The organism is Pseudomonas sp. 21, from assembly GCF_000955805.1.
Lineage (GTDB): Bacteria > Pseudomonadota > Gammaproteobacteria > Pseudomonadales > Pseudomonadaceae > Pseudomonas.
Window position 1 is genome coordinate 1 of record NZ_JYOA01000013.1, and the last position, 43227, is coordinate 43227.

The 43227-nt window shown below is 66.2% G+C and carries 43 protein-coding genes; 30 read left to right on the forward strand and 13 right to left on the reverse strand.

Annotation, left to right across the window (positions count from 1 at the left end; all coding sequences use genetic code 11):
* Positions 1-573 precede the first annotated feature (573 nt).
* The 8 genes from UB43_RS26375 (at position 574) to arnT (ending at position 9477) form a co-directional block, all read left to right on the forward strand.
* Positions 574-1593, forward strand: a complete 1020-nt coding sequence (locus UB43_RS26375) for an iron ABC transporter substrate-binding protein (RefSeq protein ID WP_045217362.1) — start codon at positions 574-576, stop codon at positions 1591-1593.
* A 51-nt stretch (positions 1594-1644) separates the two neighbouring features.
* Positions 1645-3198, forward strand: a complete 1554-nt coding sequence (locus tag UB43_RS26380; RefSeq protein ID WP_371319005.1) for an ABC transporter permease — start codon at positions 1645-1647, stop codon at positions 3196-3198.
* Positions 3195-4280, forward strand: coding sequence for an ABC transporter ATP-binding protein (locus tag UB43_RS26385; protein ID WP_045217363.1), 1086 nt, complete (start codon positions 3195-3197; stop codon positions 4278-4280). The genes UB43_RS26380 and UB43_RS26385 overlap by 4 nt, the downstream gene beginning before the upstream one ends.
* Positions 4281-4339: 59 nt before the next feature.
* Complete coding sequence (locus UB43_RS26390; RefSeq protein WP_045217365.1) at positions 4340-5107, forward strand: membrane protein; 768 nt, start codon at positions 4340-4342, stop codon at positions 5105-5107.
* A 27-nt stretch (positions 5108-5134) separates the two neighbouring features.
* The gene (locus UB43_RS26395) at positions 5135-5572 is read left to right on the forward strand and encodes a hypothetical protein (RefSeq protein ID WP_045217368.1); all 438 of its coding nucleotides are present in this window, start codon (positions 5135-5137) and stop codon (positions 5570-5572) included.
* A 103-nt stretch (positions 5573-5675) separates the two neighbouring features.
* Positions 5676-6341: a response regulator transcription factor gene (locus tag UB43_RS26400; protein ID WP_045217371.1), complete on the forward strand. Its 666-nt coding sequence runs from the start codon at positions 5676-5678 to the stop codon at positions 6339-6341.
* The gene (locus UB43_RS26405; protein ID WP_045217373.1) at positions 6317-7669 is read left to right on the forward strand and encodes an ATP-binding protein; all 1353 of its coding nucleotides are present in this window, start codon (positions 6317-6319) and stop codon (positions 7667-7669) included. Before UB43_RS26400 ends, UB43_RS26405 begins: the two co-directional genes overlap by 25 nt.
* Positions 7670-7791: 122 nt before the next feature.
* Positions 7792-9477: a lipid IV(A) 4-amino-4-deoxy-L-arabinosyltransferase gene (gene arnT / locus UB43_RS26410; protein WP_082085916.1), complete on the forward strand. Its 1686-nt coding sequence runs from the start codon at positions 7792-7794 to the stop codon at positions 9475-9477.
* A 261-nt stretch (positions 9478-9738) separates the two neighbouring features.
* Here arnT and dapA read toward each other — a convergent pair whose 3' ends face one another.
* Positions 9739-10605, reverse strand: coding sequence for a 4-hydroxy-tetrahydrodipicolinate synthase (gene dapA, locus UB43_RS26415; protein WP_045217376.1), 867 nt, complete (start codon positions 10603-10605; stop codon positions 9739-9741).
* Between the two features lie 326 nt (positions 10606-10931).
* A complete protein-coding gene (gene epsC / locus UB43_RS26425; RefSeq protein WP_082085917.1) occupies positions 10932-11885 on the reverse strand; it encodes a serine O-acetyltransferase EpsC in 954 nt (317 codons plus the stop codon).
* Positions 11886-12266: 381 nt separating this feature from the next.
* Here epsC and ssuD point away from each other — a divergent pair, with 381 nt between their 5' ends.
* Positions 12267-13409 carry an FMNH2-dependent alkanesulfonate monooxygenase gene (gene ssuD, locus UB43_RS26430; protein ID WP_045217378.1) on the forward strand — a complete coding sequence of 381 codons (1143 nt, stop codon included), beginning with the start codon at positions 12267-12269 and terminating at the stop codon, positions 13407-13409.
* A gap of 139 nt (positions 13410-13548) precedes the next feature.
* Here the strand turns inward: ssuD and UB43_RS29670 are convergent, their stop codons facing one another.
* Positions 13549-13707: a hypothetical protein gene (locus tag UB43_RS29670; protein ID WP_156160503.1), complete on the reverse strand. Its 159-nt coding sequence runs from the start codon at positions 13705-13707 to the stop codon at positions 13549-13551.
* A gap of 181 nt (positions 13708-13888) precedes the next feature.
* Entirely contained in the window at positions 13889-14128 is a 240-nt protein-coding gene (locus tag UB43_RS26440) for a hypothetical protein (protein WP_045217384.1), read from the reverse strand.
* Positions 14129-14310: 182 nt separating this feature from the next.
* Between UB43_RS26440 and UB43_RS26445 the strand changes: the two genes are divergently transcribed.
* A complete protein-coding gene (locus UB43_RS26445) occupies positions 14311-14571 on the forward strand; it encodes a hypothetical protein (RefSeq protein ID WP_045217387.1) in 261 nt (86 codons plus the stop codon).
* A gap of 191 nt (positions 14572-14762) precedes the next feature.
* A complete protein-coding gene (locus UB43_RS29290) occupies positions 14763-14930 on the forward strand; it encodes a general stress protein (protein WP_081519887.1) in 168 nt (55 codons plus the stop codon).
* A 138-nt stretch (positions 14931-15068) separates the two neighbouring features.
* Here the strand turns inward: UB43_RS29290 and UB43_RS29675 are convergent, their stop codons facing one another.
* From UB43_RS29675 to UB43_RS26455, 3 genes are all read right to left on the reverse strand, one after another.
* Entirely contained in the window at positions 15069-15242 is a 174-nt protein-coding gene (locus UB43_RS29675) for a hypothetical protein (protein ID WP_156160504.1), read from the reverse strand.
* Between the two features lie 62 nt (positions 15243-15304).
* Entirely contained in the window at positions 15305-15697 is a 393-nt protein-coding gene (locus UB43_RS26450) for a response regulator (protein ID WP_045217390.1), read from the reverse strand.
* Between the two features lie 41 nt (positions 15698-15738).
* Positions 15739-16035, reverse strand: a complete 297-nt coding sequence (locus UB43_RS26455; RefSeq protein ID WP_045217391.1) for a hypothetical protein — start codon at positions 16033-16035, stop codon at positions 15739-15741.
* Between the two features lie 299 nt (positions 16036-16334).
* Between UB43_RS26455 and UB43_RS26460 the strand changes: the two genes are divergently transcribed.
* Positions 16335-16976, forward strand: a complete 642-nt coding sequence (locus UB43_RS26460) for a phosphoribosyltransferase (protein ID WP_045217394.1) — start codon at positions 16335-16337, stop codon at positions 16974-16976.
* Between the two features lie 116 nt (positions 16977-17092).
* Here UB43_RS26460 and UB43_RS26465 read toward each other — a convergent pair whose 3' ends face one another.
* Positions 17093-18133: a LacI family DNA-binding transcriptional regulator gene (locus UB43_RS26465; protein WP_045217395.1), complete on the reverse strand. Its 1041-nt coding sequence runs from the start codon at positions 18131-18133 to the stop codon at positions 17093-17095.
* A gap of 221 nt (positions 18134-18354) precedes the next feature.
* Between UB43_RS26465 and UB43_RS26470 the strand changes: the two genes are divergently transcribed.
* From UB43_RS26470 to UB43_RS26500, 7 genes are all read left to right on the forward strand, one after another.
* A complete protein-coding gene (locus tag UB43_RS26470) occupies positions 18355-20613 on the forward strand; it encodes a TonB-dependent receptor (RefSeq protein ID WP_082085918.1) in 2259 nt (752 codons plus the stop codon).
* 96 nt (positions 20614-20709) lie between these two features.
* Complete coding sequence (locus UB43_RS26475) at positions 20710-22032, forward strand: LLM class flavin-dependent oxidoreductase (protein WP_045217397.1); 1323 nt, start codon at positions 20710-20712, stop codon at positions 22030-22032.
* Between the two features lie 53 nt (positions 22033-22085).
* Positions 22086-23129, forward strand: coding sequence for an L-glyceraldehyde 3-phosphate reductase (gene mgrA / locus UB43_RS26480; protein ID WP_045217400.1), 1044 nt, complete (start codon positions 22086-22088; stop codon positions 23127-23129).
* 4 nt (positions 23130-23133) lie between these two features.
* Positions 23134-24063: a sulfonate ABC transporter substrate-binding protein gene (locus UB43_RS26485; protein ID WP_371319003.1), complete on the forward strand. Its 930-nt coding sequence runs from the start codon at positions 23134-23136 to the stop codon at positions 24061-24063.
* Between the two features lie 437 nt (positions 24064-24500).
* The gene (locus tag UB43_RS26490) at positions 24501-25307 is read left to right on the forward strand and encodes an ABC transporter substrate-binding protein (protein WP_045217624.1); all 807 of its coding nucleotides are present in this window, start codon (positions 24501-24503) and stop codon (positions 25305-25307) included.
* A gap of 77 nt (positions 25308-25384) precedes the next feature.
* Complete coding sequence (locus tag UB43_RS26495) at positions 25385-26098, forward strand: amino acid ABC transporter permease (protein ID WP_045217401.1); 714 nt, start codon at positions 25385-25387, stop codon at positions 26096-26098.
* A 1-nt stretch (position 26099) separates the two neighbouring features.
* Positions 26100-26792 (forward strand): amino acid ABC transporter permease, encoded by a 693-nt coding sequence (locus tag UB43_RS26500; protein WP_045217404.1) that lies wholly within the window; start codon positions 26100-26102, stop codon positions 26790-26792.
* Positions 26793-26795: 3 nt separating this feature from the next.
* Here the strand turns inward: UB43_RS26500 and UB43_RS26505 are convergent, their stop codons facing one another.
* Positions 26796-27545, reverse strand: a complete 750-nt coding sequence (locus UB43_RS26505) for a DUF899 domain-containing protein (protein WP_045217407.1) — start codon at positions 27543-27545, stop codon at positions 26796-26798.
* 95 nt (positions 27546-27640) lie between these two features.
* On the opposite strand from UB43_RS26505, the gene UB43_RS26510 reads away from it, so the two are divergent.
* From UB43_RS26510 to UB43_RS26540, 7 genes are all read left to right on the forward strand, one after another.
* Positions 27641-28846: a hypothetical protein gene (locus UB43_RS26510; RefSeq protein WP_045217409.1), complete on the forward strand. Its 1206-nt coding sequence runs from the start codon at positions 27641-27643 to the stop codon at positions 28844-28846.
* 41 nt (positions 28847-28887) lie between these two features.
* Positions 28888-29535, forward strand: a complete 648-nt coding sequence (locus UB43_RS26515; protein ID WP_045217410.1) for a glutamine cyclotransferase — start codon at positions 28888-28890, stop codon at positions 29533-29535.
* Positions 29536-29600: 65 nt separating this feature from the next.
* Positions 29601-30050 carry an isoprenylcysteine carboxylmethyltransferase family protein gene (locus UB43_RS26520; protein WP_024766496.1) on the forward strand — a complete coding sequence of 150 codons (450 nt, stop codon included), beginning with the start codon at positions 29601-29603 and terminating at the stop codon, positions 30048-30050.
* Between the two features lie 99 nt (positions 30051-30149).
* Entirely contained in the window at positions 30150-30842 is a 693-nt protein-coding gene (locus UB43_RS26525) for a response regulator transcription factor (protein WP_045217411.1), read from the forward strand.
* On the forward strand, positions 30842-32218 hold the full coding sequence (locus UB43_RS26530; protein ID WP_045217412.1) for a sensor histidine kinase: 1377 nt from the start codon (positions 30842-30844) through the stop codon (positions 32216-32218). Before UB43_RS26525 ends, UB43_RS26530 begins: the two co-directional genes overlap by 1 nt.
* An 87-nt stretch (positions 32219-32305) precedes the next feature.
* Positions 32306-34525 carry a TonB-dependent siderophore receptor gene (locus UB43_RS26535; protein ID WP_371319006.1) on the forward strand — a complete coding sequence of 740 codons (2220 nt, stop codon included), beginning with the start codon at positions 32306-32308 and terminating at the stop codon, positions 34523-34525.
* 15 nt (positions 34526-34540) lie between these two features.
* Positions 34541-35434: an alpha/beta hydrolase gene (locus UB43_RS26540; protein ID WP_045217415.1), complete on the forward strand. Its 894-nt coding sequence runs from the start codon at positions 34541-34543 to the stop codon at positions 35432-35434.
* A 114-nt stretch (positions 35435-35548) separates the two neighbouring features.
* On the opposite strand, the gene UB43_RS26545 is transcribed toward UB43_RS26540, so the two are convergent.
* A complete protein-coding gene (locus UB43_RS26545; protein ID WP_045217416.1) occupies positions 35549-36442 on the reverse strand; it encodes a LysR family transcriptional regulator in 894 nt (297 codons plus the stop codon).
* Between the two features lie 99 nt (positions 36443-36541).
* On the opposite strand from UB43_RS26545, the gene UB43_RS26550 reads away from it, so the two are divergent.
* Positions 36542-37318, forward strand: coding sequence for an NAD(P)H-dependent oxidoreductase (locus UB43_RS26550; RefSeq protein WP_045217418.1), 777 nt, complete (start codon positions 36542-36544; stop codon positions 37316-37318).
* Between the two features lie 86 nt (positions 37319-37404).
* Here UB43_RS26550 and UB43_RS26555 read toward each other — a convergent pair whose 3' ends face one another.
* The gene (locus UB43_RS26555; protein WP_045217420.1) at positions 37405-38220 is read right to left on the reverse strand and encodes an aminotransferase class IV family protein; all 816 of its coding nucleotides are present in this window, start codon (positions 38218-38220) and stop codon (positions 37405-37407) included.
* 124 nt (positions 38221-38344) lie between these two features.
* Here UB43_RS26555 and UB43_RS26560 point away from each other — a divergent pair, with 124 nt between their 5' ends.
* Positions 38345-39256, forward strand: coding sequence for a LysR substrate-binding domain-containing protein (locus UB43_RS26560; protein WP_045217423.1), 912 nt, complete (start codon positions 38345-38347; stop codon positions 39254-39256).
* A gap of 1 nt (position 39257) precedes the next feature.
* Here UB43_RS26560 and UB43_RS26565 read toward each other — a convergent pair whose 3' ends face one another.
* On the reverse strand, positions 39258-39728 hold the full coding sequence (locus UB43_RS26565) for a glycine zipper 2TM domain-containing protein (protein ID WP_045217424.1): 471 nt from the start codon (positions 39726-39728) through the stop codon (positions 39258-39260).
* Between the two features lie 219 nt (positions 39729-39947).
* On the opposite strand from UB43_RS26565, the gene UB43_RS26570 reads away from it, so the two are divergent.
* The gene (locus UB43_RS26570; RefSeq protein ID WP_024766480.1) at positions 39948-40289 is read left to right on the forward strand and encodes an FKBP-type peptidyl-prolyl cis-trans isomerase; all 342 of its coding nucleotides are present in this window, start codon (positions 39948-39950) and stop codon (positions 40287-40289) included.
* Between the two features lie 15 nt (positions 40290-40304).
* On the opposite strand, the gene UB43_RS26575 is transcribed toward UB43_RS26570, so the two are convergent.
* Positions 40305-42263 carry a UvrD-helicase domain-containing protein gene (locus UB43_RS26575; RefSeq protein WP_045217426.1) on the reverse strand — a complete coding sequence of 653 codons (1959 nt, stop codon included), beginning with the start codon at positions 42261-42263 and terminating at the stop codon, positions 40305-40307.
* Between the two features lie 165 nt (positions 42264-42428).
* Here UB43_RS26575 and UB43_RS26580 point away from each other — a divergent pair, with 165 nt between their 5' ends.
* Positions 42429-43196, forward strand: coding sequence for an ATP-binding cassette domain-containing protein (locus tag UB43_RS26580; RefSeq protein ID WP_045217429.1), 768 nt, complete (start codon positions 42429-42431; stop codon positions 43194-43196).
* Positions 43197-43227: the final 31 nt, after the last annotated feature.

Genomic DNA, 43227 nt, shown 5'->3' on the forward strand with positions numbered 1-43227 from the left:
AGGAAAGCCGGGGCGATTCAGAAACTGCTGATCAGCTAATTGCAATAATCAAAGCAAAAATTCAGCTAAATGCAATTTTTAAAGCAAGATGCCCTCTCCCAGCGAAGACGTATTTATTTTTCCCTATTAAAATCAACAAGATATTGATTATTAAAATTAACTGAATACGACAAATCCAAGCTGTCGAACCGGCTGTTTTGCCGCCCTGAGCTGTCCATTTCGCTGTTGGCTGTTTTCCCGCGGCCACTTCGTACTCGACTGCGCATGCGCTTCAGTTTCTCCGGCGCCAACCTTGCCCGCGAATCCCTCTGGCATCGTCCTGCATCAAACTTGGCTTGGTGATTCGCTGCTGCGAGCTTGCCGCCGGTGCGTTCGATCATTTGAGTGCGTGCGGTGAACGCTGCACCCGGCAGATTCAGATCGATCGCAAACTCCGTCACCGCCACCCGGGCTACAGCTCATCAAATGAGAACGACAATTTCTTAACAGCCTTCAGGCGAATATCGCCGCCACTCTCAAACAGACGCAGCGGTTTGCGCGTCGTATGGACTGCATTGATTGGAGCGGCGGTTGATGAAATTGTGCGGAGCCTCGCTGGCCATCCTGGTTGCGATCGCAGGCGCGGCGTTGCTGGGTGCCGAATCGACGCTGGCGGCCTCGGATGACGACGGAATCGTGGTCTACGATGCCCAGCATGAGTCGCTGACCAAAGCCTGGAGCGAGGGTTTTACCCACGATACCGGGATCAAGGTCACCCTGCGCAAGGGCGACGATATCGAGCTGGGCAACCAGATCGTCCAGGAGGGAAAGGCTTCGCCGGCCGATGTCTTCCTGACCGAGAACTCCCCGGCGATGATGCTCGTCGATCACGCCGGACTCTTCGCTCCCGTCGACCCGGCTACCATCGCCCAGGTCGCTGCGCCGTTCAGGACCGCTCAGGGTCATTGGGTCGGCATTGCCGCCCGTTCCACCGTCTTTGTCTACAACAGGGACCGGGTGAAGGAATCCGAGTTGCCCAAATCGCTGCTGGAACTGGCTGAGCCGCAGTGGATCGGTCGCTGGTCCGCGTCTCCGGCGGGAGCTGATTTCCAGGCCATCGTCGGCGCTCTGCTGGAGCTCAAGGGCGAAGCCGTGACGCTCGACTGGCTCGAGGCACTGAAATCCGGTGCCCGGAACTACCGGGGCAACAACGCTGTGCTCAAGGCGGTAAACGCCGGCCAGATCGACTCCGGCGTGATCTATCACTATTACTACTTCGGCGACCAGGCCCGGACCGGCGAGAACAGCGGCAATACCGCCCTGCACTATTTCAGGCACCAGGACCCCGGCGCCTTCATCAGCCTGTCCGGGGGCGGCGTCCTGGCTTCGAGCAAGCACCAGAAGGACGCCCAGGCGTTCCTGCAATGGATCACCGGCCCCAAGGGGCAGGCCATTCTGCGTGACGGCAACTCCTTCGAGTACGCGGTCGGCGATGGTGCGCCGTCCAACCCGAAACTGGTCCCACTGGAGCAGCTGGATGCTCCGGTCATCGACGCTTCCCGGCTGGACAGCCAGAAAGTCGTGGACCTGATGATCCAGGCGGGCCTGCTCTAAGTGACGGCGCAACAGTTCGGGCCGGATTCGCGCCTCGATACCAGGAGCAAGTTGCGGCTGTCGACGCTACGTCGCTGGCGAAACGGTTCAGGGCAGTTATGGGTGCTGGGGGCAGCACTGCTGATTTCGGCATTCGCCCTGCTCCCCCTGGTCTTCGTGGCCACCGCCGGCGTCCAGGCGGGAATCCCGCTGATCTCCAGGCTGGTGTTCCGCCCGCGGGTCGCGGAGTTGCTGTGCAACACGCTGCTGCTTGTCGTGCTGACCGTTCCGCTTTGCGTGCTCCACGGCATCGCGATGGCCTGGCTGACCGAGCGCACCAACCTGGTGGGAAGACGTCTGTTGTCGTTGCTGGTGGTGGCTCCGCTGGCCATCCCGGCGTTCGTCCATAGCTACGCGTGGATCAGCCTCGCGCCTTCGATTCACGGGCTGTTCCCGGCGGTACTGGTCTCGGTGATCGCCTACTCGCCCTTCATCTACCTGCCGGCCGCCGCGGCGCTGCGGCGGCTCGATCCGGTTCTGGAGGATGTCGCCGAGTCGCTGGGTGATCGCCCGCTCAAGGTATTCCTGCGGGTGGTGCTGCCTCAGCTGCGCGTTGCGATCTGGGGCGGCGCACTGCTCGTGGGGCTGCATCTGCTGGCGGAATACGGGCTGTTCGCACTGATTCGCTTCGACACCTTTACCACCGCCATTTTCGATCAGTTCCAGTCCTCCTTCAGTGGCCCGGCGGCGAACATGCTCGCCGGTGTCCTGGCCCTGGGTTGCCTGATGATGCTGAGCCTGGAGTCGGCGACGAGGGGCTCCGCGCGCTATGCGCGGATTGGCGCTGGCAGCCCGCGTTCACCCCGGCAGTACCGGCTGGGCTGGAAGTGTTCGGCGCTGGTACTGACGCTCTGCGTGGTGTTCACCGCAGCCTCTCTGGGCGTCCCGCTGATTACCCTGGGCAAGTGGCTCAAGGCTGGGGGAGTCTCGGTCTGGAACTCGCAGGAGTTGCTGAACTGTCTGGGCCAGACCCTGCTGCTGGGCGCGGCGGGAGCACTGCTGACTACCGTTGCCGCCGTTCCCATCTCCTGGATCTCCGTCCGGGCGCCGAGCCGCTTCCAGCGCCTGCTCGAAGGCAGCAACTACGTGGCCAGCGCGCTGCCCGGGATCGTCATCGCCCTGGCGCTGGTCAGCGTCACGATCCGCTTCGCCCAGCCGCTGTATCAGACCGTCTTCACCGTGCTGCTGGCCTATGTGCTGATGTTCCTGCCGCGGGCCCTGGTCAGCTTGCGCGCAGGCCTCGCCCAGGCGCCTGTCGAACTGGAGAACATCGCCCGCAGCCTGGGGCGTACGCCAATGCAGGCCTTGTGGGGCGTCACCGTCCGCTTTGCCGCACCGGGGGCCGCAGCGGGCGTGGCCCTGGTGTTCCTGGCCATCGTCAACGAGCTCACTGCAACGCTGCTCCTGTCGCCCAGCGGCACCTCGACGCTAGCCACCGCGTTCTGGTCGAAAACCAGCGAAATCGACTACGCCGCGGCGGCGCCATACGCCCTGCTGATGATTCTGCTGTCCCTCCCCCTGACCGGGATTCTCTACCACCAATCCAAGCGAGTAGCAGGTCGATGAGCACGCTCGAACTGAAGTCCGTCTCCCGGTTCTTTGGCGCCTATGCAGCGATCGAGAACTTCAACCTGTCCGTGGCAAGCGGCGGTCGTGCCGCGATCGTCGGCCCGTCGGGCTCGGGCAAGACCACCCTCCTCCGCTTGATTGCCGGCTTCGAGGTGCCCGACCTGGGAACCATCACGCTCGACGGGGTGACGTTGGCCAGTGACAGCACCTTCGTCCCGGCGCACCGGCGGGTCATCGGTTACGTTCCGCAGGACGGCGCGCTGTTTCCTCACCTGTCGGTGGCCGAGAACATCGGTTTCGGCCTGCCCAGGGGGATGGAGAGTCGCGATCGGCGAATACAGGAACTGCTGGAGATGGTCTCGCTCAACGCGGCCATGGCCACCCGCTGGCCCCACGAACTGTCCGGCGGCCAGCAGCAACGTGTCGCGCTGGCCAGGGCGTTGGCGCAGAGCCCGAAACTGATGCTGCTCGATGAGCCCTTCTCTGCCCTGGACAGCGGTCTGCGCGTCTCCATGCGCAAGGCGGTATCGAAAGTCCTGAGCGATGCCGGCGTCACCGCTATTCTGGTGACCCATGACCAGGAGGAAGCGCTGTCGTTTGGCGATCAACTGGCGGTCATTCGCCAGGGTCGCCTGGTGCAGGCGGGGGCGCCGAAGGACCTTTACCTGCGTCCCGTCGATGAGGAAACCGCCGCGTTCCTGGGGGACGCCCTGGTGTTTCGCGCCCATGTCAGCAACGGCTGGGCCCGCTGTGCGCTGGGCAATGTGATCGCGGGCAGTGCCGCACTCAACGGGCACGCGCAGATACTGCTGCGCCCCGAGCAGCTCCACCTGAGCCGCAGCACGTTGTTCCCCAGCAGTACGGACGGCTGTTACGGCGTCGTGGTGGGCAGTGACTTTGGCGGCGACAAGTGCACGGTGATGGTCCAGCTCGAGGCGCCCCTGTCGGAAGACGAACTGACGATTCCGGTCCGGGTGCCGGCCATGGACTGCCCCGAGCCAGGGGCGCGCGTCCACATCCTCGTCAGCGGCGCCGCCCACGCCTTCACGACAGACCGGCGCGCCCTCAGTCTCAGCTAAGTTTCGCCCCGTAGGCTCTCTTCCACGCCACCTGAAGCGCTGCCCGAGAGAGCCTCGCCATGAATCCCAGCACAAAAGCCTATTGGCTCAACAAGGTCCCGGAGGTCACGCTGGCCTTCTGGGTCATCAAGATCATGTCCACCACCGTGGGCGAGACCTTCGCCGACTTCCTCGCCGTGGATGCCGGCCTCGGCCTGGGCATCACCACGGCAGCCATGGCTGCCCTGCTGGCCGTAGCCCTGACCCTGCAGCTGCGCACCCGCGCCTACACGCCCTGGATCTACTGGCTGACGGTCGTGGTGGTGAGCATCCTCGGCACCCAGGTGACCGACATTCTCACCGACGTGCTGGACGTCAGCCTGTACCTCAGCACCGCTGTGTTCTCCGGCCTGCTGGCGATCAACTTCGGCGTCTGGTTCGCCGTCGAGCGCAACCTTTCCATCCAGGAAATCGTCACCCCGCGACGCGAACTGTTCTATTGGACGACCGTGCTCTGCACCTTCGCCCTGGGCACCGCCGCGGGGGATCTCGCGACCGAGGCGCTGAGCATGGGCTTCACCGTGGGCGCCTGCCTGTTCGGCGCCCTCCTCGCCGCGACCTTCCTCGCCTGGAAGCTCGGTGCGAACGCCGTTCCGAGCTTCTGGATCGCCTACATCCTGACCCGCCCCTTCGGCGCCTCGCTGGGTGACCTGCTCACCCAGGCCAAGACCTATGGCGGCCTCGGCATGGGCGCCACCTGGACCAGCGCGATCTTCCTCTGCGTGATCCTGATCCTGGTGGCGTTCGCCCAGTTCGGCGCCAACGGCAGTCAGCGCGTCCCCCAGTAACGCCTACCCATTTTCAAGGAATACCCCATGACCTACTTCAAGAAAGTCGCCTGCAAAGTCGCGCTCGCCTGCGCCATCGCCCTGCTCGGCCTGGCGGCCGGATGTTCGAAGCCAGACGAGCCCAGGGCGGGCGCCGGCCAGCAGTCCAGCGCAAGCCCGCGCGCGGCGACCCAGCTTGGCGACCTCTCCGAGTTCCGCAGCATCGCAGCCGACGTGACCTCCCTCGTCGACAGCAACCAGCTGGAACAAAGCAAAGCCCGCATCAAGGACCTCGAGTTGGCCTGGGACAGCGCCGAGGCCGGGATCAAGCCGCGCGCGGTCAGCGATTGGCACGCTCTCGACAAGGCCATCGACCGCGCACTCGATGCACTGCGCGACAGCACTCCGCAGCAGGCGGCCTGCAAGGCGGCCATGGATGACCTGATGAAGACCTTCGACCAGCTGCAGGGGCAGCGCCAATCCTGATGCCCGGCGGGCCTATTCAGGGCTATCGTCTGAAGACATTTCCAGTGCACGGCAGCCGGAGCGGCTGCCGTGCGGCACGCATTCGGGAGGCAGGGGCTGGAGCATGCGAATACTGCTGGTCGAAGACGACCCCATGATCGGCGACGCCGTCGAAGGTGCTCTCAAGGATGCCGGTTACGCCGTCGACTGGGTCACCAACGGCCTTACCGCGCTATCGGCCATGAGCGCCCAGGCCTATGACCAGGTGCTGCTCGACCTCGGCCTTCCGGGCCGCGATGGCTTGAGCGTGCTCGACAGCATCCGTTCGCAGGACAACCCCGTCCCGCTGGTCATCATCACCGCGCGGGACAGCCTCGAAGACCGCCTGAGAGGACTGGACGGCGGCGCCGACGACTATCTGCTCAAACCCTTCGAGATGGCCGAACTGCTGGCACGCATGCGCGCGATCATGCGTCGCAAGGGCGGAGCCGCGTCGCCCATTCTCAGCAACGGTGTGGTCTCGCTGGACCCGGTGGCAAAGCTGGCGAGCAGCGCCCAGGCCAGCGACGTGCAACTGTCCAACCGCGAGTTCAGCCTGCTCCAGGCCTTGTTGATCCGACCCGGCGCCATTCTCTCGCGCAGCGAACTGGAAGACCGCATCTATGGCTGGGGCCATGAGGTCGAGAGCAACGCCATCGAGTTCCTGATCCATTCGCTGCGCAGGAAGCTGGGAGCCCAGGTCATCAGGAACGTAAGGGGAATGGGATGGATGGTTTCCAAAGGCGACTGAGGGAGTCCGTGCAGTTCCGCCTTTCCCTGGCGCTCTCGGCGACCATCCTGATCGTCGCCCTGCTCGCGAGTGTCTTCGCCTTCCTGGCGGGCTACCAGGAAGCGCTGGAGATGCAGGACAACACACTGAAGCAGGTTGCCACGCTGGTGGAGCGTCAACAGATGAGGCCGCACTACCCTACCGGTGCGCCGGCCATTGCCGGGGACAACGAGGAAACGCGGGTTATCGTGCAGTACCTGGCCGACAGCGCCATCGCCCCTGAGCCGAATGACAGCAGCCTGCCGCTGCCCCTTCCCGGCGACCTGCGGGATGGCTTCTCGACCGTCAGCGTTGGTGGCGAAGAGTTCCGCGTGCTGGTCAGGACCACCGCGCTGGGGCAACGCATCGCCATCGCCCAGGAGACGGAAAGTCGCGACCGCGATGCCCGTGAAAGCGCGCGCCGAGGCGTGATTCCCTTCGCGATCCTGATTCCCGTCCTGTTGCTGGTCGTGGCGGACCTGATCCGCAAGCTGTTCCGCCCCATTGCGAGACTGTCGGCCGAGATCGATCAACGGGACGAGCAGGACATGGCCCCAATCGATGCGCGCGACCTGCCCACCGAAGTCCGCTCCTTCGCGCTCGCCATCAACCGCCTGCTCGGGCGTGTCGGTAAGTCCATGGAGGCCCAGCGCCGGTTCGTCGCCGACGCGGCCCACGAGCTGCGCTCTCCGCTGACCGCGCTGTCGCTGCAGGCGGAACGCCTGTCGGCCACAGAAATGTCCGAACTCGCCCGTGAGCGCCTGGGCAAGCTGAGGCAAGGCATCGAGCGGGGCCGCAATCTCATCGATCAGTTGCTGGCACTGGCGAGCGCGCAGTCATCCCCCGCCACGGCACGCTCGCGGATCTCCGTGCACAAGGTCTATCGCGGCGTGCTCGAGGAGCTCCTGCCGGTCGCCGAGAAGAAGCAGCTCGACCTGGGCGTGGAGGGCGATGACTGCGAGATCGTGACGAACGAGCTGGACCTGCAGACCCTGGTCAAGAACCTGGTCGACAACGCCCTGCGCTACACCCCCGCCGGCGGCAGGGTCGACCTTCGGGTGCAGCGCCAGGGCGAGAGGGTTGTCCTGCAGGTTCGGGACACCGGTCCGGGCATTCCCGAGTCCGAGCGTGAGCGGGTCTTCGATGCTTTCTATCGGGTGCCGGGCAGTGACGAAATCGGCTCCGGACTTGGCCTGTCCATCGTCAGGACGATCGCCAGCCGGGCCGGCGCCAGTATCGAGCTGGATTATTCGGACAGCGCGGCACGCTCCGGGCTGTGCGTTACGCTCCGGTTCCCGGCAACGACCTGATCCGCCCTGCCGCAGTATTTCCTGCGCGTCTGCGGCCGGCCCTCAGCCTCAGCTAAGTCTCGCCTCGTAACCTCATCGCTCACGCCAATGAACGTCCATGAGACCTTCGAGGAACCGAGCCGATGAGCGACCTCACGCTCCCATCCGTGTGCCGCACCGCAACCACTGCCGGCCGCGCCCTGCCCGCCGTGGCCTATCCCGCCCTCTTGCTCGCCTTCTTGCTGTGCTTCCTGGTGCCGCTCGGGTGGCACGGGCTCTGGATACCCGACGAGACGCGCTACGCCCAGGCCGCCCAGGAACTGCTGCACAGCGGCAACTGGGTCGCTCCGCACTTCATGGGGTTGCGCTACTTCGAAAAGCCCATCGGCGGCTATTGGCTGATCGCCATCGGCCAGGCGATCTTCGGCGACAACCTGTTCGGTGCCCGTATCGCCTCCGCCGCGACAACCGCCGCCACCCTGGGGCTGATATTCCAACTGGCCCGCCGCCTGTGGAACGACCCCTGGAAGACCTGGACGGCGTGCCTGCTCTACATGAGCTACGGGCTCGTCGCCGGACAGGCCGGCTACGCCAACATCGATCCGCAGCTCACCCTCTGGATCACGCTCAGCCTGGTCTCGGCCTGGTATGCCCTGGAGGGTGAAAGCCCGCGCGAGCGCTGGGCCGGCTGGTGCCTGCTCGGCGTGGCCTGCGCCATGGGCTTCATGACCAAGGGCTTCCTGGCCTGGCTGCTGCCGGTGATCGTGGTGACGCCCTACGCGATCCTGCAACAGCGCTCGCGCGAGCTGCTCAAGGGCGGGCCGCTCGCAGTTCTGCTGGCCGTCTTGCTCAGCCTGCCGTGGGTGCTTGCAGTGCATCGGCGTGAAGCGGATTTCTGGCAGTTCTTCTTCTGGAACGAGCACATCCGCCGCTTCGCCGGGGCCAAGGCGCAGCACGCCGCGCCCTTCTGGTTCTTCGTGCCGATGCTGTTCGCCGGCGCCCTCCCCTGGGCCATGCTCGTGGTGCCCAGCCTGCGGCGCGCCTGGCGCGAGAAAAAGGAGCGCCGCGGCGCGTTCCTGGCGCTCTGGTTCGCCATGCCCTTCCTGTTCTTCAGCCTCGCCAAGGGCAAGCTGCCGACCTATATCCTGCCCTGCTTCGTGCCGCTGGCCCTGCTGATGGCCAACACGCTGGTCGACAAGCTGCGGCAAAGGGATGTGTTCGCAATCCGAGGCAACGGGTTGTTCAACCTGGCGGCGGGTTGCCTGGCCTTGCTCGGCCTGGGCATCGTGCAGATCGTGCATCCGCTTTACATCGGTCAACCGCTGCAGCTGGCCCTGGCGCTGCTGGTCTGCGCGGCATGGGCCGTCTGTGGCTTCGCCCAGTGGATGCGCCCGGCGCGCCACTGGTTCGCGCCGGCACTGGGGCTGTGGGTGCTGGTCGCCCTGCTGCCGGCGGCGATGCCCTTGTCCGTGGTCGATAACAAGATGCCCGACCAGTTCATCGCCCGGCATCTGAGCGAGCTGAAGGGTTCGACAAGTCTACTGAGCAACGAGCTGGGAGCTGCGTCGGCACTGGCGTGGCGGCTGAATCGCAGCGACGTGACCCTGCTCGATGTGCAGGGCGAGCTTCAGTACGGCCTGTCTTATGCGGACGCCGAGGATCGAAAGGTGACGTCGGAGAATGTCGGGCGATGGCTGGCCCAGCGTTCGGCGAAAGGTCCGGTCGGGATGGTGCTGGATATGTCCGCGGGCGTGGTTCCGTCATGGATTCCGCCGGGTGCCGAGGTGTTCCGGGAAAACAACCTGCTGATCGTCATTACCCGGCCGTGAGGACTGACAGGAGACATCATGTGATCCTGCTTGGGGATGTTTCACTTGTGACCGGGCTGGAGCTGTGGTGAGTCTCAAGACCAATCAAAGTGCCCGTGGCGCGGGCCTTCCAGGCGTGCGGTGGTACTAAGGCGCGATATTTATTGTAACGCGTTACCGTTTTTCGAGGCTATTAACGGTAACGCGTTACCGGAGAATCCCGAACCGACTTCCACGCAGGATTTCGCGCAGGAAATCCGCGGCGAAAGTATCGGCCAGCGCCTAGTCGGCCAAGCCCGCCAGAACGCCTTTCAGTCGCTCCAGGGTCGCCGGCGTGCAGGCCTGCATCGGCTCGCGCACCTCGTTGGCGATCAGTCCCTGCATGGCCAGCGCCCCCTTGACCGCCGCCGGGTTCGGCTCGGCGAAAGCGGCCTGCATCCAGGGCAGGAGGCGGAAGAAAGTACGGCGCGCAGCATTCACGTCGCCCTCCTCCATCTCCCGGCACATCTGCACATAGAGATCGGCGCGAACGTGGGGTGACGCCGAGATCGCCCCGGCGCCGCCCAGGCAGAGATTGGTGAACAGCTGCAGGTCTTCCCCGGTGAGCACCGATACCTGGCCATCGGCGATCAGCGCCAGGGTCGTTTCCACATCGCCCGCGCAGTCCTTGATCGCCACGATGTTCGGGTGACGCACGATGCGCCGCAGCGTCTCGCGCTCGATGCGCACGCCGGTGCGGTAAGGGATGTCATAGAGCACGACCGGAACGCTGGCGGCGTCGGCTACGGTGCGGAAGAAGGCTTCCAGGCCGGCCTGGGATGGGCGGATGTAATACGGTGCCGGCACCAGCACGCCTGCCACCGGGCGGCGCTGGATGTCCTGCAGAGCCGCCAGCAGCTCGCGCTGGTTGTTGCCGGCCAGCCCCATGATCACCTGCCGCGCAGGCACCCACTGCAAAACGGCATCGAGCACTTCGAGCTGTTCTTCATGGCTCAGCGCGGCCGCCTCGCCGGTCGTGCCGCAGACCACGAAACCCGCGACGCCCTGCTCCAGCAGTTGCGCCACCAGCCCCTGCAGTGCCGGGTAATCGATTGCGCCATCACGAAAGGGAGTGACCAGCGCCACCCAGATCCCACGAAAATTCGACATGCAAAACTCCTGTTGGCTGACCGTCGGGTCGCCGTCAGGGAGGGTGCGGGAATCAAGCGGGAGGGAGAGTTCGACCTTGCGCCTTGTGTCCTGTCAGCCCATCTGACGGGACAGCGCCCCGGTCAAATGAGCGATTGTTTCTTCGATTTCTTCGCAACGACAGCGCACGCGCAGGCCCGGGCAAGGAGGCCCGAAGCGGAAAGCGAGTGGTTGACGATGGGGAACATGGAAATGCCGTTGCGCGAAATGTCTGACGGATACTGCTGAAGGATCGGGAGAGCTGTCAACTCCCCCGCTTCGCTTTGCGTGTCCGCAGGCTCTCCAGGTCAGTCCTTTCCGCAGCGGCTCTCATCGTGCTGCAGGCTGGCCTGGCTGACCTGGCTGCCCGGCGGAACGCTGCGGGTCAGCCAGACGTTGCCGCCGATGGTCGAGCCCTTGCCGATGGTCACGCGGCCGAGAATGGTGGCGCCGGCGTAGATCACCACTTCGTCCTCGACGATCGGGTGGCGCGGTTCGCCCTTGTGCAGCTGGCCGGTCTCGTCGGAGGTGAAGCGCTTCGCGCCCAGGGTCACTGCCTGGTAGATGCGCACCTGTTTGCCGATGATCGCCGTTTCTCCGATGACCACGCCGGTGCCATGGTCGATGAAGAAGCTGCTGCCGATCTGCGCGCCGGGGTGGATGTCGATGCCGGTCGCCGAGTGCGCCAGCTCCGAGATGATCCGCGCCAGCAGCGGCAGGCCGGCGTTGTACAGGTGATGCGCAAGACGGTGGTGAATGATCGCCACCACGCCCGGGTAGCACAGCAGTACCTCGTCGACGCTGCGTGCGGCCGGGTCGCCCTGGTAGGCGGCGAGTACGTCGGCGTCGAGCAGCCTGCGCATTTCCGGCAGCGCGCGGGCGAAATCACGCACCAGCACCACGGCATGCTCATCGATCCGGCTGTCCACCAGGTCACCGCGCTGCCGCGCGCTGTAGCGCAGCTCCAGGCGAGCCTGTACCAGCAGCGCATTCAGCGCGGCGTCCAGGGTGTGGCCGACGAAGAAGTCCTCGCTCTCTTCGCGCAGGTCGTTCGGGCCCAGGCGCATGGGGAACAGCGCGCTGGCCAGGCGTTCCACCACTTCCTCGATGGACTGGCGCGAAGGCAGCTCGCGACCGCCCTGCTCCGGGTGGCGGCCCGTTCGGCTACGCCATTCATTGCGTGCGCCACGCAGGTCCTCGACGATCTGCGCCAGTTGCCAGTTCACCGGGCCATTCTCGTTCAGTCGGTTGGCGTCGTTCATCGCTTGCTGTGTTCCTTGATCCGCGGGGGCTTTCAATCACGATTGCCTATCCTGATCGGTCGCGCCGCGCAGGACAAATCGCCGGAAGGCATAACCTAATGCCTTTTTCGTAGTACTAAGTGTTTCCGTGGCAACAGCGAATCAACAGTGATGTTGCTTGAGCAACAGCTCGTTTGCCTTCAGAGGCGCGAAAACCGTGGCCCCCGCCCTGGCACAGGCCTTGCTGCCGTGCAGTGCCCGCCCTGCAGCCGCCCTCTTCCCTTCTGCCTGACCAAACGCACCGACAACGACGGCTGCCGGGCCCGGATTCCAATAACGACTTGCCACGCGTGCACCGACGGGGCGACGCCCCCCTTTCGACGATGGCAACGAGGACACTCCATGAGTCTCGATATTTTCTGGTTCCTGCCGACTTCCGGCGACACCCGCTACCTGGGACATTCCAGCAGCGGCCGCCCGGCCACCAACGACTACATGCGGCAGATCGCCGTGGCCGCCGACCAGCTCGGCTATGACGGCCTGCTGATCCCGACCGGCAGCAGCTGCCTCGATCCGTGGGTGACCGCCGCCAGCCTGGTGCCGGTCACTCAGCGCATCAAGCTGCTGGTGGCCCTGCGCACTTCGCTGGGCAACCCCACCGCCTCGGCGCGCCAGGCCGCCACCCTGGACCAGGCCAGCGGTGGTCGCCTGCTGCTCAATGTCGTCCCTGGCGGCGACAGCACCGAACTGGAGGCAGACGGTGTTTTCCTCAATCATGATGAGCGTTACGCCGCTTCGGACGAATTCCTGACCATCTGGCGTCGCCTGCTGTCAGGTGAAACCGTGGATTTCGCGGGCAAGCATCTGAAGGTCAACGGCGCGCAGAACTTCTTCCCGCCCGTGCAGAAGCCATACCCGCCGCTGTACTTCGGTGGTTCCTCCCCCGCCGCCCACGACCTCGCTGCCAAGCATGTTGATGCCTACCTGACCTGGGGTGAGCCGCCTGCCGCCGTGGCCGAGAAGATCGCCGACGTGCGCGAACGCGCTGCGCGCCTGGGGCGCACGGTGCGCTTTGGCGTACGCCTGCACGTGATAGTCCGCGAGACCAACGACAAGGCCTGGGCAGCTGCGGACGAGCTGATCAGTCATCTGGATGACGCCACCATTGCTGCCGCGCAATCCAACTACGCGAAGATGGATTCGGTCGGTCAGCAGCGCATGGCCACGCTGCATGGCGGTGATCGCAACAAGCTGGAAGTGGCACCCAATCTCTGGGCCGGTGTCGGCCTGGTGCGCGGCGGCGCCGGCACGGCACTGGTGGGGGATCCGGAAACCGTTGCCGAGCGGCTGCTGGAGTATGCCGCGCTGGGGGTCGACAGCTTCGTGCTGTCAGGTTACCCGCACCTGGAAGAGGCCTATCGCTTCGCTGAGCTGGTGTTCCCGCTGCTGCCTGGCAAGGGGCGCGTGACGGTGGACGGCGTGCTCACGGGCGGCGCCTTCGACGTGCGCGCCGGGCGTGAGAAAACCGGGGAAGCGGCGGCCTGAGGCCCAATCCAGAGCGTTCGACCGAGCCCCCGAGTGATCGGGGGTTACTCTGGCTCCAGCCTTTTCTGCAGGTCGGCGCCGCCAGGGAAGCAGAACGACCGTGCAATGGCTGATCGAGCATGGCGAGAGAGGTGTTTTGCTAGTCGCCAGCCCCCGCGACACGAAAGGAAACGTCCTGCACGTTGTGCGCTTCCACACTGCGCCGGATGCTGTGGTAGCGCTTCTGGTAGCCGCGCAGGTCGTGGGTCGGGATGTGCAGGTGGCGCGCCACATGGCTCCACGCCCGCGCTTCGCTCATGGACTCGTCTTCGGCTTCGAACTCGAACGCTCGCCCCTCTCTCACAAAGCTGACGTGGTACCGCTTTGTCAGGGATTCGTCCTGCATGGCGCCTCCGGGTTTCTGGCTGTGTTTCAAGCACTGACCGGGCGTCGGCGTCGGCGGTTCAAAGAGAATGATGGCCAGGCCATCGGCAAGCGCCTCAGTCCATCACGACCAGGGAGATCGTGCCGCCTTCGGCAGGTGAATGGTGCAGGACGAGGTCGATCCGGTGGGCGGCGTGAAGCAGGGTTTCGGCGTCGTGTTCCAGCAACAACGCAGCCGCCATCAGCGCCGTTGCCGTATCGGGAGTGGCGGCCTTGAGTGCGGCTTCACGCAGCACCTGAACGACGCAGGTCTCGTTGAAAGCCGAGGCCATCAGCACCTTTCGCAGTCGTTCCACGGCAGCCTCCCGTCCTTGTAGATGCGCTTGTGGGTGAGCATTGCAGGAATAGCCCGGTTTTACCTTTCCTACTCCGCGGTCCGACGATTGGCGAGGCCTGCGGCAACGGCTATGATGGGTAACGCGTTACCATAAAGGCATCCAGACCACAGTAACGCGTTACCAGTCCGACAGGAGCCAGGATGAAAGACGCCAAGGACAAAGCCACGCGCGACGCCTTCGAAGCGCCGCGCAAAGGCCGCCCTCGCAAGGAAGGCGCCATGACCAACGCCGAGAAACAGGCCGCGTATCGCAAGCGCCGGGCGGAATCTGGAGGCGGCGCGGTGATGCTCAACAACGAGGAAATCTGGCTGATCTGCCATGCACTGGACGGCAAGGTCTGGGAAGCCGACAGCGAACAGCGGCAGAAGCTGATCGCCCGACTGCGCAAGCGAGTCGTCTGAAACTCTCCGGGTTCGACAACAAAGCACCCCGGACCAGCGGCAAGCCTTTACATATAACGGCTTTGCGCCGCAGCGATGACGGATCGTTCTGAAAAAGAGTCGAACACCCCTGCGCGATATGTTTCGGATGAAGGGAATGCACGGCATTCGCCTATTCATTTTCCACGGACATTTCCCACGGAGTAGTTCCCATGGCCGAACATAGAGGCGGTAAAGGCAACTTTGCAGAAGACCCCCAGCGTGCTTCCGAAGCCGGCAGGAAAGGCGGCCAGCACAGTGGCGGCAACTTCAAGAATGATCCGGCGCGCGCATCCGACGCGGGCCGCAAGGGAGGTCAGCGTAGCCACAGCGGCCACTGATCCCGAGCCGGCGAGGCGTTCCGCCACTCGCCGGCTCACTGCCAATCGTTTTTCCCCCGCAAGAACGAAAACGGCGCCGAAGGATCGGCGCCGTTTTTCATGGGCAGCGGCTCATCGGGGCTTGGGCGAGCGCCCCGGTCACTGAGTGCAGAGCACTTCGCTTACCTGGATATCCGAGCGCGAATCGTTCCCGAGCGGGCCATGCAGCGCGCTGACGAATTTCTGTGCCTGCTCGCGACTCAGGCTTTCCTGTCGCAGCACGGTGCTCATGGCCTGGCCGTTGCAGCTGTAGCGGATCAGGTAGGCGTGCATGGTGCTTGCTCCCCGGTGAAGGTGGCCGTTCCGCGGATCGGACGGCCTTTGTGCGCAGGAGTCTAGTTCAGCATCCAGGGCTGCACGGGCGGACTGAGCAGCGTGCGCTGAATGGCGCCTTCCAGTTCGTCGAGGTCCGCCGACTTGGGCAACACGGGGTAAGGCGCACCCTCCTCGCCCTGCTCCGCCCAGGGCGAGAGCACGAGTACGCGCATGCGCGGACGCAGCGGAAGGCAGGCTTCGATCAGCGCCGCTCCCGTCAGTGGCCCGGTGAGCTGCTCGTCGATCAGGAACAGGTCGATGACCGAAGACGACACCAGATGCTCGATGGCTTCTTCCTCACTGAGGGCGCTGAGCACCGCGTGTCCCTGTCCGAGCAGATGCTCTTCCAGGCGCTGGAGTTGTTCGGGCGTTTCCTCGAGGACCAGCACCATCTTGTTGTCGTGTGCTTGCATGTGCGTCTCTCCCTTGTCGAGCTGGGGCTCTGCAATATGGGCTATCGAGTGCAGAAGCCGAGCAAGTTCCACGCCTGTTTGTCGCTGGAGGCCCGAGCCCCGCCGCAGAGCCGCTCGCCTGGCAGGTGATCGCACGGCGCCAGCAGCAGAATGCCCGAATGGGCGATTTGCTCGATGCAGAATGCCCGGCGATGGGGCGCGCAGCAGGAGAACAGCGAACCGATATGCCCCACCACCGCCCCGATCAGGTTCAGGGTGAGCAACGTCAGGTGCCGGGTGACGGTTCGCTGGGCGGAAATCTCGCCTGGCGCGGCGAGCCGGGTGACATGGGTATTCATCGGCGCCTCTCCTGGGAGGACTTGCCACTAGCAGTGACTGGGCATCCCGACGTTCAACCGGAACGCCGTGCACAGGGAACCGGCGACCGTTCAGGCGCAATACCTGAACCTTCGATAGGGTTTCGGCTCACACCCCACAGCAGACCCGTGCGCGCCCGGTTCATCCGGGCCGGGCGGGCGGCATCGCTTTCCGGCAGGTCGCAGGCGCCGAAAGGTCCGTCTAACCTCCAATCGGAAACGCATCCGCGAGCGGCCACTGCCCCTGGACACGCTGCTGTGACTCGCGAAAGGAGGTTCAGATGCCCTCAGTGCAATACACCAACCGTCGCCATGCCGGCGTGGCGCTGGCCATGGCCCTGCGCGACATGCCGCTGGAAAACCCGCTGGTCCTCGCCCTGCCCCGCGGTGGCGTGCCAGTCGCCAGGGAGATCGCCCGGGCGCTGGGCGCGCCGCTGGATGTATTGCTGGTGCGCAAGATCGGCGCGCCGGGCAACGAGGAGTTCGCCCTCGGCGCCATCGTCGACGGCCCCGAACCGAACTGGGTGGTGGACGAGCAGATGCTCGAGCGTTTCGACCCGCCGCCGGAGTGGTTCGAGCAGCAGGTGCTGGAGCAAATCCGCGAGCTGGAGCGCCGGCGGGTGCTCTACCGCGGCGTGAAGGCACCGGCGCAACTGGAGGACCGCGACCTGATCGTGGTCGATGACGGCCTGGCAACCGGCAGCAGCATGCGCGCCGCCCTGAAGTGCCTGCGTGCGCAGCATCCGCACAAGGTGGTGCTGGCCGTGCCGGTCGGCCCCGCGGAAACCGTGCAGAAACTGCGCGATGAGGTGGATGCGCTGGTATGCCTGGACACGCCGTCGCCGTTCCGTGCGGTGGGTGACCATTACCGGGACTTTCATCAGCTCAGCGACCAGGAAGTGATCGACCTGCTGGCCAAGTAGGCGCGCTTGAGATTTCGTAGGAGCGAGCTTGCTCGCGAACGAGTATCCCGGCGGCGCCGCAGTTGAGCGGTTCGCGAGCCAGCTCGCTCCTGCAGCGGATGGGCAGGCTGCGGGGTTCAGGCGCTTTCGCGTTCCAGCACCCGGCAACCGAGCAGGTTCAGTCGTTCCGCCACGCCCTCCAGCGGCACCGCGCCGATCGACTGCAGCACGCGCAGCGCGGCGATCTCGCCGATCTCGCGGGCCGGCGGCTTGATGGTGGACAGGCTCGGCAGCAGCATCGGCGCGAAGGGGTAGTCGCCGAAGCCCAGCACCGCGCAATCCTCGGGAATCTTCAATCCGGCGCGCTGGCCGGCCAGCAGGCCGCCGGCGGCAAGGTTGTCGTTGGCGAAGACGATCGCCTCGGGGCGTTCCGATCCTCTGGCCATCAATGCTTCCATGGCCTGCCGCCCAGCCTCGAAGGGTGCACTTTCGGTGGGCACGAACATCCAGGGCTCGCCACCCAGTTCGCGCAAGGTATCGGCATAGCCGTCGCGTCGGTCCAGGGCGCTGAAGTCTCCCGGCGCGCTGTTCTGCACGAAGGCGATTCGCCGGTAGCCCTTGCCGTGCAGGTAGTGCACGGCATCCACGCCGACCTGGTAGTGGGAAAAACCGACCTGGATCGGCGCGCGCCCAGGCTGGTAGTCCCACACCTCCACCACTGGCATATCCGCCGCTGCGATCAGCTTTTCGGTGGCCGGCGTATGGAAATGGCTGGTCAACACCAGTGCCGCCGGGTTCCAGCCGAGGAAGGCGCGCACGGCGCTTTCTTCCTTGTCCTCGGAGAAGTAGCTGGAGGCCAGCAGCAACTGGTAGCCGTGGGCGGCCAGGGTGTCGCTGAACGCCTGGATGGTGTCGGCGAAGATCGGTCCGGAAATGTTCGGCACCACCATCCCCACCACCCTGCCCCGCGCCGACGCCAGCCCGCCAGCCACCTGGTTGGGCACGTAGCCCAGTTCCTCCACCGCCGCGCCGATGCGCTCGCGCAGGTCATCCGACAACTGCGCCGGCTGATTGAAGTAGCGCGACACGCTGATGGCGGAAACCCTCGCCAGCTGTGCCACGGCGGTCAGCGTCACGCGCCCTGCGCCACGGCGTTTGCGCGGTGTCTGGTTGGCCAATTCGGCGCTCCTGTTTCTGTATTTCAGGAATATAAACGTAATTTTTAATTATTTGACGATCTATCTGGCAATTCAGGATACTCGCCGATGTTAGCGCTAACAACACAAACTGTCCGCAACGATCCCAGCCACTCGCACGAGCGAGCGCTCGTGACAGTCCCGCAGAAAAAGGCGCCCCGGCAAAGAGAACCGAGGGCGGACCAGGGCACGAAGGAGTGGCTATGCAATCGCAACAACGGGGGACGCTCGGCCGTCCGCAATTCACGGGTCGACGCAGCGCGCTGGCCCTGGGCATCGCCAGCGTGATCGGGGCGCTGGCCTGCAGCGTGCAGGCAGCCGAAGCCACTGGCGGCGACACCCGGTCCGCCGACTCGGCACCGACGCTCAAGGCAGTGACCGTCACCGCGACCCGCCGCGAAGAGTCGCTGCAGAAGGTCCCGGTCGCGGTCTCGGTGATCGACGGCGAACAGCTGGAGCGCGACAACCGCAACAACGTGTCGAGCATCGTCCAGCAGGTGCCGACCCTGAATTTCCGCACCGGCGCCTCGAACAAGGACACCTCGCTGTTCGTCCGTGGCGTGGGCACCATTTCCACCTCCCCTGGCGTCGAGCCCAGCGTGTCGACGGTGATCGACGGCGTGGTGCTCGGCCGCCCCGGCCAGGCGACCCTGGACCTGCTCGACGTGGAACGCATCGAAGTGCTGCGCGGCCCGCAGGGCACGCTGTTCGGCAAGAACGCCTCGGCCGGCGTGCTCAACGTGGTCACCCGCGAGGTGCCGGACGAAACCACCGGCTACATCGACTACTCGCACTTCGGCGGCGGCAACGAGAACCGCACCCGCTTCGGCATCGGCGGCACGCTGATCCCCGGCAAGCTCAAGGCCAGCGTCACCACCCTGCTGGGCAGCTACGACGGCAACGTCGACAACGTCTACAACGGCCACGAGGTGAACGGCTACAACCGTGCCGGCGCCCGCACCAAGTTCGAGCTGACCCCGAACGACGACCTCAAGGTCACGCTGATCGCCGACTACATGAAGGGCAATGACGACAGCCCCAGTGGCGTCATCACCAGCTCCAGCAGCGCAGCCTTCACCAGCGCCCTGCGCCCGGTAACGCCGGACAGCGACAACCGCAAGATCAACAGCGACTACCGCACCCACGTCGACGACACCAACAAGGGCCTGTCGGCGCAGCTGGACTGGAACCTGGGCGACTACACCCTGACGTCCATCAGCGCCTGGCGGGGCTGGGACAACACCCAGTGGCAGGATGGCGACCGGCTTTCGCAGGTCACCGCGAGCATTCCCAGCTCCCACGACAAGGGCGAGCTGAACTACGACCAGTATTCCCAGGAGCTGCGCCTGGCCTCGCCCAGGGGTGAATTCCTCGAATACGTCGGCGGCCTGTACTACATGCACGCCGTGGACGACGAGACCTACCGCCGCGTGGTGACCTCCACCACTGCGCAGAACACCGGCGTGGCCGACTACGGCACGCGCAGCGACACCTACGCGGTATTCGGCGAGAGCACGCTGAACTTCACCGAGGATTTCCGTGGCATCGCCGGCCTGCGCTACACCCACGATGACCTGGAATACGACCATCGCCGGCGCTCCACCTCGGCCACGGCGGTGACCGGCATCCAGCCGTCCACGTCCAGCTCCGGCTCCACCGACGAGGACGGCTGGTCCGGCCGCCTCGGCCTGCAGTACGACCTCAGCGAACAACTCACCAGCTACGTCACTTACTCGCGCGGCTACAAGGGCCCGGCGTACAACGTGTTCTTCAACATGCAGCCGCGCGATACCGAGGCGCTCAAGCCGGAGACTTCCAACTCCTGGGAAGCCGGCCTGAAGGCCACCGCGCTGGACAACCGCCTGACCGCCAACCTGGCGGTGTTCCACACCGTCTACGACAACTACCAGGCGAACTTCTACGACACCGTCGCCGGCCAGGTGGTGACCCGCCTGATCAACGCCGGCAAGGTGAAGACCGAGGGCGCCGAGCTGGACTTCAGCTACCAGGCCACCCGCCAGCTGAAGCTTTCCGGCGCCGTTGCCTACACCAAGGCACGCATCGACAGCTTCGCCTGCCCGGCGGGCGCCGCTGCCGCCTGCAACGTCGATGGCAAGCCGCTGCCCTTCTCGCCGGACTGGAAGAGTTACGTCCGCGCCGACTACAGCATCCCGCTGGACAACGGCCTGGATGTGGAACTGGGCACCGACTACAGCTGGCAGGACAAGGTGCAGTACGACCTCAGCCAGAACCCCGACACCATCCAGGGCGCCTACGGCCTGTGGGGCGCCAGCATCGCCCTGGCCGACTACAACGACGGCTGGCGCGTCGCCCTGCTGGGCAAGAACCTCACCGACAAGTCCTACTCGCCCCTGCTGGCCACCGGTGGCAGCTACATCTACCGCATGGTGCCGCGCGACGACGGGCGCTACTTCGGCGTCGAGTTGCGCAAGGACTTCTGATCGCTTGAAGCAAGCGGCGCCGGCTCGCCCCGGCGCCGCCGACAACAACACCCACGCCGCCTTGCGTCCTCCCAACGGACACACAGGAAACCCGACATGACACGCACCCTTTCCCTAGGCGCCTTTCTCATGGCCACCGGTCACCACGTCTCGGCGTGGCGCCACCCCGACGTGCCGGCCAACGGCGGCCTCGACTTCCGCCTCTACAAGCGCCTGGCGCAAGTGGCCGAAGCGGCGAAGTTCGATGCCGTCTTCGTTGCCGACAGCGTGGCCGCACCCACGGCGGATATTGCCAGCCGCATGGCGCGCTCCGATCACTTCGAGCCCCTGACGCTGCTCTCGGCGCTGGCGGCGGTGACCGAGCGCATCGGCCTCGTCGCTACCGTGACCACCAGCTACAACGAGCCCTACCACGTGGCGCGCAAGTTCGCCTCGCTGGACCACCTTTCCGGCGGGCGCTCAGGCTGGAACCTGGTGACCTCCGACGCTGCTGCCGAGGCGCTGAACTTCAACCGCCAGGAGCACTTCGGCCACGCCGAGCGCTACGCCCGCGCGCGGGAGTTCCATGAAGTGGTGACTGGCCTGTGGGACAGCTGGGAAGACGACGCCTTCACCCGCGACAAGGCCAGCGGTCAGTACTACGACCCGGCCAAGCTGCACGTGCTGAACCACGAAGGCGAGCACTTCCGCGTGCAGGGGCCTCTCAACGTGGCGCGCTCGCCCCAGGGCCGCCCGGTCATCGTCCAGGCCGGCAGCTCCGAAACCGGCCGCGAGCTGGCCGCGCAGACCGCCGAAGTGGTGTTCACCGCGCAGACTTCACTGGCTGCCGCCCGCGACTTCTACAGCGACCTCAAAGGCCGCCTGGGCAAGTTCGGCCGCACGCCGGATGAGCTGAAAATCATGCCCGGCATGTTCGTGGTGGTTGGCCAGAGCCAGAGCGAAGCGCAGGAGAAATTCGAGGAATTCCAGGAACTGGTGGAGCCGCAGGTCGGAGTCGCCCTGCTGTCGCGCATGCTCGGCAACTTCGATCTCTCCGCCTACCCGCTGGATGGCCCGCTGCCCGAACTGCCGCTGACCGACAGCGGCCAGCGCAGCCGCCAGCTGCTGCTCACCGAACTGGCCGGACGCGAGAACCTCACCCTCGCCCAGCTGGGCCGGCGCATCGCCGGCGGGCGCGGGCACTACAGCCTGATCGGCACGCCGGCGCAGATCGCCGACGAGCTCCAGGCCTGGTTCGAAGGCGGCGCCGCCGACGGCTTCAACGTACTGGTGCCGCACCTGCCGGGCGGGCTGGAAGATGTCGCCAACTTCGTGGTGCCGGAACTGCAGCGTCGCGGACTGTTCCGTCGCGACTACAGCGGCAGCACCCTGCGCGACCACCTCGGGCTCAAGCGCCCGGCCAATCGCTACACCCGCTGACTCGATGACCTGCGGGCCGGTGACCAAGCTGGCCCGGCTTTTACGGAGACGATATGACCTACCTCGCCCACCCCGACCGTTACCAGCGCGTCCCCTACCGTCGCGTCGGCCGCAGCGGCCTGGTGTTGCCCGCCCTCTCCCTCGGCCTGTGGCACAACTTCGGCGACAGCGTGCCGCTGGAGCGTCAGCGCGCCCTGCTGCGCACTGCCTTCGACCTGGGCATCAACCACTTCGACCTGGCGAACAACTACGGTCCGCCCTACGGCAGCGCCGAGATCAACTTCGGCCGCCTGCTGCGCGAGGACTTCGCCGCCTACCGCGACGAACTGGTGATCTCCACCAAGGCCGGCTGGGACATGTGGCCCGGTCCCTACGGCCAGGGCGGCAGCTCGCGCAAGTACCTGCTCTCCAGCCTCGACCAGAGCCTGCAACGCCTGGGCGTGGACTACGTGGACATCTTCTACTCGCACCGCTTCGACCCGGACACGCCGCTGGAAGAAACCGCCGGCGCACTGGCCAGCGCCGTACAACAGGGCAAGGCGCTGTACGTCGGCATCTCTTCCTACTCCGCCGGCAAGACCGCAGAACTGGCCGCGCTGCTGAAAGAATGGAAGGTTCCGCTGCTGATCCACCAGCCGGCCTACAACCTGTTCAACCGCTGGGTGGAAAAGGACCTGCTGGCCACCACCGACGAACTGGGCGCCGGGGTCATTGCCTTCACTCCGCTGGCCCAGGGGCTGCTCACCGACCGTTACCTGAACGGCGTGCCGGCTGATGCTCGGGTGAACCAGCCGGGCGGCGCCTCGCTGCGGCCGGAGCACCTGTCCGAGGACAACCTGCGCCGCGCCCGCGCGCTGAACGAGATTGCCCAGCGCCGCGGCCAGAGCCTGGCGCAACTGGCGCTGGCCTGGGTACTGCGTGATACCCGCGTGACGTCCGCGCTGATCGGCGCGAGCCGTCCGGAGCAGATCGTCGAGAATGTCGCCGCCCTGGACAACCTCGTCTTCAGCGCGGAAGAACTGGCAGAGATCGATCGCCACGCGGTGGAAGGCGGGATCAACCTCTGGGAAAAACCCTCCCACGACTGGAAGGAATGAGCCTGTGAAGCTGCTTCATCGACTGCTCGCCGGGATGCTGCTGGTCGTGGCCGGCGCCGCCCAGGCGCAGGACCCGGCACAACTGCGCATCGGCTACCAGAAGGCCTCGGTCAGCCTGGTGCTGGCCAAGGAGCATGGCCTGCTGGAAAAGCGCTTCCCGAAGACGCACATCCAGTGGATCGAATTCCCCGCCGGCCCGCAGATGCTCGAAGCGCTGAACGTCGGCAGCCTGGACCTGGGCTCCACCGGCGACATCCCGCCGATCTTCGCCCAGGCCGCCGGCGCCGACCTGCTCTACGTCGGCGTCGAGCCGCCCAAGCCGCAGGCGGAAACCGTGGTGGTGCCCAAGGGCAGTTCGATCCGCAGCGTCGCAGAACTCAAGGGCAAGCGCGTGGCCTTCCAGAAGGGCTCCAGCTCGCACAACCTGCTGCTGCGCCTGCTGCAGAAGGAAGGCCTGAGCCTCAAGGACATCCAGCCGCTGTACCTGACGCCGGCCGATGCCCGCGCCGCCTTCGAGAGCGGCAAGGTGGACGCCTGGGCGATCTGGGACCCGTGGTACTCGGCGTTGCTGCTGGGCGGCAACGCGCGGCTCCTGGCGGATGGTTCCGAGGTGGGGTTGAGCGGGCCGTTCTACCTGTCCAGCCGGGAGTACGCTGGCGCGAATCCCGCGTTCATCCGCCAAGTGCTGGACAGCCTCAACCAGGCCGAAGCCCTGACCCGCAGCGACGAAGCCGGCAGCGTGGCGATCATGGCGCGTGTTACCGGCCTCTCCCCGGAAGTGATCGCGGAAACCTTCAAGCACCGCCCTCCCTCGCCGATCCGCCCGCTGGACGACACCGACATCGCCGCGCAACAGCGCACCGCCGACCTGTTCCTCGCCGAACGCATCCTGCCCCGCGCCGTCGACATCAGCGCTGCCCGCTGGAAGCCCTGACAGCTTCTGCCCTTTGCAGGAGCGAGCTTGCTCGCGAACGAAGTTCCCGGCGACTCAGCGGCTGGGCCGTTCGCGAGCAAGCTCGCTCCTACAGGTGCAATTTCGCGAGATCGGCGTGCGGTAGGAGCGGACTCTGTCCGCGATTTCTTCACGGCCTGCCGATGTGCCTGGGGCGTAGCAATCGCGGACAGAGTCCGCTCCCACGCTCATGTGATATTCATGGAAATGGTTATCTAACCGGTTACTTTATATTTCTTCCGGTTATTAGATAGACGAATTCATTCCTTCTCCGCTACCCCGGCGCGCTGCCACACTCGGCCTCGCCGGCGGGCGACCCCCGCCGCTCTACAGCGGGCTTCTCCCACCCTCGAGCGCCCGCTCTCGATCATTCCGGGACCCCGTCACACGAGCGTGGCCCGACAAGGAGCTGGATGTTCATGAAGAAACTCACTGCCGTTACCGCCCTCGCCCTGGCTGTCCTCTCCGGACTGGCCCACGCCGACCGCCTGGACGACATCAAGAAGGCCGGCGTGCTGCGCGTCGCCGCGTTCGACAGCAACCCGCCGTTCGGCTTCGTCGATGGCAAGAGCAAGCAGATCGAAGGCCTCGACGTGGATTACGCCAAGGCGCTGGCCGACAAGCTCGGCGTCAAGCTGCAGGTGCTGCCGACCAACCCCGCCAACCGCATCCCGCTGCTGACCGCCAACAAGGTCGACCTGGTGCTGGCCAACTTCACCATCACCCCCGAGCGCGCCGAGCAGGTCGATTTCAGCATTCCCTACTTCTCCTCGGGCCAGCAGTTCATCGTCAGGAAAGGCACCCTGAACAGCCCTGACCAGCTGAACAAATGGCGCGTCGGCGTCGACAAGGGCACCGTCAACGAAGGCGTGCTGCGGGAGAAATTCCCCGGCGCCAAGGTCATCGCCTACGACGACACGCCGTTCGCCTTCACCGCCCTGCGCAATGGCCAGGTCCAGGCCATCACCCAGGACGGCCCCAAGCTGATCGGCCTGCTGGCCAACGTGCCGGACAAGGACAAGTACGAAGTCCCGCCCTTCACCATCTCCAACGACCTGATCGGCGTCGGCATTCCCAAGGGCGAGAAGGCCCTGGCCGAGTTCGTCAACCAGAGCCTCACCGAGCTGGAAGCCCAGGGCCAGGCGCAGAAGATCTACGACACCTGGTTCGGCCCGGACACCAAGACCCCGCTGGCCCGCCTGTACAAGATCGGCGACAAGAGCTGATCCGCGCCCCACTCCGCACCATCCCACGCCCCGGTTCGCCGGGGCGTGTCCGTTTCTTCCACTGATGGATTCGTGACATGTTCGGCGAACTGCTCGCCCCGACCTACCTGCGCTGGTTGCTCGACGGCTTCCTGCTGACCCTCGGTATCTCCCTGTTCTGCTGCGTTATCGCCACCCTGCTCGGCGCGCCGCTGGCCATCGCCCGGCAGGCGAAGTCGCGCTGGCTGTCGTGGCCGGCGCGGGCCTATCTCGCGCTGCTGCGCAACACGCCGCTGCTGGTACAGCTGTTCTTCTGGTACTTCGGCGTGCCCGCCCTGCTCCCGGAGGAGCTGGTGTTCTGGCTCAACTCGCCCCATGAGCTGGGCTGGCTGGCGTGGCCGTCCTTCGAGTTCCTTGCCGCCGCCTGGGGGCTGACGCTCTACACCACGGCGTTCATCGCCGAGGAATTCCGCGCCGGTATTGCCTCGGTCAGTGCGCCACAACGTGAAGCCGGCATGGCCTTGGGCCTTCGCCCGCTGCAGGTGTGGCGCTGGGTGATCCTGCCGCAGGCGCTGCGCACTGCGCTGCCTCCGCTGATGGGGCAATACATGAATGCGCTGAAGAATTCCTCGCTGGCCATGGCCATCGGCCTCGCGGAGCTGTCCTACGCCTCACGCCAGGTGGAGACGCAGACCTTCAAGACCTTCCAGGCGTTCGGCATCGCCACCCTGCTGTACATCGGCGCCATCGCGCTGATCGAGGCGCTGGGCCAGGCGATCCAGCAGACCCGCCGCTATCGCCAGGGGGCCTGACATGGATGTCTCGGTGATCTCGGACAACCTGTCCTATTTCCTCATCGGCGCCTACCCGGACGGCCCGCTGGGCGGCGCGGCGCTCACGGTGATCCTCGCGCTGGCCTCCGGCCTTGCCTCGGCGGTGATCGGCCTGGCACTGGGCATCGCGTTGTCGGTACTGGGCGGGAAGCCGCGCCTGCTGCTGGTGGCGTTCCTCGGTTTCTTCCGCGCCATCCCGGTGCTGATGCTGATCTTCTGGGTCTACTTCCTGCTGCCCATCGTCCTGCACATCGACGTGCCGGCACTGGGCACGGTGGTCTGCGCGCTGTCGCTGATCGGCGGGGCCTATCTGGCGCACTCGGTGCACGCGGGTATCGAAAGCCTGCCCAAGGGCCAGTGGGACGCCGCCCGCGCGCTGGGCCTGCGCCCATGGCAGGTACTCACCCTGGTGATCCTGCCGCAGGCGCTGCCGATCATGCTGCCATCGTTCCTCAACCAGTGGGTCTCGCTGATCAAGGACACCTCGCTGGCCTACGTGATCGGCGTGGGCGAGCTGTCCTTCGTCGCCACCCAGGTGAGCAACCGGGTGATGGTGCACCCCACGGAAGTCTTCCTGTTCGTCGCCCTGCTCTACTTCCTGCTGTGCTCGGCGCTGGACCTGGCGGCAGCGTTGCTGGCGAGGTTGCGGCCGGCTTATCGCAAGCCCGTGTGAGCGTCAGTATTCATCGTGCCGGCGCCACCACATGCCCTGCTCGTTGCGCCCCCGTGGCGCGCGGTCGAGCCACTGGAACAGGCCCCAGAGCGCATCCAGGCCGCGGGCGTAGGTGGAGTAGCAGTGATAGATGCGCTCGCCTTCGCGAACGAAGCTGCTCATGCCGGGCAGATCACGGGTAAAAGTCGCCACATCGGTGCCACAGCACGCGGCGGTTTCCACGACGGGGGCCGGTGCCGGGCCCTTGGCCGGGCCTTCGCGGCGGAAGTTGTAGTCGACTTCCCCGCCGCGCTGCTGCGCCTCGGTGAAGGACACATTGAAGTCGTAGTTGAAGCCGTTGCCGTGGGATGACGCCCAGGGGAAGCGCCAGCCCATGCGTCGGCGGTACGCCAGCAGCTTCTCCAGCGGCGCGCGGGAGACCGCCAGCAAGCTCACGTCGTGGTTCGCCAGATGAGTGGCATAGCCATCGAAACCATCGGCGATGTTCGAGCAGGACGGGCAGCCAGCGCGGTAGTCCGGGCCGAACATGAAGTGGTAGACCAGCAGCTGCGAACGGCCGGCGAACATGTCCGCGAGACTCGCCGGGCCCTGCTCGGTGTCGAAGCGGTAGTCCTTGTCGACCAATACCCAAGGCAGCGCCTGGCGCTTGCGGGCCAACTCGTCGCTGCGCCGGGTCAGCGCCTTTTCCTCGGCCAGCAGCTCCAGGCGTGCGGCCAGCCATTCTTCGCGGGTACCGATGGAATGGGCAGTCATGGCAGTTCTCCTCCGCCAGCGGCGGTTCGGTGGGCATGGCTTAGACTAGGCAGCGGGCCGACGTCGACGGGAGTGACAAAGGTGGCGGGATTTCCATGGATTCGCTGATCACCGCGGCTGCCCGCGCGCTGGCAGCGGGCGATCCGCTGGGCGCATTGAACCGCGTGGCACTGCGCGAAGACCCGCCGGCGCTCGCCCTGCGCGGCATTGCCATGGCGCAACTGAACGACTATCCCCGCGCCCGAGCCCTGCTCCGCCGCGCCGTCCGCGCGTTTGGCGCCCATGAGCCGATGGAGCGAGCGCGCTGCCGGGTTGCCGAGGCGGAGGTGGCGCTGGCCAGCCGCGAACTGAATTGGCCGGCCGAGCCGATGGAAAACGCCGCGAAGACCCTGGAAGCTCACGGCGACACGGGAAACGCCGCCCAGGCGCGTTATGTGCTGATTCGCCGAGCGCTGCTGGTCGGCCATCTTGACGAGGCGGACGGTCGGCTGGCAGCGCTCGATCCCAGCTCCATCCCGGCGCCGCTGCGTGCCGTGCACTGGCTCATCGTCTCGGGCCTTGCCGTGCGCCGGGCACGGGCCGCCGAGGCGCGAACGGCGCTGCGGGCCGCGGCTCAGGCCGCCAGGGAGGCCGGCATTCCGGCCCTGTGCGCCGAAGTCGAACAGGCCGTGCAACTGCTGGATGCACCGGCCGCACGGCTGATCTCGCCGCAAGCGGCACGCCTGCTGTCGCTGGCGGAAGTGGAAGGCCTGCTTGGCTCCGACGCCCTGGTGGTGGACGCCTGTCGCAGCCGCTTCGGCTCGGTGGCGCTGGGCAGCCGGCCGGTGCTCTTTGCCCTGGCCCGCGCGATGGCCGAAGCCTGGCCCGGCGATGTATCGCGCGCAGACCTGATCGCCCGGGTGTTCCGCACCCGCCACCCGGACGAAACCCACCGGGCGCGCCTGCGGGTGGAAATGGGCCGCTTGCGCCGCTTGCTGCAGCCACTGGCGCGAATCGGGGCGACGCCACGCGGGTACGCGCTGTATCCCGAAATGGCCACCAGCCTGGTTGTCCTGGCGCCGCCGCTGGAGGACTCCCACGCCGACGTACTGGCCTTGCTGAGCGATGGCGAAGCCTGGTCCAGTTCGGCCCTGGCCATGGCGCTGGGCAGCAGCCAGCGCAGCGTACAGCGCGCGCTCGAAACACTGGCCAGAGCCGAACGGGTACAGGCGCTGGGCCAGGGCCGGGCACGGCGCTGGACGTTGCCGCCAGCCCCCGGATTCGCGACGACCTTGTTACTCCCCGCGCCCTTCGGCGCCTGAATAGGCTCAAGCCTCCCACCCACAACGTGCAGGGCCAAACCATGACTCGCTACAAGCAAGCTCCCGCAGAAGTGCTCCAGGAATACGGCCCATACCCCGGCGTCGAGACCGTCGCTGGCGTGACCTGGGACGGCGAGCGCGTCTGGATCGCCACCGGTGACCATCTGCAGCGGCTGGACCCCGCCAGCGGCCAGCTGGAAGCGTCGATCGCAGTTCCGGCCCACGCCGGTACGGCCTTTGACGGCAAGTTCCTCTACCAGATCGGCGAAAGCATCATCCAGAAGATCGACCCGGCCAGCGGCAAGGTCCTGGCCAGCATTCCCGCGCCGGGCAACGGCGGCGATTCCGGCATGGCCTGGGCGGAAGGCTCGCTCTGGGTTGGTGAGTACCGCGCCAGGAAGATTCACCAGATCAACCCGGAAACCGGTGAAGTCCTGCGTACGATTGATTCAAATCGTTTCGTCACCGGCGTGACCTGGGTCGAAGGACAACTCTGGCATGGCACCTGGGAGCCGGAGTCGACCTACAGCGAGCTACGCCGCATCGACCCGCAGTCCGGCGAGGTGCTGGAGCAACTGGACATGCCCGAGGGCGTGCACGTTTCCGGCCTGGAAGCCGACGGCGCCGAGCGTTTCTACTGTGGCGGCGGCAACAGCGGCAAGGTCCGCGCGGTGCGTCGGCCGCGCTGAGGACGGCAATCTGGGCTAGTGTTGGCAGCTCACTGGATTTGGCCGCACGGGCCCGGAGACCGAGCATGGATTGGCTGGAACACCGCATTCCCCCGCCCCTGGTGGCGATCATCAGCGGCCTGCTGATGTGGCTGGCGGTACGCCCGATTGCGCCCCTGGGCGGCCGCCTGTGGCTGGCCCTGCTGGTGGTGCTGGCCGGGGCGGCGGTATGCCTGGCGGGCGTGGCGTCGTTCCGCCGTGCACGCACCACGGTCAATCCGCTGAAACCGGAGAGCGCCTCGTCCCTGGTGGTCGCCGGCATCTACCGGCACACCCGCAACCCCATGTACCTGGGCTTCGCCATCATCCTGCTGGGCTGGTGCGTGTTCCTCGGGTCCGCACTGGCGGTGCTCGGTGTCGCCGCCTTCGTGCTGTACATCGGCCGATTCCAGATCCGCCCCGAGGAAAGAGCCTTGCGCGAGCTGTTCGGTGCGGAGTTCGAGGCCTTCTGCGGCCGGGTGCGACGCTGGGTCTGAAGGCCTCGCGGCAGATTGCCATTGCCTTCTGACCGGGAGAGATGAGATATTTGCAAATGCTAAACATTCGCATCAAAGAAACTCTCATCAAGGTTTATCGTGTCCCCTTCGCTTCTACTGGTGGAGGACGATTCCCGTCTTCGCCTGGACCTCGAACGCCATTTCTGTCAGCGCGGCTTTTCTGTCACCACCTGCGCCAACGGTAACCAGGGCCTCGTAGCCGTTCACCAGAGCGACTTCGACCTGGTGCTGCTGGACATCATGCTGCCCGGCGTCGATGGCCTTTTCCTGCTCGACACCCTGCGCAGCCATCGCGCTACGCCGGTCATGCTGATGTCCGCCCTTGGCGCGGAGCAGGACCGCATCACCGGCTTCACCCGTGGCGCCGACGACTACCTGCCCAAGCCCTTCAGCCTGGCGGAGCTGGACGCGCGCATCGATGCGCTGCTGCGCCGGGCCAACCTGGATCGTGCCCGCGAGGTGCCTCGCCCGCAGGGTTCGCTGGAGTTCGACGATGAACTGCAGGACGTGTCCCGCAACGGTGAGCACGCAGGGCTGACGCATTCCGAGTATCGCCTGCTGGCCACGCTGAACGCCCACGCCGGCGAGGCGCTGAGCAAGAGTTTCCTCTACCAGAGCGTGCTGCACCGCGCGTACACGCGCCTCGACCGCGGGCTGGACGTGCACGTCTGCAACCTGCGCCGCAAGCTGGCCGCCATCGGCGCGCAGCAGGTGCAGATCCAGGCGGTGCGCGGCCAGGGCTACATCCTGGTGGACGCGGAACGCCACTGATGCGTCGCCACCCCCTGCTATGGAAGATCGCCGCGCTGCAGGTCGGCTTCTGCCTGCTGCTGACCTGGCTGATCTGGACCTGGGGCCTGTCGCTGGAGCGCAGCACCTACTTCCTGGGCGAAGCCGATCGCGACTACCTTGCGCGCTATGCCGAGCAGGCGGAAATGGTCTTCGAGCAGCACGGCGCCGAAGGCGTCGAGCGTTTCCGCCAGGAGCTCGCCGCTGCCGAAGACACCTGGGTGGCGGTGATCGGCGAGCACCTGCAGAGCCTGGGCACCACGCCGCTGACGGCGGAGGAATCCAGCCACCTGACCTTCATGCGCAAGCTCGACTGGCCGATGAGCCGACGCCTGCAGGATGAACTGCCCTACGTCAGCATCGCGTTTCCCGAGCATCCCGAACGCGGCCGGCTGGTCATGCAACTGCCCGAGCGACTGCTGCCCGGTGGCCTGACCCCCTGGACGCACCTGTTCAGCCACGGCGTGGTGCCGACCCTGCTCGCCGCCCTCCTCGGCCTGCTGATCTACCGCCACCTGGTGCTGCCGCTCAATCGCCTGCGCGCCCGTGCCGACGCCTTGCGGGCCGACGATCTGGACAGCGAGATGCCCGGCACACCACTGGCCAATCGCCGCGATGAGCTGGGCGAGCTGGCACTGGCCTTCGATCACATGGCCGAGCGGTTGCGCCACAGCCTTGCCCAGCAACGACTGCTGCTGCGCACCCTGTCCCACGAACTGCGCACGCCGCTGGCGCGCCTGCGCATCGCCCACGACAGCGACCTGCCGGCGGGGCAATTGCGCGAGCGGCTGGATCGAGAGATCAACGACATGCAGCGCCTGCTGGAAGACACCCTCGACCTGGCCTGGATGGACACCGAACGCCCGCAACTCGAACGTGAGCCGGTGCTGGTGCTCTCGGTGTGGGAAGCGCTGCGCGAGGACGCCTGCTTCGAAAGTGGCTGGGACGTCGAACGCCTGCCCTGCTCGCTGGGCACCGACTGCGTGGTGCAGGTGCACCTGGACAGCTTCGCCCAGGCCATCGAGAACCTGCTGCGCAATGGCATCCGCCACTCCCCGCGCAACGGCAGGGTGCGCCTGGACGGCTGGCGCGAAGGCGGGTTCTGGCACCTGTGCGTCAGTGACGATGGCCCCGGCGTCGCCGAGCAAGACCTGAAGCGCATCTTCCAGCCCTACCAGCGCCTGCAACCGTCCGAATCCAGCGGCTTCGGCCTCGGCCTGGCCATCGCCCGGCGCGGCATCGAGCTGGCGGATGGGCGGCTATGGGCGGAAAACGGCAGTGCCGACGGCAAGTCGGGGCTTTGCCTGCACCTGTTGCTGCCCGCTGCAGTGGCCCAACAAAGCGCCGCAAGTGTTTAGAAAGTTAATGCGCTTTACTGGCAAATAGCAGTCATTATCATTTGTCGATCTTTCAGTTGCCGGAGATCACCGATGTCGTCCCGTCCGATGCAGTTCCTTCCGCCCTTCCTGCTGCTTTCCAGCTGCCTGCTGTCCTTCGCCGTGCAGGCTGCCAGCGCCGATTCCGAGCCTGTCGAACTCGACAGCGAGACCATCGTCGCCACCGCCGCCGAGGAAGCCAAGCAGATGCCGGGCGTGTCGATCATCACCGCCGAGGACATCAAGAAACGCCCGCCGGCCAGCGACCTGTCGCAGATCATCCGCACCATGCCGGGCGTCAACCTGACCGGCAACTCCACCAGCGGCCAGCGCGGCAACAACCGCCAGATCGACATCCGCGGCATGGGCCCGGAGAACACCCTGATCCTGGTGGACGGCAAGCCGGTCTCCAGCCGCAACGCCGTGCGCTACGGCTGGCGCGGCGAGCGTGACTCGCGCGGCGACACCAACTGGGTGCCGGCCGACCAGGTGGAGCGCATCGAAGTCTTGCGCGGCCCGGCGGCGGCGCGTTACGGCAACGGCGCGGCGGGCGGCGTGGTGAACATCATCACCAAGCAGGCCGGCAAGGAAACCCACGGCGACGTCACCGTCTACAGCAACTTCCCGCAGCACAGCGACGAAGGCGCCACCCAGCGCATGACCTTCGGCCTCAACGGCCCGCTGACCGACACCCTGAGCTACCGCGTGTACGGCAACGTCGCCAAGACCGACTCGGACGACTGGGACATCAACGCCGGCCATGAATCCAACCGCACCGGCAACCAGGTCGGCACCCTTCCCGCCGGCCGCGAAGGCGTGCGCAACAAGGACGTCAACGGCCTGCTCAGCTGGCGCCTGACGCCCGAGCAGACGCTGGATTTCGAAGCCGGCTTCAGCCGCCAGGGCAACATCTACACCGGCGACACCCAGAACACCAACAGCAACGCCAACGTGAAGTCCATGCTCGGTCACGAGACCAACCGCATGTACCGCGAGAACTATTCGATCACCCACCGCGGCGAGTGGGACTTCGGCAGCTCCATGGCCTACCTGCAGTACGAGAAGACCCGCAACAGCCGCATCAACGAAGGCCTGGCCGGCGGCACCGAGGGCATCTTCAGCAACACCGATTTCTACACCGCCACCCTGCGCGACCTGACCGCCCACGGCGAAGTGAACCTGCCGCTGCACGCCTGGCGCGACCAGACCCTGACCCTGGGCAGCGAGTGGGTGCAGCAGAAGCTCGACGACCCCAGCGCCAACACCCAGACCACCAGCGAAGGCGGCTCGGTGCCGGGGCTGACCAGCACCGACCGCGATACCAGTTCGCAGGCGCAGATCTTCTCGCTGTTCGCCGAGGACAACATCGAAGTGTTGCCCGGCACCATGCTTACCCCGGGCCTGCGCTGGGACCACCACAACATCGTCGGCGACAACTTCAGCCCGTCGCTGAACCTGTCCCACGCGCTCACCGACAGCGTCACCCTGAAGGCCGGCATCGCCCGCGCCTACAAGGCGCCGAACCTGTACCAGCTCAACTCCGACTACCTGCTCTACAGCCGCGGCCAGGGCTGCTATGGCCAGACCACCAGCTGCTACCTGCAGGGTAACGAGGACCTCAAGGCGGAAACCAGCGTCAACAAGGAACTGGGCATCGAGTTCAACCAGAACGGTCTGATCGCCGGCCTGACCTACTTCCGCAACGACTACAAGAACAAGATCGAGTCGGGCCTGTCGCCCATCGACCAGGCCAGCGGCGGTAGCGGCAGCTACGCCAACGCAGCGATCTACCAGTGGGAGAACGTACCCAAGGCGCTGGTCGAAGGCCTCGAAGGCACCCTGACCATCCCGCTGATGGAGCAGCTGAAGTGGAGCAACAACTTCACCTACATGCTGCAGTCGAAAAACAAGGAAACCGGTGATGTGCTCTCGGTGACGCCCAAGTACACCCTCAACTCCATGCTCGACTGGCAGACCACCGACGCCCTGTCGCTGCAGGCCAGCGTCGCCTGGTACGGCAAGCAGACGCCGAAGAAGTACGACTACCACGGCGACCGCGTTACCGGCAGCGCCAACAACCAGCTCTCGCCCTACGCCATCGCCGGGCTGAGCGGCACCTACGTGTTCACCAAGAACCTGAGCTTCACCGCCGGGGTGGACAACGTCTTCGACAAGCGCCTGTTCCGCGAGGGCAACGCCCAGGGCGTGGCGAACATCGAGGGCGCCGGCGCTGCCACCTACAACGAACCGGGCCGCACGCTGTACACCAGCCTCACCGCGTCGTTTTGATTAGAGAAACGCCTGATGAGATTTCGCCTCCTGGCCCTGGCACTGGCATTCGCCGTGCCGGGGCTGGCAGCGCACGCCGCGCCTGCCCCTGACCAGAAAATGGACACGATCCTGCTGCAACGCAGCGACCTGCCCTACCGCTTCAGCGAGCTGAAGCTGGACTCCGCCGACGGCCAGCGTCACTACCAGCTGTGGATCGCCCGCCCGCATCACCCTGCTCCGGCCGCCGGCTTTCCGGTGGTGTGGATGCTCGATGGCAACGCCGCCGTCGGTGCGCTGGACGAAAAGCTGCTCAGCGACCTGAACAACGGCAAGGCGCCATTGCTGGTTGCCGTGGGTTACCAGACGCCCCTGCGCATCGACCGCGCCGGTCGTACCCGCGACTACACTCCGCCGCGCCCGCAGCTGGCCGAACAGAAGGACCCGCTCACCGGCGATCCCAGCGGCGGCGCCGATGCCTTCCTTGACCTGATGCGCGACCGGATGCTGCCGGCAGTGGCAGCCCAGGCGCCCATCGACCGCTCGCAGCAGACCCTCTGGGGCCACTCCTACGGCGGCCTGCTGACGCTCCATGCGCTGCTGACCCGGCCGCAGCAGTTCAGCTTCTATGCTCCTGCGAGCCCTTCGCTGTGGTGGGGGGATGGCGCCATCCTCCAGGAGCAGGAAGGCTTTGCCCAACGCCTGGCCGGGCATTCTGCGCAGTTGCTACTGATGCGCGGTGGCAAGGAGCCCTTCAAGCCGCGCGAGGACATCACCCCCAGCGCGCCGCGCGCCGCCCAGCAACTGGTGGAAAATGTGGGCAAGGTGCCCGGCATGCAGGCGCGGTTCCACGCCTTCGACGGCATGAGTCACGGGCAGACGCTGGAGGCTTCGCTGCGCTATCTGCTGCAGACGCGGTTTGGGCAGTGACCTGAGGCACCGGGCCAGGTTGTAGGAGCGAGCTTGCTCGCGAACAAACTCGCCGGCGAGCTCGGCGTTGGGCGGTTCGCGAGCAAGCTCGCTCCTACAAAAGGGCATTTACGCTCAGACTGACGCGGCGATCTGCTCGCGCAACCACCGATGCGCCGGGTCGCGGTGCGAGCGTTCGTCCCAGAGCATCGACATCTCGTAACCCGGTACCTCCACCGGCGCCTCCACCACTCGCAGCGCCGCGTTGTCCCGCACCAGCCGCGCCGGCACCATGGCCACCAGATCGCTGCTGGCGAGCGCCGAGATGACGAAGAGAAAATGCGGCACCGACAGCGCCACCTTCCGGCTCAGGCCGGCCGCCGCCAGCGTCTCGTCGGTCACACCGCTGAAGCCGCCGCCATCGGGCGACACCATCACATGTTCCAGCTGGCAGAACTGCGCCAGGGACGGTTTGCGCTTGAGCTTCGGGTGCCCGGCGCGTCCGGCCAGCACGTAGCGCTCGCTGAACAACGTACGGCGGCGCATGCCCGGCGGGCTACCTTCGCTGGTATGGAACGCCAGGTCGATATCGCCCTGCTCCGCCTGCCGGGCGATCCGCGGCGGCGACAACTCCAACAGCGCCAGACGCGTGCCCGGCGCGCTGCCACGAATGGCGCTCAAGGCCGGCAGCAGGATGGTGGATTCGCCGTAATCCGTCGCGGCGATGCGCCAGGTGTTGTCCGCCAGGGCTGGATCGAACGGCGCTGACGGCGCCACCGCCTGCTCCAGCGCCTCCAGGGCAATGCGCAGGGGTTCGCGCAGGGATTCCGCCCGCGCCGTCGGGCGCATGCCGCGCGGGCCGGGCAGCAGCAGCGGGTCGTCGAAGATGTCGCGCAGCTTGGCCAGGTGCACGCTGACCGAGGGCTGGGAAAAGTTCAGCTGCTCGGCGGCGCGTGTGACATTGTGCTCCCGCAGCAGCACGTCGAGGGTGACCAGCAGATTCAGATCGAGCCTGCGCAGATTATTCATTGATATACCTGGGATACCGGATATTCATTTCCACTATACCCCGGCAATCCGCATCCTGCGCCCATCCCCTTTCACCGGATGACTCACAGGAAGGCATTCATGAACGTACTGATCGTCTACGCCCACCCCGAACCCCGTTCGCTCAATGGCTCGCTGAAGGACTTCGCCGTGCGCCACCTACAGGCCGCCGGACATGCCGTGCAGGTCTCCGACCTGTACGCGATGAACTGGAAGGCCCCGATCGACGCCTCCGACAGCCTCGACCGCGATCCGGAAGCGCGTTTCGACCCGTCACTGGACTCCCAGCGCGCCTACGCCGCCGGGCGGCAGAGCACGGACATCGCCGCCGAGCAGGAAAAACTGCGCTGGGCCGACACCGTGATCCTGCAGTTCCCGCTCTGGTGGTTCAGCATGCCGGCAATCCTCAAGGGCTGGTTCGAGCGGGTCTACGCCTACGGTTTCGCCTATGGCGTCGGCGAGCACTCCGATGCCCGCTGGGGCGACCGCTATGGCGAAGGCAACCTCGCCGGCAAGCGCGCCATGCTGGTGGTCACCACCGGCGGCTGGGAGTCGCACTACAGCTCGCGCGGCATCAACGGCCCGATCGACGACCTGCTCTTCCCGATCCATCACGGCGTGCTGTACTACCCCGGCTTCGACGTGCTGCCGCCGTACCTGGTGTATCGCACCAGCCGGGTGGATGCCGAACGCTACGCGCAGATCGAACGGGAGCTGGCCGAGCGTTTGGACACGCTCCAGACCACGGCTCCCATCCCCTTCCGCCGGCAGAATGGCGGTGATTACCAGATTCCCGCGCTGACCCTGCGCGAGGAGATCAATCCTCAGGCCACTGGTTTTGCTGCACATCTGGATTGAGGTCCTGTTCGCGAGCAAGCTCGCTCCTACAAAAGGCCATGAGCGCGACCTTGTAGGAGCGAGCTTGCTCGCGAACCGCCGAATCCTCAGGGCCGCACGCGAGGCTCCGCCTCGAAGGCGCTGCGCAGCAACTCGACGAACTCCGGCGCCGCCGGGATATCCACGTCACCGATGCGGCTCACCGGCACAGCCGGCGTCCAGGAGTTCATCACCACGGCCCCGGCAAGTCGCGGCAAGTCCTGCTGGTCAATGCTCAGCGACGACTGCCGCGCGCCAAGCTTGTCCAGTTGCCGCTGGAGGATGCCCATGGTGGTGCCCGTAAGCATCTTCGCCCGCGGCCAGATCACCGATTCACCGTCCCAGAATGCCAGGTTCCAGATGGTCGCCTCGCTGAAGCGACCACGGTGATCGGTGAACACTGCATCGTCGAAACCGGCGGCTACCGCCTCTCGCAGGTACCAGGTCTTGGCGATCTCGCCGACGTGCTTGATCTCCGGCAGCACCCGCTCGTGTCCGGCGATGGCCAGGGCCAGCGGTCCCTGCGGGCCATCCGACGGCGGCGCGGTGCGCACCAGCAGTTCGGGGCGGTGCTCGGGGCCGGCGACGGTGAATTCCCCGGCGGGCGAGTAGACCGTGGCCATCAGCGAAGTATCGCCCGGCGCTTGCTCCAGCGCGGCGCGCAGGGCCGCCCGGATTTCCTCGTCGGCATGGCTCTGGCCAAACAGCCGCTGCGAGGCGTTGCGCAGACGCTCCAGGTGCAGGTCCAGGCCGCGGATGCCGCCGCCGCGCACCTGCATGGCGGTGAAGTGGGCGTAGCCGGCGAAAGCCAGGGGTGCGAGGTCGTCGGCACTGGCGGGCTGGGCGTTGCGCTGGGTGATGTAGGGATGGATGGCGGCTGACATGGCGTGGCTTCCTCTGCTCGGTGATCTTCAAATTCAACATCAGGGTGAGATCACTATCGGCCTTTGACGAAGCGAGGAGAAACGAGTATTTCTCGACGGATCATCAAGCAGGATTTGAAGATCGATGAGCCGCTCGTTTCCCGGTATCCGCTCGCTGCGCACCTTCGAGGCGGCCGGCCGCCACCTGAATTTCACCCGCGCCGCCGAAGAAGTCGGCCTCACGCCCGCGGCGGTCAGCCACCAGATCAAGGAACTGGAAGACCAGCTCGGCCTCGGCCTGTTCGTGCGCACCAGCCGCAGCATCCAGCTGACCCCGGCGGGCGCCTTGCTGCTGGAAGCGGCGGCGGAATCCCTCGGCCTGCTGCACCGCGCCACGGTGCGGGCGCGGCGACTGGCGCGCACCTCGGAACAGCTGCGGGTCTCGCTCACCGCGCGCTTCGCCACCCACTGGCTGCTGCCGCGCCTGCCGCAGTTCCGGGCGCTGCATCCGGGGCTGAAACTCAGCTTCGACATCAGCGACGAGTTGCGCGACTTCGCCGTCGATGACATCGACCTGGCCATCCGTTTCGGCAGCGGACGCTACCCCGGCCTGCAGGCCGAGCGCCTGTTCGATACCCAGATCGTCCCGGTGTGCTGCCCGAGCCTGCTGGAGGACGGCCCGCCCCTGCGCGAGCCACGCGACCTGCAGGCCCACACGCTGTGCCACGTGGTGTGTGAAACGGAAGGCGCGCCCTGGCCGGACTGGTCGCGCTGGATGGCGGCGGCCGGCGTAGAGGACTTCGACGCCAGCGGCTGCGTTACCTTCGAGGACACCAGCCACGTGGTGCAGGCGGTGCTGGAGGGCGGCGCAGTCGGGCTGGCCGACCACGCCATGGTCGCCCGCGAACTGGAGCAGGGTCTGCTGGTGCAGCCGTTCGACCTGGGCGTGCGGGTCGCCGAGGACTACGCCTACAACCTGGTGTATCCGCTGGCCAGCGCGGACGACCCGCGGGTCAGGGGCTTCCGCGACTGGATCCTGCGGGAACTGGCCGTCTGACTCAGTCGTTCTGGGGAACCACGCGGGCGCCCGCCCCCTGCCCCTCGATGTAGACCCTGGTGCCGGGTTTCAGGCCGGCATTGACCGGCTGTGTGACCGAGACCAGCACGCCACTCTTCATCCGCACGATGATCTGCTGGGCTTCCTGGGGCTTGTCGTACTGGCGCTGCTCGGCATAGTTGCCACCCACCCCGCCCGCCAGCGCCCCGGCGATCATCGCCACGTCGCGCCCGGTACCGCGACCGATCAGGCTGCCGAGCGCGACGCCTCCCAGCCCCCCGAGAATGGCGCCCACACCGGTGTCGTGGTTGGTTTGTACCTGGGTCTCGGTGACCTGCTCGACCACTCCGGTGCGAATCTCCATTTCTCCCGGCGCGCCGGCGCCGCCGCTGCCCCCGCCGTCCATCCCGGCACAGGCGCTGAGGCCGAGCACGATGAAGCCGACGAGGAATCCGTGGTTGATGCGATGCATGGCGATCTCCTTGGTTGGGTTGGTTGCCGACCCCGGCGGCGCGTGCCACCCAGCCGGCTGAGCATTGCCCGGATTCGCTGAACTGCCCGCCCCGCGCGGGGTTTGCGACGGACGGTCGGACTGGATGCGGGCCGCCACCAGGGCTTGCCTTCACCGTGCTTTCCTGCGACAACGCTCGCCCTCACGGCAACAGGCCGCCAGCGCATCAGGAGAATGCCCATGAGCAACGAACTGCAGATCGAAGATATCGTCGTCGGCGACGGCAAGGCCGTGGTCAAGGGCGCACTGATCACCACCCAGTACAAGGGCACCCTGGAAGACGGCACCGTCTTCGATTCCTCGTACGACAAGGGTCGCCCGTTCCAGTGCGTGATCGGCACCGGCCGGGTGATCAAGGGCTGGGACCAGGGCCTGATGGGCATGAAGGTCGGCGGCAAGCGCAAGCTCTTCGTGCCCGCGCACCTGGCCTACGGCGAGCGCCAGGTCGGCGCGCACATCCAGCCCAACTCCAACCTGCTGTTCGAGATCGAACTGCTGGAAGTCCTCACCCGCGACGACTGATGCTTACCGCCAGGCTCAGGCGGGGGCCGCTTCCACGTTGCGCCGCATGGCCAGGATCGCCGTCGGCCCCTGGGCCTTGCGGGTGAACCAGAACACCCGGCTCACGCCACGGGTGATCGCCACGTAGGCCAGGCGCAATTGCTCGTCCTGCTGGGCCTGGTCATAGCTGCTGGCGAAGAAGCCCGAGGCGGCGTACAGCGCGCTGCGCAGCGGGTGTTTCTCCGGCGGTGCGCAGTCGTCGACGATGATCGCCACTTCCGCCTGCAAGCCCTTGGCGCGGTGAATGGTCATGCCCTTCACCGGCAACTTGCGGTCCAGCTCGCCGAGGATAGTCTGCAGGGTTTCATTGCGCCGGCTGAGCAGCAGTACGGCGGTCTTCTCCCGTGACCCGCGCGCGGCAACGTGCTCGCACTGCTTGCGGATCTCCTCCAGCAGCAGCGGCAGGTTGTTGCGCGCATCGAAGCGCTGCACCAGCTTCACCCCGTGATCGCCCGCTTCCGCCGACTTGAAGGCACGACAGGTCTTGGCCTGCTTGTTCGCCACGCCCACCAGCACCCGTTCGCCGTCGCGGATCACCGGGTCGATGCTGCGGTAGTTGGTCTCCAGCAGCAGCACGCGGCTCTTGCGCCGGCCCTTGCTGGGGAAGTGCCGGTCGAAGTCCATGAACAGCTCCGGCGAGCTGCCGCGCCAGGCGTAGATGGACTGCCAGTCATCACCGATGGCCATCAGGCTGACGGCTTCGCCGCGCTTGGCGAGGTCGCGGTGCAGCGCCTGCAGCCACTGCACGATCTGCGGCGAGACATCCTGGAACTCGTCGATCAGCAGGTGCTGGAAGGGGGCCAGGGCTTCGGCTGGCAGCTTGCCGTCGCCGAGCTGGTCGGTCAGGCGCTGGAAAGCCAGGTTGAAGGTCAGCAGGCCCTGCTCCTGCAAGGCCGTGTCGAAGGCTGCCCAGAACAGCTGCAGCGCCTCGATGAACTGGCGCTCGCGCGGCGGACAGCCGAGCTTCTTCGGCTGCAGCTGGTCGATGCGCAGGCCGATGCTCTCGATAAAGCCGGACTGGGCATGGAAGGCCTCGAACAGCGGCAGCGCGATGAACTCACCCGGCAGTTTGAAAGTATCCAGTGGCGCCTTGCCGATGCGGGGCGGCTTGCCGTCTTCCCCTGCCTCGGGCGGTGGCGGCAGCTCCAGCAGTTGATGCACCCGCACGCGGAATTCGTGCTGCTCGGCGTAGCACTGCTGATAGACCTGTTTGAGCAAGCGCTGCTGGGCCGGCCGCAGGCGGCCGGCGAGCAGTGGATTGTCCAGTTCGTCGGCTGGAGCGCGCTCGTCCAGTTGCTCGAACCAGCGCGGGTTCTTCAGCGCGACTTTCGCCAGGGTGCCCATCGCCGAGTGGAAGGTCCGTACGCACTGCCGCGCCTGCGCCGCGTCGAACGGATGGCTCCAGTAGCCAAGCACCTTCACCAGTTGCTCGCGCAGCTGCGTACAGGAGGCGTTGGTGAAGGAAATCACCGTCACCTTCTCGGCATCGATGCCCAGGTGGCAGAGCATATAGACGACTCGCAGGACCAGCGTCGTCGACTTGCCGGAGCCCGCGCCGGCGAAGATGCGGGTCAGCGGTTCGGGAGCGAGGATCATTGCCCACTGCTCGTCCGACGGCAGGCTGACGATCCCGTGGGCGGCCGCCTGGGCCACGCGCTGGCGCATGTCGAGGGCGTGCTGCTCGTCCGGAGCGCTGGCGGTGCCGTAGATGCCGGCCGCGGCCGGTGCACGCGGGCGCTTGGGCGCAGGCGCGTCACCCTCCTTCCTGGCTTTTGCGGTGCGCTTGGCTGGCGCCTTGGCTTTGCTCCTGGCCTTGCCGCGCCCACGGGGCTGCGCCGCTTCTCGCTCGGCGCGCAGGTATTCGGTGGTACGGGGGAAATAACGCGCAAGAGCTTCGGCAAGCAGCCGCTTGTAGCGTTCGACAGCAGACTCCATGGACCCATCCGATCAATTACAGCGTTGAATCATATGCGCTTTCGGACAGTGACAGGCAAGCGATCGGGCGGTTCCGCGTGGCCTTGGAAAATTGATAACCATTAGCGATTGGATTAGAGTCGGGCTCCCGCTTTTTCCGGCCTTGCCGCCCTGATGGATGACCCCATGTTCGAACTGGAAAATGTCAGTTTCAGCGTCCCCGGTCGCACACTCCTGCAACCGCTGAGCCTGCAGCTGGCCGACGGCAACATGATCGGGCTGATCGGCCACAACGGCTCGGGCAAGTCCACCCTGCTCAAGCTGCTGGCACGCCAGCAACAGGCCAGCGGCGGCAGCATCCGCCTGGACGGCAAGCCGCTGCAGGACTGGGGCAACCGCGACTTCGCGCGCCAGGTCGCCTACCTGCCGCAGCAACTGCCGCAGACCGACGGCCTGACCGTGCGCGAACTGGTCGCCTTCGGCCGTTACCCGTGGCATGGCGCGCTGGGCCGCGTGACCGGCGAAGACCGCAAGCAGATCGACCGCGCGCTGGAGCTGACCGACACCCAGGCCTTCGCCGACCGCCCGGTGGACCTACTCTCCGGCGGCGAACGCCAGCGCGTCTGGCTGGCCATGCTGCTGGCGCAGAACAGTCGCTACCTGCTGCTGGACGAACCGACCTCGGCGCTGGACATCGCCCACCAGGTCGAAGTGCTTTCCCGCGTCCACGAACTCAGCCGTGAGCTGGGCCTGGGCGTGCTGGTGGTGCTGCACGACATCAACATGGCGGCACGCTACTGCGACCACCTGATCGCCCTGCATGGCGGCCGCCTGCTGGCCCAGGGCTCGCCCGCCGAGCTGATGCGCGGGGACACGCTGGAAGACATCTACGGCATTCCCATGGGCGTGCTGAGCAATCCGGTGGATGGGTCGCCGATCAGCTACCTGCGCTGAATCCCACGAACACCTGTAGGAGCGGGCCATG

What these genes read in the sequence shown, in the direction of transcription:
- UB43_RS26495 (WP_045217401.1), top strand. Translation starts at nt 25,385, where the DNA reads ATGTTCGGCGAACTGCTCGCCCCGACCTACCTGCGCTGGTTGCTCGAC.
- UB43_RS29290 (WP_081519887.1), top strand. Translation starts at nt 14,763, where the DNA reads ATGGCCGAACATAGAGGCGGTAAAGGCAACTTTGCAGAAGACCCCCAG.
- UB43_RS26390 (WP_045217365.1), top strand. Translation starts at nt 4,340, where the DNA reads ATGAATCCCAGCACAAAAGCCTATTGGCTCAACAAGGTCCCGGAGGTC.
- arnT (WP_082085916.1), top strand. Translation starts at nt 7,792, where the DNA reads ATGAGCGACCTCACGCTCCCATCCGTGTGCCGCACCGCAACCACTGCC.
- UB43_RS26520 (WP_024766496.1), top strand. Translation starts at nt 29,601, where the DNA reads ATGGATTGGCTGGAACACCGCATTCCCCCGCCCCTGGTGGCGATCATC.
- mgrA (WP_045217400.1), top strand. Translation starts at nt 22,086, where the DNA reads ATGACCTACCTCGCCCACCCCGACCGTTACCAGCGCGTCCCCTACCGT.
- UB43_RS26530 (WP_045217412.1), top strand. Translation starts at nt 30,842, where the DNA reads ATGCGTCGCCACCCCCTGCTATGGAAGATCGCCGCGCTGCAGGTCGGC.
- UB43_RS26535 (WP_371319006.1), top strand. Translation starts at nt 32,306, where the DNA reads ATGCAGTTCCTTCCGCCCTTCCTGCTGCTTTCCAGCTGCCTGCTGTCC.
- UB43_RS26555 (WP_045217420.1), bottom strand. Translation starts at nt 38,220, where the DNA reads ATGTCAGCCGCCATCCATCCCTACATCACCCAGCGCAACGCCCAGCCC.
- UB43_RS26490 (WP_045217624.1), top strand. Translation starts at nt 24,501, where the DNA reads ATGAAGAAACTCACTGCCGTTACCGCCCTCGCCCTGGCTGTCCTCTCC.
- UB43_RS26540 (WP_045217415.1), top strand. Translation starts at nt 34,541, where the DNA reads ATGAGATTTCGCCTCCTGGCCCTGGCACTGGCATTCGCCGTGCCGGGG.
- UB43_RS29675 (WP_156160504.1), bottom strand. Translation starts at nt 15,242, where the DNA reads ATGCACGCCTACCTGATCCGCTACAGCTGCAACGGCCAGGCCATGAGC.
- UB43_RS26395 (WP_045217368.1), top strand. Translation starts at nt 5,135, where the DNA reads ATGACCTACTTCAAGAAAGTCGCCTGCAAAGTCGCGCTCGCCTGCGCC.
- UB43_RS26560 (WP_045217423.1), top strand. Translation starts at nt 38,345, where the DNA reads ATGAGCCGCTCGTTTCCCGGTATCCGCTCGCTGCGCACCTTCGAGGCG.
- epsC (WP_082085917.1), bottom strand. Translation starts at nt 11,885, where the DNA reads ATGAACGACGCCAACCGACTGAACGAGAATGGCCCGGTGAACTGGCAA.
- UB43_RS26500 (WP_045217404.1), top strand. Translation starts at nt 26,100, where the DNA reads ATGGATGTCTCGGTGATCTCGGACAACCTGTCCTATTTCCTCATCGGC.
- UB43_RS26510 (WP_045217409.1), top strand. Translation starts at nt 27,641, where the DNA reads ATGGATTCGCTGATCACCGCGGCTGCCCGCGCGCTGGCAGCGGGCGAT.
- UB43_RS26580 (WP_045217429.1), top strand. Translation starts at nt 42,429, where the DNA reads ATGTTCGAACTGGAAAATGTCAGTTTCAGCGTCCCCGGTCGCACACTC.
- UB43_RS26460 (WP_045217394.1), top strand. Translation starts at nt 16,335, where the DNA reads ATGCCCTCAGTGCAATACACCAACCGTCGCCATGCCGGCGTGGCGCTG.
- UB43_RS29670 (WP_156160503.1), bottom strand. Translation starts at nt 13,707, where the DNA reads ATGAGCGAAGCGCGGGCGTGGAGCCATGTGGCGCGCCACCTGCACATC.
- UB43_RS26400 (WP_045217371.1), top strand. Translation starts at nt 5,676, where the DNA reads ATGCGAATACTGCTGGTCGAAGACGACCCCATGATCGGCGACGCCGTC.
- UB43_RS26405 (WP_045217373.1), top strand. Translation starts at nt 6,317, where the DNA reads ATGGATGGTTTCCAAAGGCGACTGAGGGAGTCCGTGCAGTTCCGCCTT.
- UB43_RS26515 (WP_045217410.1), top strand. Translation starts at nt 28,888, where the DNA reads ATGACTCGCTACAAGCAAGCTCCCGCAGAAGTGCTCCAGGAATACGGC.
- UB43_RS26575 (WP_045217426.1), bottom strand. Translation starts at nt 42,263, where the DNA reads ATGGAGTCTGCTGTCGAACGCTACAAGCGGCTGCTTGCCGAAGCTCTT.
- UB43_RS26550 (WP_045217418.1), top strand. Translation starts at nt 36,542, where the DNA reads ATGAACGTACTGATCGTCTACGCCCACCCCGAACCCCGTTCGCTCAAT.
- ssuD (WP_045217378.1), top strand. Translation starts at nt 12,267, where the DNA reads ATGAGTCTCGATATTTTCTGGTTCCTGCCGACTTCCGGCGACACCCGC.
- dapA (WP_045217376.1), bottom strand. Translation starts at nt 10,605, where the DNA reads ATGTCGAATTTTCGTGGGATCTGGGTGGCGCTGGTCACTCCCTTTCGT.
- UB43_RS26475 (WP_045217397.1), top strand. Translation starts at nt 20,710, where the DNA reads ATGACACGCACCCTTTCCCTAGGCGCCTTTCTCATGGCCACCGGTCAC.
- UB43_RS26445 (WP_045217387.1), top strand. Translation starts at nt 14,311, where the DNA reads ATGAAAGACGCCAAGGACAAAGCCACGCGCGACGCCTTCGAAGCGCCG.
- UB43_RS26375 (WP_045217362.1), top strand. Translation starts at nt 574, where the DNA reads ATGAAATTGTGCGGAGCCTCGCTGGCCATCCTGGTTGCGATCGCAGGC.
- UB43_RS26565 (WP_045217424.1), bottom strand. Translation starts at nt 39,728, where the DNA reads ATGCATCGCATCAACCACGGATTCCTCGTCGGCTTCATCGTGCTCGGC.
- UB43_RS26455 (WP_045217391.1), bottom strand. Translation starts at nt 16,035, where the DNA reads ATGAATACCCATGTCACCCGGCTCGCCGCGCCAGGCGAGATTTCCGCC.
- UB43_RS26470 (WP_082085918.1), top strand. Translation starts at nt 18,355, where the DNA reads ATGCAATCGCAACAACGGGGGACGCTCGGCCGTCCGCAATTCACGGGT.
- UB43_RS26385 (WP_045217363.1), top strand. Translation starts at nt 3,195, where the DNA reads ATGAGCACGCTCGAACTGAAGTCCGTCTCCCGGTTCTTTGGCGCCTAT.
- UB43_RS26545 (WP_045217416.1), bottom strand. Translation starts at nt 36,442, where the DNA reads ATGAATAATCTGCGCAGGCTCGATCTGAATCTGCTGGTCACCCTCGAC.
- UB43_RS26505 (WP_045217407.1), bottom strand. Translation starts at nt 27,545, where the DNA reads ATGACTGCCCATTCCATCGGTACCCGCGAAGAATGGCTGGCCGCACGC.
- UB43_RS26450 (WP_045217390.1), bottom strand. Translation starts at nt 15,697, where the DNA reads ATGCAAGCACACGACAACAAGATGGTGCTGGTCCTCGAGGAAACGCCC.
- UB43_RS26570 (WP_024766480.1), top strand. Translation starts at nt 39,948, where the DNA reads ATGAGCAACGAACTGCAGATCGAAGATATCGTCGTCGGCGACGGCAAG.